Source organism: Flavobacterium azizsancarii (assembly GCF_027980145.1).
Taxonomy (GTDB): domain Bacteria; phylum Bacteroidota; class Bacteroidia; order Flavobacteriales; family Flavobacteriaceae; genus Flavobacterium; species Flavobacterium azizsancarii.
In genome coordinates this window covers 57672-115342 of record NZ_JAMZNK010000011.1, presented here as the reverse complement: position 1 = coordinate 115342, position 57671 = coordinate 57672, and the positions used below count along the sequence as shown (strand labels likewise).

The following is a 57671-nucleotide window of genomic DNA, read 5'->3' as shown; positions in this document are numbered from 1 at the left end:
TTTAAAGCCAGTTTGTAAACTGATTCGGAAGAATCAATCTAAGGTCTTTCTGAGAGTTTTACCTTCGTCTTATAAAACAGTTCAATTTCTGATGCAATTCTCCAATCTTTCTCTTTTGCCAATTTCATAATAATGAAGATTTACAAATTATTTACAATAGCCTCTCAAAGCTATAAATGATTCCTTTTTTCTTTTGTAATTTAAATATTCCTTATAAGAAAAGTGTGGTCATATAATACCACTATTTGATTTCGCCCTTTAGATAAAAAATTCAAATTCAGGATAAATCCATTCTCAATATTGTAATTTTGTTTTTTCAGTAAAAGCAGAAAGTAATTCAATAAAAAAAATATACATTACAGCATAAATATTCCCTTTCTAGCGCAAGCGTTCCAGTCGGGAACTCAAAAAATGGCTAATTCAAATTGAATAATTCATGAATACAGGGCTAATACCAGGAAACAAACATATTTTTTACTAAGTTCTAAAATTATGGAAAGATTCTTTTTCATCATATTAATTATCCAAATGCTGTCTTACGGGCTAATAGATCATTTTAAAATAAAATATGGACGTTTTATTGTGCTTTCAATATTTTTATCACTTTTTCTAATTGCCTTCCCTCTTTATTTTCGTTTACCAGAAGAAACCATTCAAAATTACTGTGGATTTTACTACTACTTTGATTATTTTCACATCTATTGGAATATTGGTATTACGCTAGTTTTAGCTGCTCACTTTACTTATTGTTATTTAATTAATAGAAAATCAAAAATATCTAGTTTAAAAAATTAAATAAGTTTTTGCAACAATTATTTTTTAAGATAAAGCCAATTCTAAATATCATAATTTTGTTCCTCCAGCTAAAGCAGAGAGACAGTTCAATTCTAAAAACTAAAATACTTATGGCGATTTGGCAATATCTTTTAATGGTAGTTCCTGAGAATTCTATTGACAGCAATTATCAATGTATTTTTAAAAATAATAAAACAGGTTTTTTACCTGAAACAAAATCTTTTTGGAAAAATTTTGATGACGACATTCCTTCGATTATTGCTGAACTGGATCAAATTATAAAAAGAGCTAATTGGGGTAATGATACTTTTATAAATTGGAAAGGCGATGGAAATAATGAAGAAGATAATGATGCTTGCATTTGTTTGAGTGATGATAAAACAAGAATAGAGGAATTTCAATTCCGAATTGATTTGAGAAAAGCATCAAATATTACAAATATTCTTCAATCAATATTGAAACTTTGCGAAATAAACCAATTTGTTTTGATTGACTTAAAAGGCGAAATTTATAAACCAAAAATAGAATATATAATTGAAATTATAAAAGCTTCAAATGCAAATACTTTTCTTATAGATCCAATAAAGTTTTTAGAAAATTTGAGTAATGAAAAAAGAACATAAAATTATACTTGATTTATTAGAAATGTATTTGGAAAAAAATCCAAGCCAAAGATTTGGACAAGCACTTTTTAATCTCAATATTAATGAATTTAAAGAAATTACCGATCCGCGAAATCCGAATTATGATTTAAGAGATATTTATGGTGACGCTGATTTAGATATCGCTGAAAGAATTAAAAATCGGTTAAGTTTGATGGAATCTCAAAAGAACAAATAATTAAAACCTTAAAAATTTTGGCTAAAGCCAATTCTAAATATCATAATTTTGTTCCTCCAGCTAAAGCAGGAGGCTATTCAAAAAATTAAAAATTACAGCATAAAAATTAACATGATTACAAAAGCAACATTACAAGACATTCCATCGTTAAACCTATTAATAAACTCAGCCTACAGAGGCGAAACTTCTAAAAAAGGCTGGACTACAGAAGCTCATTTACTAGAAGGAAAAAGAACTACAGAAGAAGAATTAACCGAAATTATTCAAGATCCTAAAAATACATTTCTGAAATTTACAGAGAATGACAAAATTATTGGTTCGGTTTTATTGGTCGAGAAAGAGCATCAATTATATGTGGGAATGTTAACCGTTTCTCCTGAATTACAAAATAGCGGTATCGGAAAAAAGATGTTGGCAGAAGCTGAAGTTCATGCTAAATCTTTAGGATTGTCTACTCTTAGTATGACCGTTGTTTCGGTTCGTGCAGAGCTTATTGCCTGGTACAAACGTCACGGTTATGTCGATACGGATAAAAGAGAAGCTTTTCCTTCAAGTGATATTCATATTAATATTTCTGATAAGCCTTTAGAATTTATATTTTTGGAGAAAAGGCTTTGAGAGTTTAACCGCTAAGACCGCAAGGGTTTACGCTAAGTTCGCTAAACTTTTTATTGCTTGACTTTTATAATCTCGCAAATGCGCAAAGGCGCAAAGTTTTTTCACTATATAACTGATATAAATCCCTTTAGAAACAGGATTAAAGATGTAATTAAAACATTCAATACATGAACATACGCCTTTTGCCTAAAAAAGATAGTTCAGCCTCTATTTGGGGTGGTGGATTGACATATGAATATATTATATATCCAGAAACAGCAAAGTATAGCGACAGAGATTTTATATTCAGAATAAGCAGTGCTACTATAGAGAAAGTTCCCTCAGAGTTTACCAAGTTTAAAGGCTATTACCGATACCTGGTTATGCTTGATAACTATCTGGATATTGAGCTAAACAAAGAAAAAAAAAGATATGAGAAATATGAAATCATAGAATTTAATTCCGCTGATGAAGTGACTTCTTATACAAAAGGTACTGATTTTAATTGGATGGTTTCTGAAAAAGTATCCAATCATAAACTAAAAATAACGAATGGTAATCAGAATTATAATGCTGAAATAATAATCTTATTTTCTTTGCATACAACAATTATAAAAATTAATGAGAAGCTATATGATCTCGAACCTCATGATTTATTAGTCATTGAAAATCAAAAAAAGGAAAATATAGTGCTTGATTTTTCTAATGAATGCCTCTGTGGAATATTGGATTTTTAAAATTTGGTTTATTTGTTTCAGGTTTCAGATTTAACCGCAAAGGCCGCAAGGGTTTACGCTAGGTTCGCTAAGTTTTTATGCAATATTTTTTTAATCGCGCAAAGACGCCAAGCTGCCAAGTTTTATTTTTCTTTGCTCCTCTGCGACTTTGCGCGACTCTTTTTTTTAAACTTAGAACCTTAGCACCTTTTTTTAATCTTTGACAAAAACTCGTGTGAAACTCCAAGGTAAGAGGATAAATTTCTGTTGTTGATTTTATCTGCTTTGTGTGAGTACTTCTCAATAAAATCGAGATACCTTTGTTTGGAGGTTTTGTTTAAGACATCGATCAGTCTTTGCTGAATAGCGATGTTTGCTTTTTCGACCATAATAATGTGAAACTGAATTAGCTTTGGCACTTGCTCAAACAAGAGTGCTTTGTTGGTTTTACTAATGACCAAAATCTCGCTTTCTTCTATCGCCTTTATGTTGTAAGTTGTGGGCTTTTGATGGTAGAAACTTCCCAGATCACACATCCATTCGTTTTCGAACGAGAAAAAAATGACACTTTCAGTGCCATTATCATTCAAAATGTAGGTTTTGAAAGCACCTTTTAAAATAAATCCTTCATAAGAACTGTTTGAATCCTGAATCTGCAGGAATTCATTTTTCTTAAGTTTAATAAACTTGACTTTTTCAACAACTAATTTCCATTCTTCATCTGTTAAAGGTATTTTGTGTTCAATGCTTAATCGTAGGTTTTTATACATGTGGTTTTACTTTTTATTCTTACTCAGGGGCGTAAGTAGGTTAATGAATGAAAAATAATGTAATCGATTACGTAAAAATATACTTTTTTGTAATGTAACAGTTGTTAAATACACAATTAATAGTAAATTATTTTCAAAACATTGAACTTGTTCAACTTTTTTCATACTAATTATAGTCAGATTTGCAGTATTAACTATTTAACCAAACTTAAATATTATGAAATTTAAATCAACATGGACAGTGTTAGCCTTAACACTTGTATTAGGATTTGCAAGCTGCAACTCTGACGAAATTGCTTCTTACCAAAGCAATCAAAATGCTATTATCGAAACTACCACACCAACTGATGGTAATTTTACAGCAAAAGTTGGAAACTGTGCTCAGGTTCCGGGATGGGCATCTCAAAACGGAGGAACAACCGGTGGAGGAACATCTGCAGAAACGGTTGTGACTACTTATGCTCAATTAAAATCAGCTATTGAAAACAGCGCGGTAAAAGTGGTAAAAGTTAGTGGCACAATCACTATTACCACAAGATTGTCGTTGCAGGATCAAAGCGGCAAAACTATTTATGGTGCAAGCGGTGCAAAATTAGTTTCGACTGACCAGACCAAAGACGGTTCAGGTATTATTAACATCAAAAGATGTACGAACTTAATCATCAGAAACTTGATTTTTGAAGGCCCGGGCGCTTATGACACTGATGGTTGGGACAATGCTGTCTTAGACGATTGTCAAAATGTATGGGTGGATCACTGCGAATTTAGAGATGGTGTTGATGGCAACTTCGATATCAAAAATAAGTCTGATTATATTTCAGTTACTTATTCTAAATTCCATTACCTGAAACCACCTAAAGCAGGAGGTTCAGGAGGTTCTGATGATCACAGATATTCGAACTTAATTGGTTCAAGCGACGGAGCAACTGCTGATCGCGGAACATTGAGAATTACTTTTGCCCGTTGCTGGTGGGCTCCTGGCTGCAGAGAGAGAATGCCAAGAGTACGTTTTGGCAAAGTGCATATCATCAATAGTTACTTCAACAGTACGGTAAGCAACAAATGTATTGCTGCTGGTTTTGAAGCTAATATTAGGGTAGAAAATAACGTTTTTGAAGGCGTTAAAACTCCTATTGATTTAATGACGGGTTATACAGCTGTTACAGCAGTTGGAAACGTATTTACGAGTACTACAGGAAACACTGCAGGAAGCAATACCGCTTTTACTCCTCCGTATTCTATTGTAACACTTGCAGCTTCGGCTGTTAAAGCTGATATTACTGGTGGTGCCGGAGCTGGTGCGACTTTAGGAGGTAATGTTTGCGGTTCGTTTTAGTAAAATGCGTTAATTTTTAGTTTTTTTTATAACCATCTAAGTTATATAAGAAAATTTAAGTCAGTAGGCTTATGATTTCTTAAATGATTTATATGGTTATTTTTTTGGTTTTTTCCACGAAGGCGCTAAGACGCTAAGTTTTTTTATAGCAAGTCTTTTATAGTCGCGCAAAGACGCCAAGTCGCCAAGTTTCTAAATTATTGGCGACTTTGCGTCTTTGCACGATTTTTATTTTACAATATGTTAGACGCACTGCTGTGCGTCTCTACACGAAAAACCTCTGTCCCTTTGCAACTTTGCAACTTTGAACCTTCCTCTAAAGAACTAATTCTTCAAACAATCTTTGAACTGTTTTTTCTAAATCCTGGGATAATCCTGTATGTGGTCTTGAAGTTTGTATGGCTGAACTGCGTATGGCGGTTAACCAGCGAAAACGTTCCGGAATATCCATTGCTCCTATCGGGCCGCCATCTTTGGCTCCGTTTACAATTTTTTCTAATGCTGTTATGTTGCAATGCAATTGTTCGATATCAAAATCGTTTGATAAGGCCTCGACTTTCGCATCGTTTATGTGGTGTAATACTTTTATAAACTTGGCTCTTTTGCAAAATAAAATGACTCCGATATTCAGGAATTCTTCGCGTTCTACTCTTGGTACCACACGAATTACGGCATACTCATATAAGTGACTATCTTGCATTATTCGCTTGGTTTACAAAGATTTCTGAATTGTTTAATCTCGTTTGCAAAAACTGTAAGTATACATTTCGCAAAGTTTCAGGAGTTTCGTCTATATCCTCCCATTGAAGCCACTCTTCCGGAATTGTATTTACAATATCTACCAGAATTTCCGGTGTTAAAAGTGTTTTATATTCGGCATCAACTTCTTTTAAAAGAGAGGCTTGTGGCAATAAAACGTGATCTTTTATCAAAGCAAACGGACTTTTGGCATGTTGCTCCCAATTGTTCCAGGAATGGTGAAAATACAAACATGCGCCATGATCGATAAGCCATAATTCTTTGTGCCAGATCAACATATTGGTGTTTCTGAATGTACGATCGACATTGGTAATATAAGCGTCTAACCAAACAATCTGCGAGGCTAATTTAGCATCAACAGTTGTTACGACAGGATCGAAAGTGATAGCTCCGGATAAAAAATGAAGTGCGAGATTTAATCCCTGGCTACCTTGCAGTAAATCCTGAATTTCTTCGTCGCCTTCGTTTCTGCCAAATGCCTCGTCGAGATTAGCAAAAACTAATTCCGGTAATTGCAATTTTAATGCTTTAGCGATTTGTCCGCCTACTAATTCGGCTATCAAAGCTTTTACGCCGTGACCGGCTCCTCTGAATTTTAAGACGTATTTAAAATCGTCATCGGCTTCTGCCAAAGCGGGTAATGAACCGCCTTCGCGCAAAGGCGTAATATATCGTGTAACGTTTACCGTTCTGAGATCGAAATTGTTTTTCATAAGCAGTATTTACTGAAATACAAACTTACTAATTTAGATTGTTAGATTTTTAGACTTCTTAGATTTCTTAGATTTCTTAGATTTTGCTTATTTAACCGTAAAGCAGAAATGTACGCGGATAAAACGGATTCGCTAAAGCGAAGACGCTGAAAAAAGCGGATTTTTTATTCGTGTTTGTGCTGTTTAAATCGTAAAGTTGAGAAAGCTCTTCATTTTTTTGTCATCCTGACGGAGGAAGGATCGCACTAGAGGATCGACAAAGATTGGGTCTTTTCGTAATAGAGTTTCTTGTGTGATTTCACCTTTCGTCGAAATGAACAAAACTATAAAATCTTTGCTTAAAATCTAACAAATCTAGGATTCTAAGAAGTCTAATGATCTAAACTCAAAAAAGCTTTACCCAGATTCTCAATAATATCCGATGCGATAAACGACTGATAACCGGTTTGTGGCAAGGCAATATCAGCAGTTAATCCGTGAAGAAAGACGCCAAGTTTTACGGCATATTTAGGTTCATAACCTTGCGCCAGAAAACTAGTGATGATTCCGGTTAAGGTGTCGCCGCTTCCTGCGGTTGCTAAAGCAGCATTTCCTGTGGTGTTTTCGTAGATTTGATTTTTATTGATAATGTAAGTTGGTGCGCCTTTCATGACGATGATAACTTTATACTTTTCAGAGAATGCGATTGTTTTCTGAAACTTTTCAGATTCTGAATTCCACTTGCCTATTAAACGTTCCAGTTCTTTTGGATGTGGTGTCAGAATCGTGTTGTCAGGAACTAATTCTAACCAGGATTGATTTTCGGCTAAGATATTCAACGCATCAGCATCAAGAACAAGAGGTGTTTTATTGACTCTTAAAAATTCGAATACCGCTTTTTGTGTGCCTAACTCCTTCCCTATTCCGGGACCAATCGCGATGGCTTGTGGCTGAATGGGAAGATGAATATTGGTAATAAAATTGGCATTTTCATCTGTGACTACCATAACCTCAGGAATTGAGATTTGCAGAATTTGATAACCACATTTTGGCGTATAAGTAGTTACGAGTCCGCAACCTGATTTTAAGCAGGATTTTGATGCTAAAACGGCTGCTCCTATTTTGCCATAACTTCCGGCAATAATCACCGCATGACCCTGAAGTCCTTTATGTGTATGAGGATTTACGGGCTTGTAGAATTTTAGAATTTCTTCTTTGGTGATTAAAAGCGGATCTTTCATTTGGCTTATTTATCTAATTGTTTTAATTTTTTAATCACTTTTTGATTCTAGTTGATGCTTATTTATGACGCGGATGAAACGGATTTACTTCGTAAAAACGGAGATAAAAACGAATTTTTTAATTAGCTGACGTTTCATCTTCCAACTTAATTTTATGATAATAAACGTTTTTGTTTATAATTATTTTAACACATAGAAACATAGATTTTAAAGCTTAAAAAAGTCGTTTCACTTGCATTAACACATCCCGATAGCTATCGGGACTATGTGTGAGAAACGAGTTTCTTTTTGATTTACTTTTTCAAAATCATACAAGCTATGTTTCTATGTGTTCAATTAAATTTTTATTTATTTACCCCCAACGGATTAATTAAGGTTATTAAAGTTACGCAAAAAATGAAGAAGAAAGTGTTTCATGTTTCCCAAAATCTCTAGCCCTGATAGGAGCGATATCCTTTTGTTTTTTTCTTTAAAAAATAAAAGATATAGCGGATAGCAGGAAATAGCTCCTAATCATTGCGAATTTTATAATTTATTGTATTCTTTTTAGATATTTTTTGAATAAATTTGCGACACAATTTTATAAAACAACACAATGAAAAATACTGCGCTTACGCACATACATGAGAGTTTGGGAGCGAAAATGCTTCCTTTTGCAGGTTATAATATGCCTATTACTTATGAAGGAATTAACGCTGAACATGAGACGGTTCGTAACAGTGTGGGCGTTTTTGACGTTTCGCATATGGGTGAATTCTTATTGACAGGTCCAAATGCTTTGGCCTTGATTCAGAAAGTAACTTCAAATGATGCGTCGACTTTGACGATTGGCAGAGCGCAATATTCTTGTCTACCAAACAATGATGGCGGAATTGTTGATGATTTGATTGTATATAAAATGAAAGAGGAAGAGTATTTACTGGTTGTAAATGCTTCGAATATTGAGAAAGACTGGAACTGGATTTCATCGCACAATGATTTGGGTGTTGATATGAAAAACCTTTCGGATGATTATTCATTATTGGCCATTCAGGGACCAAAAGCGGTTGAGGCAATGCAGCCTTTATCTTCTATAGATTTATCGGCTATACCATATTATCATTTTGAAGTGGCTGATTTTGCAGGATTTAGTGATGTAATTATCTCTGCAACCGGTTATACGGGTTCTGGCGGATTTGAAATCTATTGTAAAAATGCTGATGCTGAAACAATCTGGAACAAGGTTTTTGAGGCTGGTGCAGCTTTTGGAATCAAACCTATTGGCTTGGCTGCCCGTGATACTTTACGTTTAGAAATGGGATTCTGTTTGTATGGTAATGATATTAATGATACTACTTCGCCTTTTGAGGCTGGTTTGGGATGGATTACAAAATTCACTAAAGAATTTACAAATTCAGAAAACCTGAAAAAACAAAAAGAAGAAGGTGTTACTAAAAAATTAGTGGCTTTTGAAATGCAGGAACGTGCTGTACCAAGACATGATTATGAAATCGTTGATGCTTCTGGTGCTGTTATTGGTGTTGTAACTTCTGGAACGATGTCGCCTTCTATGAACAAAGGAATTGGTTTAGGATATGTTACTGTTAACAATAGTGCTGTAGATACTGACATTTTTATCAGAATTAGAAAAAATGATGTTCCTGCAAAAGTGGTAAAATTACCTTTTTATAAGAAATAGATTTTTATTCAATATCTTAGAAAATGCACTACAATCAACTGTAGTGCATTTTTTTTTAGCGGAGATTCAAAGTTTACTTTTTGCCTATTTCTATATTAAAAAACAAATCGTTTATCTGTAAGATTTTTTATAGAAATTATAACTCTTAATGAAAAAATAAACGTAATTTTAATGTAAACGATGATTTTCGATCTATGAAAAAGCTCTCCCTATTATTTTTACTGACTACCAGTGTTTTATTCAGTCAGAACACCAATAACACTTGTGAAATACTAAATAAAATAAATGCCCTTATTCAAGCAGAACATATCAGGCCAAAACCGGTAGATGATAGTTTATCTGTTTTTGTTTTTGATAATCTGATGAACGAATTAGATCCTTCGAGAAATATATTTTACAAGTCAGAATATGGTGATATGTCAGAGAAATATCGTACGAATTTAGACGATTTTATTCTTAGTGATAACTGCAGTTTTTTAGATGATATAACTCAAAAATATAAAGATGGTCTTTTGAGAACTAAAGCCGTTCTGGAAAAAATACAAAAGGAACCTATCGATTATACTAAAAATGATACGATTCGATTCTATAAAAAATCATTTCCGTTTTATCTTAAAAAAGAAGATTTGGAAAAGGTTTGGTCCAAAAAAATCCGTTATCAAATTTTAGACGAAATAGCGGAAACAAGTGATAATCTGGATTCTATTAAAGCTAATTTTAAATCAATAGAATTAAAAGCTAAAAACTTGATTTTGTCAAATGAAATTTGCCGAATCAACACGCTTTTGGAAACGAACATCAAACAGGAAGAAAAGCTCTATAATTATTTCTGTACTTATTTTGATCCTCATACTGCCTATTTTAGTGATGATTCTAAAACGAGTTTCGTAGCATCATTATCAAAAGAACATTTGTCTTTGGGAATGACTGTAAACCTGAATGAAAAAAATGAAATTATTATAGCTGAACTTGATCCCAATGGCCCCGCCTATCAAACGGGACAGATAAAAAAAGGCGATCAGATTGTTTCGATATCCAATCAAAAAGAAACACTGCAGGTTTCGTGTGCTTCTTTAGAATCGATATCAACCATGATTTTGTCAGAATCTAATAAAAGCATAACACTTACCCTAAAACGAAATTCAGGGAAAAGCTTTGATGTTTTTATCGAAAAGCAAATAATGAAAGATGAGGAAAATTCTGTTTTCAGCTTCATTATTGGTAAGGATAGCAAAATAGGATACATTAAAATTCCGAGTTTCTATGCTGATTTAGATGGAAACAGCCGAAAAGGCTGTGCCGATGATGTGGCACGAGAAGTTATAAAACTGGAAAGGGACAATATAAAAGGTCTTGTTATTGATTTGACTGATAACGGCGGCGGATCGATGGAAGAAGCCATAAAATTGGCGGGAATGTTTATTGATTACGGACCACTTTCGATTGTGGTAGATAATAACCAGGTCAAATCTGTTATTAATGATCCTTACAAAGGTTTAATTTATAAAGGACCAATTGTAATTTTAGTAAACAGCAACACAGCTTCGGCAAGTGAATTTTTTGCTTCTATACTGCAAGATTATAATCGTGCTTTATTATTGGGAAGCACTACGCTTGGCAAGGCGACTATGCAAACTATACTTTCGCTTGACGAAACTAAAAACACTGATTTTCTAAAAATAACTATCAACAAATTTTACAGGGTTACCGGAAAAAGCCATCAATATAAAGGAGTGAAACCTGACGTGATGCTTCCTGAATTCTATGAAGGGGTTTACCAAAAAGAAAGTGATTTCCCGACCGCTATTAAAAATGATAGTATTGAACCGTTTCTAAAATACAAACCTTACGTAAAACGAGCTCTAATCGATAAGCTGGCAAAAAACAGTACTACAAGACTGGCAGATAATTACTTTTTTAATAACATAAATATAATAAACCAAAAAATCGATGAATTGGTAAACAAACCAAAAGCCGAAATTCCGATGACATTGGATGCTATTTTTCAACAGAAAAAAACAGTAAACTCGCTCTGGACAGAAATTAATACGTTTAATGATGAAAACAATCCGTTAGACGTTTATAACTCTACCGTAAATCAATATTTATTAAGCGTTTATCCAAACGACAAAACGATAAATCAGTACCAGATCGATCATCTTAAAACGAATCCGTACCTGAATGAAGCAGTTAATATAATTAATGATTTTAATACCGCGAAGTAGGTTTCAGGTTTCAGGTTTCAGGTTTCAGGTTTCAGGTTTCAGGTTTCAGGTTTCAGGTTTCAGGTTTCAGGTTTCAGGTTTCAGGTTTCAGGTTTCAGGTTTCAGGTTTCAGATTTCAGGTTTCAGGTTTCAGGTTTCAGGTTTCAGGTTTCAGGTTTCAATAAAAAGTTCAATTCATAACGAATTGAACTTTTTATTTATCATTTTCTAATGTCTCCAACAAAAAACTGAAACCTGAAACTTGAAACAAATCAAAAAAACTTAATCATTGATTTTGCTAAAAAAAGGAATAACCGTATTTTTGCATCTCAAAATAAAAAATTAGTAATGGGAAGAGCGTTCGAATTTAGAAAAGGAAGAAAAATGAAACGTTGGTCAGCAATGGCTAAAACATTTACCCGAATTGGTAAAGACATCGTTATGGCTGTTAAAGAAGGTGGCCCTAACCCAGATGCCAATTCTAGATTACGAGCTGTAATACAAAATGCAAAAGCCGCTAACATGCCTAAGGAAAATGTGGAGCGCGCGATAAAAAATGCAAGCAATAAAGATACTGCCAACTATAAAGAGATTTTGTTTGAAGGATATGCTCCTCACGGAATTGCCATTTTGATTGAAACTGCATCTGACAACAATAATAGAACGGTAGCAAACATTCGAAGCTACTTTAATAAATGTAACGGTACAATGGGAACTCAGGGTTCTGTTGAGTTTATGTTTGACCATACTTGTAACTTCAGAATTGCAAAAGGTAATCTTGATCCTGAAGAACTGGAACTAGAACTAATTGATTTTGGTGCTGAAGAGGTTTTCGAAGACGAAGACGGAATCTTAATCTACGCGCCTTTTGGAAGCTTTGGAGCTTTACAGAAAGAATTAGAAAACAGAGGTCTTGAAATTTTATCTTCTGGTTTTGAGCGTATTCCGCAAATTACCAAAGAACTTACTGAAGCTCAAATCGCTGACGTTGAAAAACTAATCGAAAAAATTGAAGAAGATGATGACGTAATGAACGTTTATCATACGATGCAGGAAGCATAATTTTTTCTTTTATAAAATATTTAAAAGCTCTGAATTATTCAGGGCTTTTTTGTTTTTTAAACATTCCTAAAAAGTCTGACAGAAAGTATTAGAATTAAAATAAACTATTATATTTGTCAGTACCACATTATAAACCAATTCAAAAAACAAATTTATGCAAACATCAAAATACACAAAATACGCCGTTATCGTTTTGGTAATTTTATTTGTAGTTCTTAGTGTTATTAACTAAAACAATAAAAACAAAAGCCTCTTAAAGTCTAATTTTTAAGAGGCTTTTTTTTATTAAGAAATATCTATTTACTAAAATTAATTTTTCTTAAACGGCTTATTATCTTATTCTTAATTTTAAATTACTTTTTAGACGGATTAGTGGTTATTTTCAATAAATAAGTCCCTTCCGGTAAATCTGCAATATTAGAAGCATTACTACCCATTATTTTTTTTCCCTGCGAGAAAACCTCAACATTTTTAGAACCTGTATTCGACTCAATTGCAGAAACTGCAGAAGTTGCTGTTTTTGCTGCAATTGTAGTTTTGGCAGGTGCCGTTAATGCAGCATTCTTTTTTACTGTATTTGTAACTGCATTTTCAATTGCAGCAGTTGGTTTCGAACTATTATAAGATTCCATAACTTGTTCGTCTGTCATTGCAACACTGTAGATTCTAAGATCGTCTACATCAGCGTTTATGCCAACTGTTGAGTTTATTGATCCCAACCTTAGAATATAACCTTTTGTTGAACGCGGAATCCCTTCAACGGTTTTTAATAATTCTCCGTTACGATACAGTTTTGAGATATTACCTTCATAAGTGACACTATATTGATACCAGACTTCTTTTTGAAGCGGAACTGAAACTATCATATTATTTGCATCGCCCCAACCTACCAAACTTAAATCTGAATTTCCGGAAGATGCAGATTGCTGTACAAGACCAAAATACTGAGTACTTAAAGCGGTGCCATAACCCAAAATATAGTTTACTGAATTTATAGCATTAAATTTTACCCAAATAGATATTGTTCTCGGTTTATTTCCTTGCGGAAGATCTCCAACTACACCTTGCAAAGCTTTGCTGGTAAGCCTTTGAGCACCTTTGGCAACTCCCATTCTGTCATTTACAAAATTTGGCGCACCTAAAAAGGAAATAGTATTATCAGTATTACTTAAAGTTCCATCAAAATTGAACTCCTGTACTGGATTTTGAGCATTAGTACTTAAAAAACTTACGAACATTAATGTCAGTAATAATTTTTTCATATTTATAGATTTAGGGGGATTCAACGTGCTTAAAAAAAGCACCAAACATAGTAACATTTAACAGAAGCAAAAACAAATTCAAAAGCACATCTAAATTCCTTAAACAGCTACTTTCAACAGCTTTATGCATTTTATTAAAATTAAATTATAATATTATTTTTTGTTAAAAATATAATATTAATTCAAACTAAAAAATGCTTATCATGTATAATTGCGATATTATTACAAAAAACGAAACTAAAAAAACATCTTTTCTAACATTTGTAAAAACATTTTACAAAAAAAAGGAATACAAAAACTCAGCCTGTAAAATTAAAAAGCCATCCAAAGTAAAAATTCAGAAGGCTTTTTCACTATTCAAAAAAATAATTGCTTACCAAACAACATAAAAAAAATAAAAATTAATTAACTAACTATTTTAATAAACCTAAATTTTGTTTTTAATTTGAAGTTACTTTTTTTGAAGGTGTATTTGTTATTTTCAACAAATAAGTTCCTTCCGGCAAATCATGAATATTCATTGTATTAGTATTACTTCCGTAAATTTTTTGTCCTTGCGAGAATACCTCAACGTTCTTAGGCATTTCATTAATATCTCCTGTTGTAATAATATTTGACAGAGCAGCTTTTGCAATTGTTTTTGTCTTAACTTCTACTTTTTTTACTGCTTTTACAGCAGAAGCCGGTTCAATAGCAGCAGCAATAGAAATAACAGCTTTTGAACTATCATATAATGTCATGACTTGTTCATCAGTCAAAGCAATATTATAAATCTTTAAATCGTCTATATCTGCATTAATACCTATAGTGGTATTGATTTCTCCCAGTCTGAAAATGTTTCCTTTAGTAGAACGTGCAATTCCGTTAACAGATTTAAGCAATTGACCATTCCGGTAAATTTTAGAAACCTTCCCATCGTATGTTATTGTATATTGATACCAAACATTTTTTTCAAGAGGAGTTGAAACAATTACATCATTAGAGGCTCCCCAGCCTGCCAAACTTAAATCTGAATTCGAAGAAGCAGTACCTTGTTGCAATAATCCACAATATTGAGCATTATAAGCAGTTCCGTAACCCCATATATAGTTTGCAGAAGTAATGTCGTTTAATTTCACCCAAATACTTACCGATCTCGCATTATCACCTTGAGGAAGATCATCAATAACAGCTTCGAGAGCCTTATTGGCAAGTCGTTGCGCTCCCTTTACTAATCCGGCTCTGTCAGCAACAAAATTATTTGTTCCCATAAAAGAAGTAGTATTAGCAGTATTATTTAAAGTACCATTGAAATTAAACTCCTGAATTGGATTTTGAGCATTAACATTCAAATAACTTACAAACATCAAAGTGAGTAGAAATTTTTTCATAGTAGTAGATTTAGGGGATTAAAACTTTGTGTCATTTTAACACTGCTAAACTAGATTATTATGTTTTTGAGCGGAAATTTTTTCGACAACTAACCTAAATAATCGTTTAAATAACCAAAACCAATGATTTCTTACCTGCAATTGTATTTATTTATACTCTTAGTGAAATTATTAAAATAATAAATTTACGTTAACAGAATTCAATAATTCTTACGTAGAAATACGGTATTCACAATTAAAACCGAAACATTAACATTCAGAAAAAGTACGACCTGATGCTTTATAAAGTAACAATCAGCTGCTTAAAAAAATAACCCCATAAAAAAAGCTCCATTTGTTTTACAAATGGAGCTTATATTTATGTATAAAAGTATTTTACTACTTTACAAATTCAATTTTTTGAACTTCTTCTTCATTAACACTGTCAAAGAAACCTTGTTCATTCATCCAGTCATCACTAAACACTTTACTCATATAGCGAGAACCGTGATCAGGAAAAATAGCAATAATATTACTATCCTTGGTAAATTCGCCTTCTTCTGCATACTGTTTGATTGCCTGCATTACAGCTCCGGAAGTATACCCAACAAATAAACCTTCTTTTCGGGTGATTTCTCTGGCTGAGTGAGCACTTTCTTCATCGGTTACCTTGATAAACTTATCGATAATATCGAAATCTGTAGCAGATGGAATCAGGTTTTTACCTAAACCCTCTATACGATACGGATAAATCTCTTTGTTATCAAATTCCCTTGTTTCGTGGTACTTCTTTAAAACAGACCCAAAAGCATCAACACCTAAAATTCTAATATTTGGATTTTGTTCTTTAAGGAATTTTGCAGTTCCGGAAATTGTTCCTCCAGTTCCGCTACAAGCCACAAGATGTGTGATTTGTCCTTTAGTTTGCTCCCAAATTTCAGGACCTGTAGTGTTATAGTGCGCATCAATATTTAGTTGATTAAAATACTGATTGATGTAAACCGAGCCTTTTGTTTCTTCGTGCAAACGTTTGGCTACATTATAATAAGATCTTTCATCATCTGCTGAAACGTGGGCGGGGCATACATATACCTTTGCTCCCAGACTTCTTAACATGTCAATCTTATCTTTCGATGATTTTGAGCTTACTGCCAATATACAGTTATAACCTTTTATAATGCTTACCATTGCTAAACTAAAACCCGTATTACCTGATGTTGTCTCAATGATAGTATCACCTGGCGTTAGGATTCCTTTTTTCTCGGCTTCTTCAATAATATATAACGCTATTCTATCTTTTGAGGAATGTCCCGGATTAAAAGCTTCTACCTTCGCGTAGAAATTACCTTCTAACTCTTCGGTAATTTTATTTAGCTTAATAAGTGGGGTATTACCTATTAACTCTAAAACATTATTATAAGCGTTTATTTCTTCTTTCATAAAAAAATAGTTAATCGAAGGTATTTTTAAATACCCTTGATAGGTTGCAAATTTAACAAAAAATTTCTAATTAGCTTTCAATTTTTTCTAAATCTAATAAAAAACTAAATTCTTTTGCTAAGTCTCTTAAAGCCTCAAAACGTCCAGAAGCTCCACCATGTCCCGCATCCATATTGGTATCTAAAAATAAAAGATTTTTATTTGTTTTTAGATTTCTAAGCTTAGCCACCCATTTAGCTGGCTCCCAATACTGTACCTGTGAATCATGTAGTCCCGTAGAAACATACATATTAGGATAGTTTTGCGCTTTTATATTATCATACGGTGAGTACGATAACATATAATCGTAATATTTTTTATTATTCGGGTTTCCCCATTCGTCGTATTCTCCAGTTGTTAACGGAATACTGTCGTCTAACATAGTTGTAATAACATCTACAAAAGGTACCTGAGCAATCACTCCGTTGTATAATTCCGGAGCTTCATTGATAATAACACCCATTAAAAGTCCTCCTGCAGATCCTCCTTCAGCATATAAATGTTCAGGAGATGTGTAATTTTCGCTGATTACAAATTTAGAGCAATCAATGAAATCTGTAAAGGTATTTTTCTTTTTTAACAGTTTTCCATCTTCATACCATTGTCTTCCTAAATCCTCTCCTCCTCTAATATGGGCGATTGCGTAAACAAAACCGCGATCTAACAAAGAAAGTCGGGTCGATGAGAAATAGGTGTCCATTGTGATTCCGTATGAACCATAAGCATAAAGCAATAACGGATTTTTACCGTTTTTATTTAATCCTTTGCGGTAAATCATCGAAATAGGCACTTTGACACCATCTCTGGCAGTTGCCCAGACACGTTCTTCGATATAATTCTCTTTATCAAACTTACCTCCCAAAACCTGGTGTTCTTTTAAGATTTCCTTACTTTTAGTCTTCATATCAAAATCAATTACAGACGAAGGCGTTGCAAGCGATTGATAGCTATAACGCAAAATATCTGTATCAAAATCAATATTTGTGGTAGTATAAGCGTTGTAAGTCTCACTGCCAAACGGAAGATAATAATCCGCTTCACCATTCCATGGCATAATACGAATATGATTCAAACCATTTGAGCGCTCTTCAACCACTAAATAGTTTTTGAAAATTTCAATATCTTCCAACAAAACGTCTTCGCGATGCGGAATTAGGTCAACCCAGTTTTTCTTGCCTGTTTTATTTTCAGGCGTTTTCATCAACTTAAAGTTAGTCGCCTTGTCTTTATTGGTTAAAATATAAAAAGAGTCCTCAAAATGAGAAATACTATATTCTAAACCGCGAACACGAGGCTGGAAAACCTCAAATTCACCATCAGGAGTATCAGAATTCAAAATCCTATATTCAGTAGTCAAAGTACTTCCTGAACCAATAACAATATATTTTCTTGATTTCTCTTTGCTTACAGAAACATTAAAAGTATCATCAGTTTCATTAAAGACCAAAACATCAGCCGCAGTATCAGTATTTAGTTTATGTCTAAAAACCTTATCTGCCCTTAAAGTAACCTCATCTTGTCTCGTATAAAAAATAGTATTATTATCATTTGCCCAAACTGATCCTCCGGTAGCATTTTCGATTTTATCTGATAAAATCTCTCCTGTTTCTAAGTTTTTGATCTGAATAGTATAAATTCTTCTTCCTACGATATCAACCCCAAAACTTGCAAACTTGTTATCCGGACTCACACTTAAACCTCCTAATTTAAAATAAGCCTGATCTTTTGCCAATTCATTGCAATTGAATAAAATTTCTTCATCTGCAGAAAGGCTTCCCTTTTTTCTTGAAAATATAGGATAATCCTGGCCAGTCTCGAAACGGGTAATATAATAGTAACCATTGTAGAAATAAGGCACCGATGAATCATCTTCCTTAATTCTGCTTTTCATTTCCTCATACAAATTCTCCTGAAGATCTTTTGTATGTGAAGTCATACTTTGGTAATATGAGTTTTCCTGATTTAGATAATCGATAACTTCAGGATTTTCGCGGTCGTTAAGCCAAAAATAATTATCGACTCTTGTTTCTTTATGTTTTTTTAATGATTTAGGAATTTCTTTGGCTTTTGGAGCCATTATATCGTTTTGCATTGATTAAGCATTAGTTTTTAAATACGAAGGAGCAAAAATACTACAAAGACAACAGAAGAGAATTAATTTTTTCATAAAATATTCTATTGTTATCATAAAGCAATATACTAATTTTGTATGAATTAATTTAAAATCGACAAAAATGGATTTAATGGGAATGATGGGTAAACTTAAAGAAACCCAACAAAAAATTGAAGATACAAAAAAGCGTCTGGATACTGTTTTGATTGATGAACAAAGCGCTGACGGATTACTAAAAGTAACATTAACAGCAAATAGAAAGATAAAATCAATCTCTATTGACGACTCTTTGCTTGAAGATAAAGAACAACTTGAAGACTATCTTATTATAACACTAAACAAAGCAATTGAAAAAGCAACAAGTGTTAATGAACAAGAACTTGATGCTGTTGCAAAAATGGATATGCCAATGATTCCGGGAATGGATAATTTGTTTAAATAGATTTCAAAAGGTACAAAGGTTCAGAGTTGCAAAGGTTCAAAGTTTTTTATCTTGCACACCTGAAGTTTCTGGACAAAAAAAAGAGGCATATTTTGCCTCTTTTTTTATTAAACCTTTGTTCCTTTGCACCTATGCTACTTTGCACCTTTTTTTAGAATTTCTGCAGCGTTTCAATCACATAGGTATGCATTACTTCTTTATAATCTAAATGCGTTACAACCCTAAGTTTATTGTGTCCCATTGAGCTGATCAATATGTTTTTGTTTTTTAATTTTTCAATCAAAAGCTGATCACTGTAACCTTCTGTCAGCGAGAAAATCAAAATATTAGTTTCTACCGGTTCTATATGCGCCACCCAAGGTTTTGTGCTTATTACTGCTGCAATTTCTTTAGCCCTTCTATGATCCTCCGCTAATCGTTCGATATTATTTGCCAAAGCATACAATCCCGCCGCCGCCAAATAACCTACCTGACGCATTCCTCCGCCAAGTATCTTTCTGACTCTCAACGCTCTGTGAATATCAGCTTTAGATCCTAATAATACTGAACCAATTGGCGCACCTAAACCTTTTGACAAACAAACCGAAATAGTATCGAAAATAGCTCCAAATTCTTTCGGATTTTGTCTTTTGGCTATCAGTGCATTCCAAATTCTAGCTCCATCAAGATGGAATTTCAAATTATTAGCATCACAAACCTTTTTTATTTCTCTTAAATCTTCTAATTCATAACAAGCACCACCACCTTTGTTTGTTGTATTTTCTACACAAACCAAACTTGTTAGCGGAGCATGATAAAATTCCGGATCATTGATCGCAGCAGCCACCTGACTTGCAGTAATCATTCCTCGATTTCCATCTAATAGACAGCATGAAACACCGCTGTTAAACGAAACTCCTCCACCTTCATAATTGTAGACATGTGCATATTTATCTGCAATTAACTGCTCTCCGGGTTGTGTATGTAATTTGATAGCGGTTTGATTTGCCATAGTTCCTGACGGAAAAAAAAGCCCGGCTTCCATACCAAAAAATTCAGCTACTCTGGTCTCTAACTCTATAACCGTAGGATCTTGCCTGTATACATCATCGCCAACATGAGCGTTAAACATATACTGCAACATTTCGTGTGTAGGCTTGGTAATGGTATCGCTAATTAAATTTATTTCCATATTCTAAAAAGTATATCTTTTTTTGTAGAGCAAAATTACATATTCCTAAGAGTTATTCTTGGTAAGTTTTATTAAAATTTAACTTGAAACTTACTATAGAACCAAATTAACGTAATATTTGCAAAAAACATATAAAACCACCACATTATTCTACAGATAATTTACAATTTTAGAAACTATTTTGTTGGCTGAAAATACAGCACCCTCGATATACCCCGGAAAGTGAGACGAAGTTTCTGTGCCGGAGATATAAAATTTATTATTAAAATAGTCCTGAGAAAAAACAGCATTCCCGTTGTTTTGATGCGGATAAACAAAAATATTTCCCTGTTCTTTATCCTTGGTAAAAGGTTCTTCAGACCAAATAATTTCTTCATAAGCAATGTATTCTAAAACTTCAGAACCTAATAACCGTTCCAACTGACTGATTATTTTTTCTTTTCTTTCCTCTTTAGAAAATTGAGAATAACCACTATTAATAAATCCACATAAAGCGTATTTTGTGACTTCATAATTAGAATGATCGTAAAACTCCGTTACTGGCCCAACATTACTAAACAAAGTCCCGGATATATTTTTATTCCTCCAGAATGGCTCTTTATAAACCAAAGCCACCTTAATAGCATCCTGCATCCAGGTATGAGTAGATTTAGCAATATCACTAAGTTCTGATGAAATTGACGGCAAAAACTTAATTGAATTAACTAATAAGGCTGGCGGTAAAGTTGAAATCACAATATCTGTTTCAAAACTTCTATGATCCGTAGTTATCATGACAACATCATTATTAAAATCTAACTCTTTTACCTGTTGATTCAAATAAACCTCCTCTTTATCAAAATATTCTGCCAGCACTTTTATCAACGATGATGTACCGCCGGCTATTCTATAACTCGGATTGTCATCAGGAATATCAATACTTTGCGGTGGCGCCATAGAAAAAGCTTCAAAATAAGCAGCACCTTTCATATGTTGTTCAAAATACGAAAGTCCAAGTTCTTTTAACAAAGCCAAAAGATTAATATGTTGTTCTCCAAACCAGGTTGCCCCCATTTCTACAGGAGTTTCATTCGCACTTAAAACCGTCGAAATTCTACCGCCCAAACGATTTCTTGCTTCCAGAATCTGAATTTTAAATCCTAATTTCTTCAATCTGTAACCAATTAATAATCCCGATAATCCACCTCCTAAAATTGTTATTCTTTGTTTCATCTTTATGTAAATTGTACGTACTTAAATTATCCATATCATTATTTGAGTTATAGACTTTTAATTTCTTTTTTCTCCTGTTAAATTTATTCCTATAATATAAAAACTATAGCTATTTTTGCAGGACAAAATTACGTTTTTAGAATGTTTATTTTAATGACGTACTATTTATAAAAACTTATAAAACTACTATTAATTTATGACAACTACCGAACAAATAAAAGGTATTGTGGAGCGCCTTGGTGCGTTGAGGAGGTATCTTTGACGTTGATGCCAAACTAATTGAAATCGCCAACGAAGAAGAAAAAACTTTCGCACCCGACTTTTGGAACAATCCAAAAGAAGCTGAAGTGATTGTAAAAAACCTTCGAAATAAGAAAAAATGGATCGAAGATTATAATAAAGCAATCGAACTTACAGATGAATTGCAACTTGCCTACGATTTTTATAAAGAAGGAGAACTTTCTGCAGAAGAATTAGACGAGCATTATAACACAACCCAGGCTCATATCGAAAACATCGAATTCAAAAACATGCTTTCTGACGAAGGTGACAGCTTAAGTGCCGTAGTACAAATTACTGCCGGTGCGGGCGGAACCGAAAGTTGTGATTGGGCAGGAATGCTGATGCGTATGTATATGATGTGGGGAGAAAGTTATGGCTTCAAGATAAAAGAACTTAACTTTCAGGCTGGTGAGGTTGCGGGAATAAAAACCGTAACGCTGGAGTTTGAAGGCGATTATTCTTTTGGATATTTAAAAGGAGAAAACGGCGTCCATCGCTTAGTGCGAATCTCTCCTTTTGATAGTAATGCCAAACGTCATACTTCATTTGCATCTGTTTATGTCTATCCGCTTGTAGATGATAGTATAGAAATTGACATTAATCCTGCTGATATCGAAATTACAACTTCTCGTTCTAGTGGAGCCGGAGGACAAAATGTAAATAAGGTTGAAACAAAAGTGCAATTGGTTCACAAACCAACCGGAATCCAGATTCAATGTTCTGAAACTCGTTCTCAACAAGACAACAGACAACGCGCCATGCAAATGCTACGTTCTCAATTGTACGAAATCGAATTGAAAAAACAACAGGCGCAACGTGCTGATATCGAAGCCGGAAAAATGAAAATCGAATGGGGTTCGCAAATACGTAATTATGTAATGCAGCCTTATAAATTAGTAAAAGATGTTCGTACCGGTTATGAAACCAGTGATGTTGATGGCGTAATGAACGGAAATATTGATCCTTTCCTGAAAGCATTTTTAATGATGATGGGACAAAAAGAGGAAGAATAATTTTTAGTCTCAGTTTTCAGTCACAGCTTTACAGTCCGCAAATACTGAGACTGAGGTTGAAAACTGAGACTATAAACTGAAAACTGAGACTATAAACTAAATAAAAAAGTTATGATTAAGTGGGCAGATATAATTCATTTTACGAATAAAGGAAATCCTACTCCGGATAAAAGAGTAGAGAAAACACCGGAAGAGTGGAAACAAATTTTAACTCCTGAAGAATTTCAGGTTACACGTTTAAAAGGTACAGAACGATCTTTTAGCTCTGAACTTTGCAGCTTATTCGATCCTGGAATATATGAATGCAAATGTTGTGGCACTTTACTTTTTGATGCAAGCGAAAAATTTGAATCAGGAACAGGCTGGCCTTCTTTTACACAACCTTTAAAAGAAAATGCAATCGCATACAATGCTGATAAATCATACGGAATGATTCGTGTCGAAGTAGTTTGTAATACCTGCGATGCACATTTAGGACACGTTTTTCCTGATGGCCCGGAACCAAGTGGTCTACGTTATTGCATTAATGCTATCTCATTGTCTAAAATAAAAGAATAAATATAAAAGCGATTCCTTGTTATCAAATGGATCGCTTTTTTGTTTTTCTACTGCAATAAAAATACCGAAAGAACTATTTCAAAATACCCTCCAAAAATCTTTCCATTTTAATCATGTAAGTTTTAACTTAACAATATAAACATTTCTGAAAGTTAAACTATAAAAACGGTCTCAAAATAATTGAATTAAAACCGCGTTATATATCATTTACCCGAAATTAAATATAAGAATTTCGGAAAATCCTTAAAAGAAAAAGATAAACGGGAAACTTACAAAATTTCAACATCCTGAGAGAATCAATTACACAGACATTTGAAGCCCCTAAAAAAGCAAAACAATTTGATTTAAAACAAGATACAGTTTTATCAATCTCTCTATCTATACAAATCGAACAGTTTATAAAAAGGCAATTAAAAACCTACAAATAGGTGAATTAAAAAAATTCATATACCACCAATAATTTAAAAACCATCAACAAATTAATAGATTTAATGTTAAATTTGTAATATTTAAACTATTATTTAAAATACTATTTAAAAAAGTTCAAAATAAGATTAGGTAATTTAAATCTAATTGATTTTATTTGGTGCGAATTAACCCCTAAATCAATTAAATTCATTCGATGAAATCCTATTCAATTCAAGAAATTAATGAAGTTATTAATGGCGTAATTTACGGCACAACTTCGCAAAGCGTATCAGCAACAGAACAATTAGAGAAAGCGACCACTTCTGAAATTTCATTTATAGGAAATAAAAAGTATGAAAAATTCTGGGAAGGATCAAAAGCTTCAATTGCAGTTGTAAATGAAGACATTTCGATCGAACCTGGAAATAATCGTGCTTTTATTAAAGTAAAGAATGCTGATTTAGCGATGTCTCAGATCTTAGCCCTTTTTGCTCCTCCTACTCCAATCTTTCGCAATAATATTCATAAGTCAGCAAATGTAGACGAAACAGCAATTATTGGCGAAGGTGCACGAATTGGTGCAGGCTGTTATATTGGTCCAAAAGTTGAAATTGGAGCACATGCAACTATTTATCCAAATGTTACAATTTTAGACGAATGTACTATTGGTAAAAACACCATTATCTGGTCAGGAACTGTAGTACGTGAACGTTGTCATATTGGCAGCGATTGTATTATTCATCCAAATGCAACAATTGGTGCTGATGGTTTTGGGTTCCGTCCTTGTAGTGAAAAAGGTCTTGTAAAAATTCCGCAAATAGGAAATGTAATTATCGGAAACGGTGTTGAAATAGGTGCTAACTCTTGTGTTGATCGTGGAAAATTTAGCTCAACAGTTCTTGGTGACGGATGCAAAATCGACAATTTGGTTCAAATTGGACACAATAGTAAATTAGGTAAATTTTGTATCATGGCCGGAAATAGCGGTTTAGCCGGATCTGTAACTTTAGGAAACGGAGTTATTATTGGCGGAAGCGCTTCTATAAAAGATCATACTACTATTGGCGATGGTGCTATCGTTGGTGCAGGTTCTGGTGTAGTTGGCGATGTTGCTGCAGGTAAAACAATGTTGGGATATCCTGCTGTCGAAGCTCGTGATGCCTTAAAACAATGGGCTATTTTGAAAAGAATGGTTTGCGATTCTAAAAAATAACAAACAATATATATTATATAAAAAAACAGAAGGTGACTTCTGTTTTTTTTTGCTTAATACTTTACAAAGCTTCACACTCAAAACCTGTAATTTTCATTAAGATCATAACTTCTTTTACGATATCAATATCAGATTCAAATCTTAAGATATTATCACAATCTTCAAGATCAAAGTTCCATTTTGATTTTGGAAAAAGCTTATTCAATTTTGCCGAAATTCGTTTCACCTTAGAAACGGTATCGATATTTGTTTTAAAAACTAAAACCATTTTTTTGATTTTTAATTTGATGATTTAAACTTAGGTGAATATAATTGTATTATTTAACGGCAAGGTGCGCAAAAATTTCATCCTAATATTGTTTGTTTTTTACAGAACTATACATTTAAAATCTTGGTTTACTTTGCGGTAAAAACCGCTGTCTTTCCAAAGATTTTTAGAATTGATGCCTATTTAACTTCAATCTTGCTTAAAATTTTAGCATCTATATAAAAAGTCCCAAACGGAATTAAACATGCTAAAAGCACTTTCCAGGTGGTATCACTAAATTTCCAATTTTGCTCTACACCTACGCTTAAAGTATTAAAAATAAATAGTAAAAATAAAGCCCCATGAATAGTTCCAATAGGTCTGGTTAAAAATGGCGTTTCAAAAATGTATTTTAAAGGAACAGCTATAAAAAGCAAAACCAATAGTGAAATTCCTTCTAAGAAACCAATAATTCGTAATCTTCCGGTATTTGTCTGTAGTAAATGTGTCATAAAATTTTATCTTAAATAAGGTCTGCTTGCTAAAGGTGAAAAAGGCCACGGAATGGCAATAAAAATGATGAATAAGGCTATTGAAAACCAAATGAGCATCGTCTTAAATTTATCACGATCAGTTGGCTTTCTTTTTGCCAAAGCAGAACCAATGGTTATTAAAACAATTGCAGTAAGCATTAATAAAATATGAAGAATTCCGAAGAAAGCACTATCCATATTTTGAATAGCTGTCGAAAAATTAGCCCAAAGATATTTTACAATTGGGCTTTGCACGTAGATTAGTATCCCGAAAATTAATTGAATATGAGCAATTGTAGCAGTCCAATGCCGGACTAAATTATCTGTCTTAGTAAACGATAATTGATAAAAATATCCTTTGTAAGCTCTAAAAATAGAATATAATAAGCTTATCAAAACGAACCATCTTAAAAAAGAATGGCAAATTAAAAGAGTTTGATACATTGTTTTTTGATTATTGACAATGCAAATATATTCAAAAACATACTAATTAGTATGTTTTTGAGTTAGATTTTATTTCAAGCCGTTCAAATAATCCCTAAACTCTTTTAAATAAACAATATAGCATGAATTATTATTTTGAAGTTTTCCAAAATTACGTATCCCCCAATAGCCGGACATAATAAAAAAAGCTACTTGTTCTCCATTAATTTCCTTTCGAACAAGGCCGGAATTTTGAGCCTCTAAAATTATTTTTTGAATAGTATGCATCCATTGATTTACCAATTCAAGTAAAGCTTTGCTAAACTGAGTATTCCATGGAGTCATTTCCTGAGTTAAATTTCCAACCGGGCAACCGTATTTTACTTCTAAAAAAGGATCCTCAAGCAGTAAATACGAAATCATATTATACAAATCGTCGATAGGATTTTGCGAATTTTCGATTGGCTGTATAAAACTTTCAAGCATTGTAGGTTTTAAAATTTCTTCGATAATAGCGATTCCCATTTCATCTTTTGTTTTAAAATGATAATAAAAAGCACCTTTCGTAACTTGTGTAGTCGCAATGATATCATCAATACTAGTAGTTTGATAACCTTTTGAATAAATTAATTCAAACGCTTTATGAAGAATTGTAAGTCGTGTATTGGCTGCTTTTGACATAAAAAATACTAATTGGTATGAAACAACAAATTAAAGCAAAAAATATGAGTAAAGATCAATTTGAAAGTCTGGTCTATTTTTTACGAATTTTATAATTTCAAAAACATACATTTATTTTATAAGTCGATACTATTTATTGTGTGGGTTTCAATTGATTTTGTAAATTAGCCAACACTATTTTGTAAAAACAACAATATATCATGGATTTAAACTTCAATAAAAACGAAGATCACAATAAATTACTACTTTCTGACTTAAAACAAAGATTTGCCAAAGTGAAATTGGGCGGAGGCGAAAAACGTATCGAAAAACTGCATGCCGAAGGTAAAATGACAGCTCGCGAACGTATCGCTTATCTATTGGATGAAGGTGCAAAAAATATTGAAATTGGAGGTTTTGTCGGAGACGGAATGTATGCTGAACACGGCGGTTGTCCGTCTGGTGGTGTAGTCATCAAAATAGGATACATAAGAGGTAAACAATGCATTGTTGTTGCTAATGATGCTACTGTAAAAGCCGGCGCCTGGTTTCCTATTACAGGAAAGAAAAACCTTCGTGCGCAGGAAATTGCTATGGAAAACAGATTGCCAATTATTTATTTAGTTGATAGTGCAGGTGTTTATTTGCCACTTCAGGATGAAATTTTTCCTGACAAAGAACATTTTGGCCGAATCTTTAGAAACAATGCTCAAATGAGCAGTATGGGAATCACTCAAATTGCTGCCGTTATGGGTAGTTGTGTTGCGGGTGGTGCTTACTTGCCTATTATGAGTGATGAAGCCTTGATTGTAGATAAAACAGGAAGCATTTTCCTTGCAGGAAGTTATCTCGTAAAAGCAGCCATTGGCGAAACTATTGATAATGAAACTCTGGGCGGTGCGACAACACATTGCGAAATTTCCGGAGTGACAGATTATAAGGCTAAAGATGATAAAGATGCCTTAGATAAAATAAAAAATATAGTTGATAAAATAGGTGATTACGACAAAGCCGGTTATAACAGAATCAAAGCTGAAAAACCTGCTTTAGATCCCAAGGATATCTACGGAATTTTACCAAAAGCCCGAAACGAGCAATATGATATGATGGAAATCATCAATCGTTTGGTTGATAATTCAGAATTTGAAGCTTATAAAGAGGGTTACGGTCAAACCATCATTACAGGTTATGCCAGAATCGACGGTTGGGCTGTAGGTATAGTTGCGAATCAAAGAAAAGTAGTAAAAACCAAAAAAGGCGAAATGCAGTTTGGTGGTGTCATCTATTCTGACAGTGCTGATAAAGCCACTCGTTTTATTGCCAATTGCAACCAAAAGAAAATCCCGCTGGTATTTGTACAAGATGTAACCGGTTTTATGGTAGGATCAAAATCTGAACATGGCGGAATCATAAAAGACGGTGCAAAAATGGTTAACGCTGTAAGTAACTCTGTTGTTCCAAAATTTACTGTTATTGTTGGTAACTCATACGGAGCAGGAAATTATGCCATGTGCGGAAAAGCCTATGATCCGAGGTTAATTTTTGCCTGGCCAAGTGCAGAACTTGCTGTTATGGGCGGAACTCAGGCTGCAAAAGTACTGGCACAAATTGAAGCTTCTTCGCTTAAAGCAAAAGGAGAAATCGTAGACGAAGCCAAAGAAGCGGAATTATTTAATAAAATAAAAGCGCGTTATGACGAACAAACTTCGCCTTATTATGCCGCTTCAAGATTATGGACAGACGCGATCATCGATCCTCTAGATACTCGTACCTGGATTTCTATGGGTATCGAAGCTGCCAACCACGCTCCTATTCAAAAAGCTTTTAATCTGGGTGTAATTCAGGTCTGATTTTCATAAATACATTAAATTCGTTAAAAAATTACCAAATCACTCATCTTTAACCCTTTAAAAACAAATACTTCATTAAAAATTAGTAACTTTATATGTAATTTCTAATCACGTAGTATCATGGAAAATGTAAAAAGTTTAAATAAATGGGCAAATGCGCACACTTATTTACCAGTAGATTTAGTACGTATTGTTTTAGGTGTTTTTTTATTTATGAAGGGAGTTTGGTTCATAACCAACATTCAGTATTTACATGATTTAATTTCGCCAATTGATCAATTTGGCGGCGGTATGTTTCTTGTACATTATATTGCGCCAGCCCACATGATTGGTGGCATTATGATCGTTTTCGGGCTACTTACGCGTTGGGCAATTGCAGCTCAGTTACCAATACTCTTTGGAGCAATCCTTATTAACTTTATGGGACATATGCACTCTGAGAGTTTAATTTTGGCAATAGTAGTTTTACTAGCTTGTATTTTCTTCCTTTTTTATGGAAGTGGAAAACATTCCGCTGATTATTATTTCAAAATGCAAAAATAATTTTATTCTATCCTCAGCAATAATTACAGGAATGTTGGGGATAAAATAATAACCAAACTTTAAAGTTAATTAATTCTTTAAAATTTCTTTAATTGTATTTTATGAGTTAAATTCGCCACCATGAATTGGATTCGTAGAACCGTTATTTTTCTATCACTTTTGATAATTGCTTTTTTTGCTGTTCAGGCAAATGAATCTGCTATTCAAATTACCGAAAGTCAAAAAACGGATACTAATTTTTCTATAGATCACTCTGATTCATTAGCATTTATACAACCACAGGCAAATTATCAATTTACAGCAAATATAAAGACCAATCCTTCTATATTAGGTAAATGGTTTGATTCTTTATTGGTAGTGATTCCTCAGCATAAAGCAGTAAAATCAGCATCCAATTTTGCAAATCAATTTGCAACCCAGAGCAAAAAAGTTCTTTTAATGCTCTATCCTTTCCATTTTTTTTGGTAGACAATTTATGAAGTTCCCGTCAGGAAAACAGTAGTTTTCCAACAAACTGAGCTATTTTCTCTTTTGAAAATAGTATCAAATTTCATAATAATTTACCAAATTTTTAAAACACAATGGAAACAAGTGTAACCATAATTGGTATTGTGATTGCGATCATAGTAGCCATTCCTATTTATTATTCTGCACGATCGACCGCAGCGAACAAATCAAAAATTTTAGGAATAAAAAAGAAATTCAATCCAACACATCCGGAAGATTTCGATTTAACAGAATCTCAAAGCAATAAAACGCTTACGTTAGATCAAAAAAACAAACGATTTATCCTGATGAATTTCAATCCAAATCAACAAGAATCGACTTATCTGGATTTAAAAAGCGCTGCATCGGCTAAATTAGTTTTAACAACCGAAGGACCTTCAGATACAATTGTCAAAATTGACTTTGAATTTCAGGACAAAGATTCTCCTAAAAAAATTACAATACCATTCTATGATTTTGATGACGACCGCATCAAACAAATAAGTGCTTATCAAGATCATCAGTTTGCAAAAAAATGGCTTAAAATCATCCAAGATTCTATTTCACGTTAGTTATTTAATTCAGAAAAGAGGCTCCTAGTGAGCCTCTTTTTATTTGGAATTATATGATATTTGTCATTTTTCATCCAGAGCATAAATTCTAATTTTGATTGAAACAAATTCTGACTTTATGAAAATCTCACTGACTCAAAAGTACAATGTCCCAGGTCCCAGATATACAAGTTATCCAACAGTTCCGTACTGGAACGAAAGCGATTTCACAGATCAAAAATGGATAGCGTCTTTTCAGAAAGCATTTTTAGAAAGTAATTCTCAAAACGGAATCAGTTTATACATACACTTACCATTTTGCGAAAGTATGTGTACCTTTTGCAGTTGCAATAAACGCATTACCAAGAACCATTCAGTCGAAGAAACGTATATAGAAGCCATTTTAAAAGAATGGGATTTGTACTGCCAATTACTGCAGGAAAAACCAGTTATTAAAGAAATTCATTTAGGCGGAGGAACTCCAACCTTTTTCTCTACAAAAAATCTAGAATTACTTATAGGCGGTATTCTTTCTAAGGCAAATAAAGCAAAAGACTATGAATTTAGTTTTGAAGGTCATCCTAACAACACCACTTATGAACACCTTAAAAAATTATACGATTTCGGCTTTCGCCGTGTTAGTTTTGGTGTTCAGGATTATGCCGAAAAGGTTCAGAAAGCGATTCATAGAATTCAACCCTTCCATAATGTAGCAAAAGTTACTTTTTGGGCAAAAGAGATTGGTTATACTTCTATTGGTCATGATATTATATTTGGACTTCCATTTCAAACGATTGAAAACGTAATCGACACTGTCGAAAAAACAAATTCTCTAAAACCGGACCGTCTGGCCTTTTACAGCTACGCTCATGTGCCGTGGATAAAAGGAAACGGACAACGCGGATTCAATGAAGAGAATCTTCCTAAAGATGCTGAAAAAAGAATGCTGTATGAAACAGGAAAACAAATGCTTTCTAAAAACGGATATCATGAAATTGGAATGGATCATTTTGCCTTAAAATCTGATAGTTTATATAAAGCAACCGAGAATAAGGAATTACACAGAAATTTTATGGGTTATAGTGCTTCAAAAACACAACTTATGATTGGTTTAGGCGTTTCATCTATTAGTGACAGCTGGTATAGTTTTGCCCAAAACACAAAAAGTATAGAAGACTATTATGAATTGTTAGAAGAAAACAAACTACCGGTGGTAAAAGGTCATATTTTGAACAATGAAGATTTAATCATTAGAAAACACATATTAAACTTAACATGTAAATTTGAAACTTCATGGGATAATGAATTGTATTTTAAAGAAATCCATGCTGTTTTGGAAAATCTAAGAGAAATCGAAAAAGATCAATTAATTGTAATCGAAGAAAACAAAATTAAAATTACAGAAGCCGGAAGACCTTTTGTACGCAATATTTGTATGGCATTTGATTTACATTTAAAAAGAAAATCACCGGAAACAGACTTGTTTTCGATGACTGTTTAATGACAATTAGGAGTTTCTTGTACATTCATACTTATGTTTGATGGAGAGATATAAGGAATTCCTAAACATAGTCCTCTAAGGATAAATAAAACACCTATTAGTACCGCTACATATGGAATTGCCTTTTGGATCTTATTTCTAAAAGGCAGTTTTATCAATGAATTTATATAAACTACGATCGTCATTAGAGGCACAGTTCCTACTCCGAATAAAATCATATACAAAACTCCAAAGCCGGCACTTTGCATTGCAATTGCACCAAATAAGGCAACGTAAACCATTCCGCAGGGCAGAAAACCGTTTAATAATCCTATTGTGAAGAGAGATTTGTAGGTTTTCTTTTTAAACTGATTCCCCAGGCTTGATTTAATTTTTGAAATAATTCTATAAACCGGTTTTGAAAAATTGTATTTAGAAAAAACTTTTTCAGGTATCAAAACCACAAGAATCATGGCTACTCCTATAAAAACAGACATATTTTTTTGTACTCCTGCGAGATAAAAACCTTTTCCCAGCAATCCAAAAATTAATCCAATTGTTGCGTACGCAGTTAATCTTCCTAAATGATACGTTATAATCTGCGTTACTTTTTTTGCCTCATTTTGGCGATCTACGGGCAGCATCATAGCAATAGGACCGCACATTCCGATACAGTGCAGGCTGCTAATCAAACCTAATATAAAAGCTGAGTACAACATTTGATGTGTTTTTTTCTTTTTGCAAAAGATAAATAAGATCAAAAGGATTTGAAAATCTCTTTAAACAAAAGTTCAAATCTTGATAATCTGTGGTAGAAAATATCTTTTAAAGTATTCTCATCTAGTTTACGTAAATAACTTCTTTAGTTAAATATTTTGTTCCGTTATATTCCCATTCCATATTTACATCCCAACGTCCTTTTATAAGCTTCTTTTGCGGAATAAGCAACGCTGAATTGGTCAAGGCAATTTGTGTGTCAAAATCAAATTTCTTGTTTGATGGTCTGTATAACAAAACATTTCCTTTTACTTTATTGCTTTCAAAAGTAGAAGGAAAAGCTATTTTTACCCCATTTTCACTGTAAGAAATAGAAGGTTTATACTGCAAGTCATGGGCATTTTGAATTCGGGCCATTTCATCCTGAAAATGCGAATCATGTTTGTAGTATTCTTCAACTACTAAATCATTATCATATTTACTATTAGATTGTACTTCAAAAACAAAATATAATATAAAAGTCATAAACAATGCAAATGCAATGACAATTCCGGTTCCCCAATTGATTTTCATATTTGTAAATTTTATTTGTTATTGGTCAAATATGGCATCGCCTTTTTATTTGTTCTTATTTCAAAAAGTTTTATTTGTGGCGATTTCATGGTCTTTTTTTTTACTAATTAAAACTTCGCGGTCCTAAGAAATTTGTTGTTGTTGTTTCCAGCAATTCTTTGCCATTATAAACTCCAATTTTCACTTTGGTTTTATCACTTTCCAAAAGAGCTTCGTCAATTTCTATAAACAATGTTCCTTGAGAAATACCCTCTTTTAAAACTTTGAAATGCTGTTTTCCAACATTTTCAATACTTCCTTTTTGATCAATTAATTCAAAATGAATATCATGATAATCCTTCATTGTTTTATTAACAATTTTATAGGTATAAACATTACTGATCTTATCTCCTTTATGCTGAAATAACTGTCCTGGTAAACGTAAAACAACCGCTTGAACGTCTGTTCTAAGAAACAACATTCCAACAAAAACACTTAACAGAATAAATAAAACAGCTGTATAGCCTTTCATTCTTCCTGTAAATTTAAAAGGTGCTTTCTTAACGATTTCATCTTCAGACGCATATCTAATAAGACCTTTTGGCAAACCAACACTATCCATAATAGTGTCGCATTCATCGATACAAGCAGTACAATTAGTACATTCTAACTGTGTTCCGTTTCTTATATCAATTCCCATTGGGCAAACATGCACGCACTGATGACAATCAATACAATCGCCTTTTCCTGTTGTTGCCCTGTCTTCTTTTTTATTGAATTTTGCACGACCGGCTTCTTTTTCCCCGCGTACAAAATCATAGGCTACATTTATAGATTTATTATCTAAAAGAACTCCCTGCAGTCTTCCGTACGGACAGGCAATAATACAAACCTGTTCGCGAAACCATACAAATACAAAATAGAAAACTCCTGTAAAAATTAATAACGCAATGAAGTTACTGGATTGCTTAATTGGTCCTTCTTCGACCATTAAGAACAATTGATCACTACCTACTAAATAAGCCAGAAAAACATTAGCAATCCCAAATGAAATCAGAAAAAAGACAATCCATTTAGTCAGTCTTTTTCTAATTTTTTCTGTATTCCATTCTTGCCTTGCCAATCGCATCTGAGCACCACGATCGCCATCAATCCAATATTCGATTCGGCGAAAAACCATTTCTAAAAAAATAGTCTGGGGACAAATCCATCCACAAAAAATCCTTCCAAATACAACTGTAAACAAGATAATAAAAACAATACCAACCAGCATTGATATCACAAAGAGATAAAAATCCTGAGGCCAAAATGGAAATCCAAAAATATTAAAACGCCGCTCCATCACGTTAAACATCATGAATTGATTTCCGTTTACTTTTATAAACGGATTGGCAATTAAAATGGCTAATAAAATATAGCTGACTATTTTTCGATACTCATAGAACTTACCAGACGGTTTTTTAGGAAAAATAAATTTTCGATTACCTCCTTCATCAATAGTTCCAATGGTATCTCTAAAAGCTTCGTCTGGTAAATTTGACATAATTTATTGTAATTATTTTTTAACTTGGGTACTATCTGCTGCTGTACTTGCTGTGGTATCTTTCTTTGGAGCACTTTCATCTACCCAAATCTCGCCTTCCGGTTCTTTTGGATCTTTTGGATTACTACCTTGTAAGGATAGAATATAACTTGCTACTTTTTGAATTTCCTTTGGTTTCAAAGTTCCTTTCCAGGCAATCATTCCTTTTCCGTCACGACCTCCATTGGTTATAGTATGAAAGAGATTTTTTATTCCTCCGCCTAAAATCCAATGATCATCAGTTAAGTTAGGTCCAATTTGTCCACCAGCGTCAGCACGGTGACAAGCGGCGCAGTTCGTTGTAAATATTTCTTTACCTGCTGCTAAACTTTCTGGATCTGTAAGTAAAACAACTGTTTTCTCATCCATTAAATCCGGCGCAGTTTTAAGGTATTCGTCTACATCAATTTTTGCCTGAGCCATTTCTTTTTTAAGCTCCATCTCCTGATCATCTCCTCCAAAAACCTCATAACGAGCAAAATAAACAACTCCAAAAATAACACAGATATAGAATAAATATACCCACCATGGCGGTAAATTATTATCTAACTCTTTAATGCCATCATAATCATGATCCATTAATAGGTCACCTTCTTTTTCGATAGGCTGCGTTTTAGTAAGCTTGTGCATTAAATCTTTATACCAAGTACTTTCTGTTAAACTCAAACTATTTTCATATTCCAGTTTTGCCTTTTCTTCCGGTGACATCAATTGGTACATAATTCGATTAACGGCACTTAATGTAATTTCGATTGCAATTAAAATGAACAGAAATACAAACAAAAAGACAGATACCATTGGGTATTTTATAAATGCCGGCCTATCGCCTGAATCTATACAATACTCCATCAGACCAAAAACGATGAAGAAAATCAGCGGTACTCTTATATATGCTGGGAAAAACTTTTTCATTTTAAATTATCTTTTGAAATTATACTGTATCCTTCATCTAAAGGTATTTCACTCATTTCCTGTATTTTTTCTTTCTTATATGAGAATACCCAAAAACCTAATCCTACAAAAAAGAAAAAGAATATCAGGAGAGAAAGTATCGGGTAAATCTCTATACCCGAAATAGTCTCCATATTGTGTTTTATTTGTTCAAACATAGTGCTGTTATTTAGAAGTCTCTTTTACTTTAATATCGGTTCCAAGTCTTTGTATATAAGCAATCAAAGCAACAATTTCTCTCTCGTTCATTGGAACGAATTTTTCGCCTTTTTCAGCTGCCTTTTTCTTACTTTGCTCATAACTTTTGACAAAGTCAGGATCATTTTCTAAGCTTTTTTCAATTGCGATAGCCTGAACTCTTAATGTTTTTTGAGCATTTGCAACTTCAGATTCCGTATAAGGAACACCAAGGGTAACCATTACCTGCATTTTCTTTTGAGTTAATGAAATGTCCATTGGCTCATTATCAAACAACCATTTATAACCTGGCATAATTGAACCCGCAGAAATACTTTGTGGATTCCAGAAGTGGTTAAAATGCCAATTGTCATTGTACTTTCCACCTACTCTTAATAAATCAGGACCTGTACGTTTTGATCCCCAAAGAAATGGATGATCGTAAACAAATTCTCCTGCTTTTGATTGTGGCCCGTAACGTTCTACTTCACTTCTAAACGGACGAACTGATTGTGAGTGACAGCCTACGCAGCCTTCTCTTATATATAAATCACGTCCTTCAAGTTCTAAAGGTGAATAAGGCTTAACACTTGAAATTGTCGGAATATTCGATTTGACCATAATTGTTGGCACAATTTGAATTATACCTCCAATTAAAATAGCAATTGTTGCTAAAATGGTTAACTGAATTGGTTTTCTTTCTAACCAACTATGGAATTTTTCTCCTTTTAATCTGCTATTGCTTATTCTTTGTAATGCCGGAGCCTGAGCTAATTCATCCTCAATAGTATCACCTGCTCTAACGGTCATTATAATGTTGTAAACCAACGTAAACATTCCAATTAAATACAATGTACCTCCAATGGCTCTCATCCAGTACAGTGGCATAATTGCAGTAACTGTTTCAAGGAAATTTCCGTAAGTTAATGTTCCGTCTGGGTTAAATTGTTTCCACATTGATGCTTGCTGAAAACCAGCAACATACATAGGCAAAGTGTATAAAATAATTCCTAAAGTACCTATCCAGAAATGGAAGTTGGCTAATTTTTTAGAGAATAATGTACTCTTCGTCATTCGGGGAATTAACCAATAGATAATACCAAAAGACATAAAACCATTCCATGCTAAAGCTCCTACGTGAACGTGTGCAATAATCCAGTCAGTATAATGTGCAATAGCATTTACATTTTTCAGCGAAAGCATTGGTCCTTCAAAAGTTGCCATTCCGTAACCTGTTATGGCTACCACAAAGAATTTTAGAACTGGTTCTTCACGAACTTTATCCCAGGCACCTCTTAACGTTAAAAGTCCGTTGATCATACCTCCCCAAGATGGAGCGATAAGCATTACTGAAAATGCAACACCTAAATTTTGAGCCCAGTTTGGTAATGCTGAGTATAATAAGTGGTGAGGACCTGCCCAGATGTAAATAAAAATCAAGGACCAAAAGTGAATAATTGATAGTCTATAAGAATAAACAGGACGATTGGCTACTTTTGGTACAAAGTAATACATTAATCCTAAAAATGGAGTTGTAAGGAAAAATGCAACTGCATTATGTCCGTACCACCATTGTACTAAAGCATCCTGAACTCCTGCATAAACCGAATAACTTTTTAAGGCTGATACCGGAATTTCGATATTATTAAAAATATGTAAAACTGCTACTGTAACAAATGTTGCCAGATAAAACCAAATTGCAACATATAAGTGACGCTCTCTACGACGAAGCATTGTACCTATCATATTAATACCCATAACCACCCAGATTACGGCGATAGCGATATCAATAGGCCATTCTAATTCAGCATATTCTTTTGAAGAAGTATATCCTAAAGGAAGTGTAATTGCCGCAGCAACAATAATAAGCTGCCAACCCCAAAAATGTAAATTACTTAAAAAATCACTGAACATTCTGGCTTTCAGCAAACGCTGAAGCGAATAATACATACCCGCAAAAAAGGCATTACCAACAAAAGCAAAAATAACAGCATTGGTATGCAAAGGTCTTAATCGACCGTAGCTAAGCCACGAAATTCCATCTGTGATGTTGGGATAAAGGTACATAACCGCTAAGGTTAGCCCTACTAACATACCTACTACTCCAAAGAGAATAGTGGCGTAAATGAATTTTTTTACAATTTTGTTGTCGTAATAAAACTGTTCCATTTCCATAATTATACTTGTTTTTCTTCTGTTGTTGAATTGTTATTGTGGGGAGTAATTTTTGTCTCATCGTCAAAAAGCATTCTGACTGAGGGGGTATAATCATCGTCATATTGTCCGGATCTGACAGCGACAATAAAAGCAATAAAGAAACCTATTGCTACAAAAATACTTACTGAAATTAATAGATAAATGACACTCATACCTTAAATATATGTTAACAAAATTACTAAGTAATGGGCGGATAAAATATGATAATTATCATAATTGGAGACATATGTTAAATTTATAAAAAAAAGGGACTGTATTATCTATAACCTCTTTAAACTACTCTTGCTGAAATAGTTAGACATCAAAGTCACAAAACTTACGATTGTAATTGTACTTAAAGGCATGATAATAGCTGCTACCAAAGGAAGTAAGTTGCCGGTAACTGCAAAAGAAAGTCCTACAATATTGTAAAGAAGAGACAAAACGAAACTCATTTTAATTATTGTAATCGATTTCTGAGATAATTTTAAGAAATAATCCAATCTGGAAAATTCCGAAGCATCGAGAATTGCATCACAAGCAGGTGAGAAAACATTCACATTCTCAGAGATAGAAATTCCCACATTACTTTGCGCCAAAGCTCCGGCATCATTCAGCCCGTCTCCCACCATCATAACGTTCTTGCCTTTTTCCTGTAGATTTTTGATGAAATCCAGTTTTTGTTCCGGCTTCTGGTTAAAAATTAATTCTATCCCTTTTGGCAGGATACTTTCAAGATTTGCTCTTTCGCCATCATTATCACCGGAAAGTATTTTGATTTCGTAATTTTTACTAAGTGTGGAGAATAACTTTTCAAGACCTTCTCTGTATTGATTCTGAAAAACAAACTTGCCAAGATACTGCTCATCAATTTTAATATGAAGCGCTGTCTTTTCGATATCTGACGAATCAGAAACCAGATTGCCTACAAACTCTGCAGAGCCAATCCTGATGGTATGATTTTCGATGGAAGCCTGAATTCCTTTTCCTGTTATTTCCTGAAAATCATCAATTTTAATTTTATTTGTTTCCTTTAAAAAATCATATAACATTCGGCTTAAAGGATGATTTGAACCACGCAGAACATTTTTGATCAGAACATAATTTTGATCAGAAAGAGGATTTCCTTCATATAGTATATTAGATTTTTTATTGGTGGTAATTGTCCCGGTTTTATCAAAGACTATTGTATCAACTTTAGCCAATTGTTCGATTACTAGTGCATTTTTAAGATACATTTTCTGTTTTCCCATAATTCTCAGAATATTTCCGAAGGTAAATGGTGCTGTAAGCGCTAATGCACAAGGACAAGCAACAATTAGAACTGCCGTAAAAACATTAAAAGCTGTATTGGCATCAAAAAATATCCAATAACCAAAACCTGCAAAAGCAATAAGTAATAATATAGGAGTAAAATAACGACTTATAGTATCTGTAATTGTTTTATGCTTTTGAAGTACTTTTTTCTGGAAGATCTCATTACTCCACAATTGTGTCAGGTAACTTTGCGAAACTGAGTGCAGCACTTCTATTTCGACTACTTTGCCAATTTGCTTACCGCCGGCAAAAACTTTATCTCCGGATACTTTTGTAATAGGAACAGCTTCTCCGGTAACAAAACTATAATCTATTTCAGCTTTTTCACTAATCAAAATACCATCGACCGGAATTAATTCCTGATTTCTGATCAGCAATCGGTCTCCTTTTAAAACATCATAAACAGGAACGCTTTCTTCTGATGTATCTGTATTGATTCTGGTCACCGCAATTGGAAAATACGATTTAAAATCTCTTTCGAAACTTAAAAAACTATAGGTTTTAATCTGGAACATTTTTCCGAGCAGCATGAAGAAAACTAACCCTGTGAGACTATCAAAAAAACCTGACCCGTAGTTCATTACAATATCAAAAGTACTGCGAACAAACATCACGATAATTCCTAAAGCAATGGGAATATCTATATTTAGCATGCCTGACTTTATACTTTTATAGGCAGAAACATAATAACCGCTTGCGGAATATAAAAAACTGGGTAACGCCAGAACAAAAATTAGAATCCTGAAAAATGGTTTATAATTATCTAACCAAAACTCTTTGATCTCGAAATATTCGGGAAAAGATAACAGCATAATATTTCCGAAGCAGAAAAACGCAACGCCTAATTTATAGGTCAAAGTTCGATCTACATTTGTTTTGCCTGTTTCGTAGTTTTCTAAGCTAATATAAGGCTCATAACCAATTGAACTTAGCATATAAACAATAGTCTTTAGCGAAACAAGATCTGAATTGAAAGTAATTCGGACTCTTTTCTCAGGAAAATTAACTTGTGAAATGCTTATTCCGGGTTGTATTCTATTTAGATTTTCAAGAATCCAAATACAAGAACTGCAATGTATATGAGGTATATTTAATGAAACAATTGAGGTGTTTCCTTCTTGAAATTCTAAGACTTTTGACAAAATTGCTTCATTGTCCAAAAAATCATATTTTCCGTGAATATCTTGCGGAGTGGCACCTGGCGATTTTTCAAAATCATAATAACAGGTTAAATCATGAAGACTAAAAATTTCATAAACGGTTTTACATCCATTACAACAAAACTTTTTTTCATCAAAATTGATTTCTTCATTTTTAGCAATCGTTAACCCGCAATGAAAACAATTCTGCTCACTCATAAAATTTGTTTTTTTTGATGCAACAAATGTTAAAAAATCAAGAGATTATAAAAATGATATTTATCATGTTATAATTAAATCGGATTCTAAATTTAGCGAAATAAAACTGGCAAATTGAAATAATAGTTTTTTTCTGTGTATTTTCAGGAAGAATAACACTTTTCAATGCGAATATTAGTTAATTTTGCAACAAATATTATTGCCATGAATAAATGTGATCAATGCATCGTACGACAGCTTTCTTCTCTTAAAGCACTCAATAAAGATGAAGTTGTAAAATTGGCCAACAGCAAAACTACTTATAAGATTAAAAAAGGAGAAGCCATTTTTGAAGAAGGCGAAGTAACCAATGGTGTATTTTGTATAAAAGATGGGGTTGGTAAACTTTCTAAATTAAGCGCAAACGGAAAAGATCAGATCGTAAAACTGGTACAATCAGGTGAACTTTTAGGGCAACGCTCTATGATTAGTAATGAACCGGCAAACCTATCTGCAAAAGCAGTTGCTGATATGGAGGTTTGCTTTATTCCTAAAACTGAAATCTTACACTTTTTTAATAACAACAATCAGTTCTCGATGAATTTGATGCAATCTGTTTGCGAAGATCTAAAAGAATCTGAAAACAATAAAATTGCTTTAGTTCAAAAAACAGTTAAACAACGTTTAGCCGAAACCTTATTGCAGTTACACGATTCTTTTGGAGAAAATGCAGATAAAACCCTAAAAGTTCAACTTACAAGAGAAGAATTAGCAGGTATTATTGGGACTGCTACCGAAAGCTGTATCAGGTTATTATCAGATTTTAATAAACTGGATTTAATTGAATTAGTGGGTAAAAAAATTATGCTTAAAGATATCAGGGCATTAAAAAAAATGGCCGAGTAATCAGAGCTTTTTAGCTTCGTTCCAAAATACATCCATTTCTGCCAAAGTCATATCCATTAAGGGTTTCCCTAATTCGCCAGCTTTGCTTTCAAGATACTGAAAACGCTTAATAAATTTTTTATTGGTACGTTCTAAAGCATCTTCAGGATTTACGTTTAAAAAGCGGGCATAATTTATCATAGAGAATAAAACGTCTCCAAATTCAGCTTCAATTTTATCCTGATCTCCTGATTGAACTTCTATTTGTAACTCTTCTAATTCTTCTTGTACTTTATCCCAAACCTGGTGTGGTTCTTCCCAGTCAAAACCCACGCCTTTTACTTTATCCTGAATTCGGCTTGCCTTTACCAAAGCCGGTAAACTTTTTGGCACGCCTTCTAAAACTGATTTTTTACCTTCTTTAAGCTTTAATTTTTCCCAATTTTGTTTTACTTCTTCTTCATCTTTTACTACAGTATCACTATAAATATGAGGATGACGATGAATTAACTTTTCACAAATTTCATTACAGACATCAGCTATATCAAAATCGTTTGTTTCAGAACCAATTTTCGCATAAAAAACAATATGCAGCAAGAGATCCCCTAACTCTTTTTTTACTTCATTTAGATCATTATCTAAAATAGCATCACCCAATTCATATGTTTCTTCGATAGTAAGGTGTCTTAGGGTTTGCAAAGTTTGCTTTTTATCCCACGGACATTGTTCACGAAGTTCATCCATGATAATTAGTAATCTTTCGAAAGCCTTAAGTTGAAGTTCCTTGCTCATTTTATGAAGTTTTATCGAGTTGTAATCTAATAGTTGTAAAAGTAAAAAATCCTGTCAAGAAAACATCTTAACAGGATTAATATATTTGAATGCAGTAAACTGCTATTCTTCTTTTTTAGCTTTTTCTTTTTTAGCAGCCGGAGCTTTTTTTGGCTTCTCTTCAACAACCGGAGTTTCCTCTGGAGTTTCAGCAGGCGCAGGAGCTAAATCAGTTACTAAACCTTTTGCCTCAAGCGTGTTGTACCAGTTTAATACTTTTTTAATATCTGAAGGATATACTCTTTCTTCATCATACTCAGGTAAAATCTCTTTGAAATAAGCCGCTAATGTAGCATTATCTTCTTTATGAGAAATAGCCTGACCTTTGTTTTCTTTAACAGCAATACGCTGCATTACTTCTGTCAATGGTTTTTCTCCTTCGTAAGTATAAATTGAAATCTCAGATAATAAACTTACGTTACTTTTTAAGTTAACAGTAATTTTTTTTCCGTCTGTCAATGATTCTGCCACAAAACCTGTACGAGTTTGCACTTTCAATACATATAAACCTGGTTTCCCAGAAATGGCTAAAATTTTCTCTAAATTCATGTTTATTAAAATTAGTATTAAGAATTTGATTTATTATATTTTATTGATGCTAATTTCTTAGTTCAATTATCTCCCTTTTTTAGCCGCAGCAAATTTCATTCTGTATTCCTGAAACGTTTTGCCTTCGGTAATATTTTTTAATTTCTTCTGAATCAAACGTTTTTTCAAAGATGATATTTTATCTGTAAATAAAACACCTTCAATATGGTCGTATTCATGTTGAATAACTCTTGCAATTAAACCATCAAAAACTTCTGTTTTCATTACAAAATCTTCTTCGCAATATTCTATTGTAACGGTTGGTTTTCTATATACATCTTCGCGAACGTCAGGAATACTTAGGCAACCTTCGTTAAAACTCCACTCCTCGCCTTCTTCTTTAAGGATCTTTGCGTTGATAAAAGTCTTTTTAAAACCTTTTAAATCTTTTTGCTCTTCTGAAGGTAAATCATCGTCATCACTAAAAGGAGTTGTATCAATAACAAACAAACGAATTGGCATACCAACCTGCGGTGCAGCAAGTCCTACTCCGTAAGCATTGTACATCGTCTCGTACATATTAGCGATTGTTTCTTTTAAGTTTGGATATTCCGGCGTAATTACCTCACCCACTTTTCTTAAAACAGGATCTCCATATCCTACAATTGGTAAAATCATTTGTATTATTTTAATGTATTATCTAATGAAAACTCCTGAATTTAGTTCTCATAATTCAGCTGGCAAAAATAGTAAAAAATAGTCAATGAATAATTCTAATCATATATTATATCACTTTTTTTGCTTGCTTCACAAAAACTCATCCATAATTATGCCAAATTAATTCGTACAATTCGTACTTTTGTTTGTAAACCTCATTCTATGTTTGATCGTATCTCGAAATTTACTAACAGTACTTCTTTTTTAAACGCCTCTAAAGTAACTATCGCTTCTGTTGTTCCTGTATTAGTTTTAAATTATTACGATCTTTTCGATATTGGTTTTGTAATTGCTCTGGGAGCCTTCTACACCTATCCCAGTGACATTCCAAGCTCTTTAAGTCATAAAATAAAAGGTCTTATTGTTGCTTCTTTTATTGTATCCGGTGTAAATTTATTAGTAAATCTTGCTTATCCATACCCTATTTTATTTTATCCTTTTTTAGGGTTTTTGCTTTTTATATGTTCAATGATTTCTGTTTACGGTCAGCGCGCTACTTTGGTATCATTTTCTGCCTTACTGTCCATTTCACTATCATTTGGCCATTTACATGATGGTTGGAAAGCTTTTGAATATTCAGGATTTATTTTTATTGGAGGTATCTTATACTTAATTGTTTCACTTGTCTTTCATTTTGTACAACCTTATAAATACGTCGAGTTACAAATTGCTGAAGGCATAAAATTAACTGCAAAATATTTAAAATTAAGAGGAGATCTATGGAGTCCCGAGGCTGATAGAGAGGCTATAATCGAGAAGCAGCTGAGTGTACAGGTTGATCTGAATTTGATTCACGAGGATTTAAGAAGAATGCTTATTGGCAACCAGAATGCATCTGCAACAACAAGCCAAAACCGAAAAATGCTGCTTGTTTTTATCACTTTGGTTGAGATTCAGGAACTTGCTTTATATACGTCATTTGATCACAGCAAGCTACATGAAAAATTTGCCAAACATCCTGAAGTCCTTAGAACGTATCAAAATGTAGCTTACAAACTGGCATCAACTCTAAAGAAACTTTCTAAAAACGTGCATAATATTAGTGTGTATGTTGATAAAAATGACTTAAAAAATGAACTTGATGCTTTTGAATCTGCCATTTTTGACTATGAAAAAACTTTAGGTAAAGAGGAAGCTGCCGAAGGTGTTTTGATGTTGACCAATATGCTGAAATATGCTAAAAATCAGGTTGGAAAAATCAAAATTATCCAACGTGCTTTTTCACTTGCCATGCAGTCTTTTAAACTGAAAGATAAGGATAAGGAACTTGAAAAATTCCTGACACCACAATATTATCCCTTACGTACTTTGATTGAAAATTTAAGTTTCTCTTCTTCTATTTTCAGACATTCAGTGCGATTAACCATTACAATTTTAATTGGTTTCACTATCGGGCAATTTTTAGCTTTTCAAAATGTCTATTGGATATTATTAACGATTGTTGTCATCATGCGCCCGGGTTACGGCTTAACAAAGGAACGCTCTTATAATAGAATTTTCGGAACCATTTTAGGAGGTTTACTGGCTTTTGGGATTGTATCTGTTATTCAGAATCATGTTGCATTGAGTATATTATCTATTATATGTATGCTTCTTGGAATCTCATTTACTCAAATTAATTATAAAATAAGCGCCACTTTTGTCACTATGTATGTGGTTTTTATTTATGGCATTTTAACTCCTGATGTGGTTGAAGTCATTCAGTTTCGTGTTTTAGATACATTAGCCGGAGCAACTTTAGCCTTTTTGGCAAATCAGTTTTTGTGGCCGGCCTGGGAATTTATCAATACGCCAATTCATATTGAAAATTCGATTCGTGCCAATAGAAATTACCTTAAAGAAATTGCTGATTTCTATAATAAAAAAGGAGAAATCCCGACTTCATACCGATTGGCGAGAAAAAATGCTTTTGTTGAAATTGGCAATCTGATGACTTCGTTTCAGCGAATGATGCAGGAACCAAAATCAAAACAAAAAACGATGCCTTTAGTCAATAAACTTGTGGTTTTAAATCATTCGATATTGTCTGCTTTAGCTTCATTATCTACCTATATTCAATCTCATCAAACGACTTCGGCCTCAGAATCGTTTAATTATATTATAAAAACGATACTTTCAAACTTAGATCATTCGATTTCAATTTTAAGAAATGAAACGATTATAACGGATACTTTTTTTGACAAGGAGGATGTAACTTTGCAATTTGAAGAACTTAAACGCGTTAATTTTACTCGTTTGATTAAAGATGACGAATTAGACAAAGAAACGCGTCAGGCTAAAATGCAGGAAGCTCAAATGGTAATTGAACAATTGATCTGGATGAGTAATCTGGCTGAAAAGATTTTGAAAATTACGGAAGAATTTAAAGCAACAAATCCAGATTAATTCATCTGGATTTGTATTTATTTTATATAAAAACTGAGCTTAATTATTTAGTTTCAAAACTTCAGAAGTATGTTTTCTAAGCTCTGATAAAAGCTCCGGTTTATCATTTAAAGTTTGTCCGTAAGAAGGAATCATAGTTTTCATTTTCGCTTGCCATTCCGGTGTTTTAGCCTGATCAGTAAAACATCTGCCAATTAAATCAACCATAATCGCAACTGCGGTCGATGCTCCGGGAGAAGCTCCTAATAATACCGCTAATGTTCCGTCATGCGTATTGATAACTTCTGTACCAAATTCTAAAACCCCACCTTCTTTCTCATCCTTTTTAATCACCTGAACACGTTGTCCGGCTTTCTCGAGTTTCCAGTCTTTAGATCTTGCTGTTGGCAAATATTCACGTAAAGCCGTCATTCTGTCTTTTGGAGATTGACGAACCTGCTCAATTAAATATCTTGTTAATGGAATATTATGGAATCCCGCTGATAACATCGGAATTAGATTATTTGCTTTTATAGATAATGGTAAATCTAAATAAGAACCATTTTTAAGGAAACGAGTCGAAAATCCTGCGAAAGGCCCAAAAAGCAAAGCTTTTTCGCCATCAATTACACGGGTATCAATATGAGGAACTGACATTGGAGGTGCTCCAACACTTGCTTTTCCGTATACTTTTGCCTGATGTTTGGCAATTACCTCAGGATTTGTACATTTTAACCACTGACCGCTTACCGGGAAACCTCCGTAACCATTTCCTTCAGGAACATTCGCTTTTTCAAGCAATGGCAACGAACCTCCACCAGCTCCAATAAATACAAATTTGGTATATGCTTTTCTTGTTTTATCAGTTGTTAAATCAGTAATCTTTATTCTCCAAGATTTATCCTCACGCTGTTTTAATTTTTTTACCTCATGATTAAAAAATAAAGAAACACCGTCAAGTTTTTCTAAATAATTAAACATACTTCTGGTTAAGGCACCAAAATTAACATCTGTACCAATTTCCATATGGGTTGCTGCTAATTTTTCGTTGGCATCTCTGCCTTCCATTACAAGCGGCATCCATTCTTTAAGTTTTTCAAAATCAGAACTAAATTCCATTTGAGAAAAAATTGGATTGCTTTGCAATGCTTCGAATCTCTTTTTAAGATATTCTACGTTTTTTTCTCCCCAAACAAAACTCATGTGAGGAACACTTTTAATAAAATTATCAGGAGAGGGAACTTTCTTTTCTTGCACTAAGTAGGACCAGAACTGTCGGGACATCTCAAACGATTCTGCAATACTTATTGCTTTTTTAGGATCAATACTACCATCTGCCTTTTCTGGTGTGTAATTTAGCTCACAAAAAGCGGAGTGTCCTGTTCCTGCATTGTTCCAAGCATCAGAGCTTTCGGCAGCAGCAACATCTAATCTTTCGTAAATTTCAATTTTTATATCCGGTTGCAGCTCTTTTAAAATTAATCCAAGAGTTGCGCTCATAATTCCAGCTCCAATAAGCACTACTTCACTATTGGAACGTATTGTATTGTCAGGCATAACAGTAATTTGTTTTTAAAGTGCAAAGGTACTTTTTATAATTGCAAAAAAAAACTAAAAACACATGATAAAAGTTATGTTTTTACTAAAAAGAAAGGATTTTATAAGACGGAAGGAGAAAAAAACTAAAAACGTTTTGAAGAAAGATAATCCTGAAGCATAATTGTTGCCGAAATTTCGTCAATTAATCCTTTATCCTGACGCTTCTTTTTACTCAATCCGCTATCGATCATCGTTTGAAATGCCATTTTTGAAGTAAAACGTTCATCAACACGAACCACTTTCATATCCGGAAAAATATTAGAAAAATGAGTTACGAAACCTTTAATTACAGAGGCACTTTCAGATGGCTCTCCGTTCATTTGTTTCGGTTCCCCAATTAAAACCGTCTCTACTTTTTCTTTCAAAAAATAATCCCTTAAAAAATCAATTAAAGTATTTGTTGGAATCGTTGTTAGACCGGATGCTATGATCTGCATTTCATCAGTAACAGCAATTCCAGTACGTTTTTGTCCGTAATCTATAGAGAGGATTCTTGGCATTTTGTATTTTTTGTCAAAGATAGGGAGGAAAAGCTATAAAACTAAAGAGAATCTTTGTATTTTATGAATGCAAAAACAGAAACTGCCTGAAGATCAATATGGACTTCATAAACTGCCACATATCCTTTAAAGACGTAATCTCTAATGCTATTATGATTAAAATACAGTGATTTTTTAAAATGAAATGGATTTACAAGATCTTTATTTAGTTTTTTTTTAGTAAATCATTTTTGAATTTTCTCGCAGCTTTTGGTTCATCTTTAGCTATATAAGCAACTTGATCATTAAGTGTTATCATAAATTCTGTAGTAAAACTAACTTTCATATCCTGAAATTGTTTTTTCTAAAATTTCATCTAATTCTTCAAAAGTATACAACTTAGTATTGCCACTTTTCAATTTAGCATATGCATCTTCCACTTCTCTTTTATCCTTTTCAAAATCAGAATCTTCCTGAATAATCCTCAATTCATCTGAAGAGAATGTACTTAATAGTTTTAGTACTCTTTCTTTTATCTCCGGCTGAAATTCTAATCTAATCGCTTCCGTAATACTTTCATTTACAATACAAAGATAACCATTTTAATTTTTCAATATTCAAAGAAAAGTATACAGGTTCTTTATTCTTTTTTTGCCTGAAATCAGGATTTAAAAATATGTCTTATCTTATCATAATTATATTTTTTTCCGGTAATCTTTTCAATAAAAATACGAGTTATTTTACAATGAATTTTATTACAGTTTTAAATTAATTATTCAAATCATTTAAAGCCTAAATACAACTTTAAATCTTACATGAATAATTATAAAAAATGTATTACTCTGTTCTTAAAAAGATTTCTTTTAGTTGTTGCTATTTACCAATTATCCAGACTTTTATTCTATTTTTTAAATCTAAATTTATTTGATTCGTTTACGACTCAAACTTTTCTGGGCGGTCTTTTATTTGACTTTACAGCTATTAGTTATTTAAATATTCCGTTTATTATTGCCCATATAGTTCCCGGTAATTTCAAGTATAGTACTCGCTATCAACTGATGTTAAAAATAAGTTTTTATTGCGTTAATCTGATGTTCATTGCAACCAATTTTATTGATATTATCTATTATCGATTTACAGGAAGAAGAAGTACTTATAAAATGATTACTGCAAAAGGAATGGAACATGAAGTTCTTGGACTAATCCCTTCATTTTTAAGAGAGTTCTGGTATATTGGCATTATTTTCTTAATTATCAGTGTATTATTTTGGAAACTACTACCTGATCTAAGCAAAAACCTACTAACTAAACATTTAACCAAAAGTGATTATTTTATAAAATTCACTGCTCTTATCATCTCAATAACTATATTATTGATTATGGGACGCGGAGGTTTTCAAAAGAAATCTATAAAAATTGTCGACGGAATTAAATATGGGGCTTTAAGTAATACTGCTTTGGTCTTAAATACTCCGTTTACTATTTTAAAAACGATCGCAAAAAAAGATGATATCGACAACGTTAATTATTATAATGCAAAAGAATTAAAATCAATTTACAATCCTGTTATTTCATTACAATCAGACAAACCTCCAACTAAAAAAAATGTAGTTATTTTAATTTTAGAAAGTTTTGGTAATGAAAATATCGAGCGGGGACAAACTCCTTTTTTAGATTCCCTGATTACAAAATCCTATTATTTTAAAAATGCATTTGCAAACGGAAAAGTATCCATAGATGCCGTTCCGTCTTTACTTTCAAGTATTCCGAGCTTAATGAATAATTCATTTATTTCATCTAGTTTCTCATTGAACAAAATAAATGGCCTGCCAAAAATTTTTAAGAAGGAAGGATATAATACTTCTTTCTTTCACGGTGCTTTTAATGGCAGTCAAAACTTTGATCAATATGCAAAAATTGCAGGTTTTGAACACTATTTTGGTAAAAATCAATATGATGGTAAGGCCGCTTTCGATGGAACCTGGGGAATTTTTGACGAAGAATTTTTACAATTTTACGCAACAAAGCTCACCTCTTTTAAACAGCCCTTTTTCAGCTCCCTATTCACAATTTCTTCGCACAATCCTTATACGATACCAGAAAAATCTAAGGGAAAACTTCCCAAAGTCACTACAACTATTCAGGAAAGCATCGCTTATACTGATTTTGCATTAAGAGAATTTTTTAAAACCGCAAAAAAACAAAATTGGTACAATAATACTCTTTTTGTGATTTCTGCTGATCATACTTCTTCTGGAGGAGATCTGGATATTGACAAAACAAATATTGGAAAATTCAGAATTCCTATTTTATTCTTTGATCCTTCAAATCCCGAGTTTACAGGTGCAAACGAAAAAAACTTTCAGCAAATTGATGTTATGCCAAGCATTTTGGATTATCTAAATATAAAAACTGAAATGGTTAGTTTTGGAAAAAGCTACAAATCGCCGGAAAACTTTGTTGTATATTATCTTCAGGGAACGTATCATTACATTCAAGATGATTATTATTTGGTGTTTGCAAACAATCAAACTATTGGTTTGTACAATTGGAAAAAAGACCTTTTACTAAAAAACAATCTAATGCAACAAGACAAATCGAGAGTCAGGGAATATGAAAAATTCCTAAAAGCATATATCCAGTCTTTTAATGAACGAACTACCAATAATAAATTAGCTCTTTAATACATAAAAAAATCCGCCTCGAAATCGAAACGGACTCATCCAAATATTCAAAACTTTTAAAAAAAAACTCTATCTATTAAAAAGTCTTCTGAAGAAACTTTTTTCTTCTTCCTCATCTTCTTCTGCATTTACTTTTTCTTCATATTGAGCAAATTTCGCCTGCCCTCTTTCATGCTCAAAAACTAGTTCCTTAATATATTCAACATAAGATCTCTTTCTTTCTTCTAAGAAACCAATAAGGTATTTTTCGCTAAACTCAATTCCGCTTGTTGCCTCAATCTGCAGCAATTTTTTATAAAGTGGTTCGATATGCAATGCTATAACTTCTTGTGGCACAGCTTGTCTTCTTCCAAAATAATTAACAATCACATCGTTCTCATCTACTGAGATTTCAAAATCAGTAATTACCCAATAGTATCTTCCTGACTTCGCTAAATTTTTTACAATGGCATGAAAGTTCTTTCCTTTTTTAAGATTTTCCCAAAGCACTTTAAAAATGACTCTTGGCATATCAGGGTGGCGGATAATATTGTGTGGCTGTCCCATTAATTCATAATCTTCATATCCTGAAACATTAACAAAATTCTCATTGGCATACTCAATTATACCAAATGCATTTGTTTTACTCATAATAACCTGAGTTTTGTCCCATGAGACTTCTTTATCGATAATAGTTCTTGGTCCCTGAGGCTGATTTTCCTGATTCATGTCTTGCTGCTTATATGTTTATTTTTGGAATGGTATGCATACTAATTTCCTCTGTTGTGTGTTAAAAAATTAGTGATGCGAAATTAATTAGAACAAAAAAACCAAAACCTGATTTTTGTCATATTATGGCATTAAAAAAACATTTTGTGGAGTTTTATGTTCATAAAATTGTGTATGATAGCAAAAATTTATTTATCAAATTAAAAACAAAATGTTAGTTCTGTAACATTTTCAAAAGGTTTTACTTTTTTGCATTTGCACAAATAGGTTATCTTTGCCAAAAATTAAAACTTATGAATTCTTTACAGACTATAATTGAACAAGCTTGGGAAAACAGAGCTTTACTACAAGAAACTACTACAACTGATGCCATTAGAGAAGTAATCGAATTGGTTGATGCAGGAAAATTACGTTGTGCTGAACCGGTTGGTGACAAGTGGCAAGTAAACGAATGGGTAAAGAAAGCTGTTGTAATGTATTTCCCAATTCAAAAAATGGAAACATGGGAATCTGGTATTTTCGAATATCACGACAAAATGTTGCTAAAAAGAGGATATGCTGAAAAAGGAATTCGTGTTGTACCTAACGCTGTTGCACGTTACGGAGCTTATATTTCAAGTGGCGTAATTTTGATGCCAAGTTATGTAAACATTGGTGCTTATGTAGACGAAGGAACAATGGTTGACACTTGGGCAACTGTTGGTAGTTGTGCACAAATTGGTAAAAATGTTCACTTAAGCGGTGGTGTTGGTATTGGCGGGGTTTTAGAACCTTTGCAGGCTGCTCCGGTAATTATTGAAGATGGTGCTTTTATTGGTTCTCGTTGTATTGTTGTAGAAGGAGTTCATGTTGGTAAAGAAGCTGTTCTTGGTGCTAACGTTTGTTTGACTGCTTCAACAAAAATTATCGATGTAACTGGTGACGAACCTGTTGAAATGAAAGGTTTTGTTCCTGCACGTTCAGTTGTAATCCCTGGAAGTTATACTAAAAAATTCGCTGCAGGTGAATTTCAGGTTCCATGTGCTTTAATCATTGGTACTCGTAAAGCATCTACAGATCTTAAAACTTCATTAAATAACGCACTTCGCGAATATGATGTAGCAGTGTAATGTGATATAATCTTACATAAAAAAAATTAAAAAATCCATTCTTTCTTATTATTAGAAAGAATGGATTTTTTTTGTTCAAAATCAGGAAAAAAAAGTATACTATTGCATCGTTTTTACAAGCCAAATATTTAATCAAAAGAAGAAAGAGAAAAAAGGAAAAAAAATAGAATTCTAAACTACTGCTCATGTTTAAAGAAGGTAAAAAATTATCTGTAATTATATTAACTTACAATGAAGAATTCTACATCGCCGACGCTATTCGATCTGTTGAATTTGCTGACGAAATAATTGTTTTAGATTCAAATAGTACCGATGCTACTGCCGAAATTGTTTCAAATCTGGGAGCAACACTTATTTTTAGAAAATTTGACAATTATAGCAATCAAAGAAATCATGCTATTGAATCTGCAACCGGAGAATGGGTTTTATTTCTCGATGCTGACGAAAGGGTTTCTGAAAAACTTAAACATGAGATCCTGGACTGTATTAACCTGAACAATTGTGATGCTTTCAGAATTTGGTTTCCTCACTTTTTTATGGATCGTTTCTTATTTCATTATACTGATAAAGTAACACGTTTGATTAAAAACGATAATATTCGTTTTGAAAATGAAGTACATGAAAAATTGGTCCTAAAATCAAAACCTCCTGTATTAAAAAATCATATGATTCATTATACTTATAAAAACCTATTTCATTTTATAAGCAAAAAAGATAAATATGCTTGGTTTCAGGCACAAATGTCATTTGAAAAAGGAAAAAAAGCAACTCTGTTTTTATTGATGTTCAAACCTTTCTATCGTTTTTTTCATACTTATTTTATAAAGAGAGTTTACCTTGACGGAGTTCCCGGATTAGCAGCGGCTGCAATCGATGCTTATGGTGTTTTCTCCAGATATGCCAAGATAATATTACTGGAAAAAAAGTTAGAATAATTTTAATTTACCGAATTTTATTTTCAATCGAAAAACTACTAAATTATCCAAACCTTTAATGTCTATGCGTTTTATCTCATAATTATCCTTAAACGGAAATCTATTTGGGCGATTACCAATCTTTAATCCAAATTTCATCTTGTTTTCACTAAGCAATATCTTGAAGTTTGCTTTGTCAGCACTTTCTTTAGGGTAATTTCCGTAAGGATAAGCGAGCGCAGGATATACAGTAAGATTATGATTTTTAATTTCTTCTTCGCATTTCAAAAAATCATTTTGTATTTGTGCAGGACTTAACATTTGGTATTTATTGTGCTCATAAGAATGATAACCCAATTCGATTATATCTGTTGGCAATTTTTTTAATTGCTCAATCGTCATAATTTTTTGCGGTTCTTCTGTACTTTCATTCCATAAATCAGTTTTCGCTATGCACTTGAAAGGAATAAAAAAACTGGCTTTTAGTTTGAATTTTTCCAATAAAGGCAAAGCATAAATCAACTGATTTTCTGTAACATCATCAAATGTCAGGATAATACTTTTTTCAGGAATGGTTTTCATTTTCTCCAGCTCAGAAAAATGAAACGTTTTATAACTGTTATCTGTCAGATATTGAAATTGTCTTTCTAAATTATGTACCGAAATTGTCAACTTATTACTACCTGATTCAGATTGACATACGTTATGATACATTAAAATTGGTAATTTGGACATTTTAATTAATTTTCAACAAAGTTATTTATTTTAAGATTATTTTTGATGAAAAAATCAGAAATCGTGTCAATCAAAAACATAAGCGTGATCTCACTTTGCTTTAATGATGAGATCTATATAAAAAAGCATATTGATAATTTATCGTTTGCTGATGAGATTATTTTAATCGATAATAACAGCACTGATAAAAGTGTTTTGATTGCAGAGGAATTAGGAGTAACTATACTTCATCAAAAAGATACCAAAAGAGCCGATATTATAAAATCGACAATTGATTCTCTGAAAAACAATTGGGTAATAGTAATTAACACTACTGATTATCTGTCTGAAGAACTTATAAACGAATTAACTACAGAAGCTCATAAGCAAAAAACTGCTTCGTCTTATTTTGCCGGACAAACTTTATTTTTCTTTGGCAAAACCATAAAATATGGTGTGTTTTTAAACAAAAAGAAACTTTTACTTTTTGATAAAACAAGATTCTCTTACTCAGAAGTTTTTAATCGTTACCCGCCTAAAAAACTCACACTTTTCAAGAACAAGATAAATTCTTTTTCATATAAAAATTTTGAAGACTTTAATAGCAGACTAAATTTAATTAGAAAAGAAGAAGCTTTGGTTTTGTTTCAAAAAAATAAAAAACCAAATATTTATCATTTTTTCATGAAGCCCTTTTTTCTTTTTATCAATCAATATTTCCTGAAATTAGGATTTATAAATGGTCGGGAAGGATTCATTCTAGCTTACATAAGTTCTTTTTCTGTTTTAAAACGATACTTTATGCTATGGTTATTATATCGCAATATGGATTAATTTTTTAGATTGTTTCTCTATAAAAATTAAAACTCCAGATTATCACGTCCTATAAACTCTATTTATAAATGAAAATATTAGTTATACAGCAAAAAAGAATTGGCGATGTTCTCGTAAGCAGTATTTTATGTAATTCTCTTAAAAAACAATATCCGGATTCTGTTATAGATTTTATGTGTTATGCTCATTGCAAAGATGTTTTAATTGGCAATCCAAATATAGATTCTGTAATTATACTTCCGGAAAAAACCCGTAAATCGTATTTATCCTTATTTAAGTTTTTCTTTGAAATCAGATCTCAAAAATACGATGTATTAATTGACATTTACGGAAAATTAGAAACCAATCTAATTACCCTGTTTTCTGGTTCGAAAACTAAAATATCTTATTATAAATGGTACTCTGCCCTACTTTATAACCACAATATAAAGCGACTACAAAAAGAGGAACCTGCAAAATACGGACAAGCGATAGACAATCGGCTTTTATTATTAAATCCGCTAAAACTTGATGACAAAACAATAGACCCTCATCCAAAATTATTTGTAAGTCTAAAAGAAAACCAGGACACTACTGCCCTTTTTGCTGAGCATAAAATAAGCAGCGACAAAAAAATTGTAATGATCAGTTTATTAGGAAGCGAAAAATCAAAAACCTATCCTTCTGAATATATGGCAAGGGTTATCGACTTTGTAGCCGATAACAGAGACATTGATATTCTTTTTAATTATTTCCCCAGCCAAATTGAAGAGGCTAAAAAGATACTTGATTTATGCTCAAAAAGTACTCAGGAAAAAGTGTCATTTGACTTACTTGGTAATGATGTAAGATCATTTATTGCTATAATGGATCAGTGTGATTTTATCATAGGAAACGACGGAGGTGCTGTAAATATGGCAAAAGCACTGGGTAAACCTTCATTTACAATTTTCTCTCCACATGTTGATAAAAAAGATTGGGCTACTTTTGAAGATGGCTTACAAAACATCTCTGTACATCTCAGCGATTACAAACCTGAATCAATAAATGGACTTGCAACTAAAGAAATAAAAACAATTATATCTTCTTTGTACAACGAATTCAATCCTGAACTTTTTAAAGATAAACTTAACTTTTTCTTAAATCAGCATCAATAAAATGAAATAACTTAATTATTTTAGATCAAAATAATTACTATTATAAAATTAAGAAAGGCAGAATAGTTTTCTATCCTGCCTTTTCTATTTATTTCTTTTTATTTCTTTTTATTTCTTTTTATTTCTTTTTATTTCTTTTTTTGAAGTTTTAAAAGCTTTGCATATTTCATATAAGAAAAGAATGCCTGAATCATTGCAATTGACAATCCGTCTAAACCATTAAAGATACCTTTCTTGAAAAAATAGCAGCGAACAAAAGAAACTGTTCCGTTTAGAATAGGCTTAAAAGAATTTACTCTTCTATTATTATCAAATAATTGTTGTGCATGCCAACCGGAGTATTGATTTTTTTTAGCAATAATCTGATCTAAAGAATCCCAACCATAATGTAATATATGTACTGGTACTCTTTTCTCATTTTGTGATACTATTTTTTGATGCACTATTGCTTCTGAAGGATGAGCTGTTTGCTTATTAAAAAAACGAACTTTATGATCCGGATACCATCCTGAGAAATCAATTAGTTTATCAGCCAAAAAGTTTTTTACCCTAAAACTAAAAGCATCATGATTTCCTTCAAGGTATTTTTTGTTTACTATAAAATCTTCTGCATCTTTATCCAAAAACTCATCAGCATCAAGATTCAAAATCCAGTCATTTTTACAATACGGGATGCCATGTGTACGTTGTGGACCGTCTCCTAAAAAATCTTGCTGAAGAACTATTGCTCCTTTTGCTTTAGCAATTTCAACTGTACGATCCCGACTAAAAGAATCTACTATAATAACTTCGTTACAAATTTTCAGTAAAGCATCGATGCATTCTCCTATATTTTTTTCTTCGTTGTAAGTAATAACCAGGCCACTTATATCCATTGCAAAATTTTATGTATTGACTACAAAAATAATCCTTTTATTTAGTTTAATGTCATTAAAATCCCTCTTTTCATAAAATAGTTTGTAGTTTTGTGCTTAAAATTGAATTTAAAATAAATGAGAATATTAGTCATTCAGCAAAAAAGAATTGGAGACGTATTAACCAGTACAATAATCTGTAATAACTTAAAAACCAAGTTTCCTGACGCGGTGATAGACTATATGTGCTATCCAAATTCTGTCGATGTGCTGTTAGAAAATCCTAATATTGACAACATAATTCCGCTGTCAAATAAGATCCGAAAATCTTATCCTTCTTTATTCAAATTTATTTTTGAAATACGCAGAAAAAAATACAATGCCGTAATTGATGTATACTCGAAATTAGAAACCAACTTAATCACCGCATTTTCCGGGGCAAAATATAAAGTTTCATATCATAAATGGTATACCAAAATATTTTACAATTACACCTACGAACGTTTTGACGCTATCGCATC

The 57671-nt window shown here is 32.8% G+C and carries 57 protein-coding genes and 1 pseudogene (2 of these 58 cut by a window edge); 26 read left to right on the top strand and 32 right to left on the bottom strand.

Annotated features, from left to right (window positions below; all coding sequences use genetic code 11):
• Positions 1-128 (bottom strand): annotated as a pseudogene (locus NJT12_RS09440) (JAB domain-containing protein) (it extends 340 nt beyond the left edge of the window).
• Between the two features lie 777 nt (positions 129-905).
• Between NJT12_RS09440 and NJT12_RS09435 the strand changes: the two are divergent.
• The 4 genes from NJT12_RS09435 to NJT12_RS09420 all read left to right on the top strand — a co-directional run bounded on the left by NJT12_RS09435 (position 906) and on the right by NJT12_RS09420 (position 2969).
• Complete coding sequence (locus NJT12_RS09435) at positions 906-1418, top strand: hypothetical protein (RefSeq protein ID WP_271335646.1); 513 nt, start codon at positions 906-908, stop codon at positions 1416-1418.
• Positions 1402-1635, top strand: a complete 234-nt coding sequence (locus tag NJT12_RS09430; RefSeq protein ID WP_271335645.1) for a hypothetical protein — start codon at positions 1402-1404, stop codon at positions 1633-1635. The genes NJT12_RS09435 and NJT12_RS09430 overlap by 17 nt, the downstream gene beginning before the upstream one ends.
• Positions 1636-1746: 111 nt before the next feature.
• Complete coding sequence (locus tag NJT12_RS09425) at positions 1747-2253, top strand: GNAT family N-acetyltransferase (RefSeq protein WP_271335644.1); 507 nt, start codon at positions 1747-1749, stop codon at positions 2251-2253.
• 167 nt (positions 2254-2420) lie between these two features.
• Positions 2421-2969 carry a HutD family protein gene (locus NJT12_RS09420; RefSeq protein WP_271335643.1) on the top strand — a complete coding sequence of 183 codons (549 nt, stop codon included), beginning with the start codon at positions 2421-2423 and terminating at the stop codon, positions 2967-2969.
• Between the two features lie 179 nt (positions 2970-3148).
• Here NJT12_RS09420 and NJT12_RS09415 read toward each other — a convergent pair whose 3' ends face one another.
• Positions 3149-3718: a Crp/Fnr family transcriptional regulator gene (locus NJT12_RS09415; protein WP_271335642.1), complete on the bottom strand. Its 570-nt coding sequence runs from the start codon at positions 3716-3718 to the stop codon at positions 3149-3151.
• Positions 3719-3935: 217 nt separating this feature from the next.
• Between NJT12_RS09415 and NJT12_RS09410 the strand changes: the two genes are divergently transcribed.
• Positions 3936-5054, top strand: coding sequence for a pectate lyase family protein (locus NJT12_RS09410; protein WP_271335641.1), 1119 nt, complete (start codon positions 3936-3938; stop codon positions 5052-5054).
• A gap of 316 nt (positions 5055-5370) precedes the next feature.
• Here NJT12_RS09410 and NJT12_RS09405 read toward each other — a convergent pair whose 3' ends face one another.
• The 3 genes from NJT12_RS09405 to NJT12_RS09395 form a co-directional block, all read right to left on the bottom strand.
• A complete protein-coding gene (locus NJT12_RS09405) occupies positions 5371-5754 on the bottom strand; it encodes a DUF3037 domain-containing protein (RefSeq protein ID WP_271335640.1) in 384 nt (127 codons plus the stop codon).
• On the bottom strand, positions 5744-6526 hold the full coding sequence (locus NJT12_RS09400) for a HipA family kinase (RefSeq protein ID WP_271335639.1): 783 nt from the start codon (positions 6524-6526) through the stop codon (positions 5744-5746). Before NJT12_RS09400 ends, NJT12_RS09405 begins: the two co-directional genes overlap by 11 nt.
• A gap of 371 nt (positions 6527-6897) precedes the next feature.
• Complete coding sequence (locus NJT12_RS09395; protein WP_271335638.1) at positions 6898-7746, bottom strand: NAD(P)H-hydrate dehydratase; 849 nt, start codon at positions 7744-7746, stop codon at positions 6898-6900.
• A 595-nt stretch (positions 7747-8341) separates the two neighbouring features.
• On the opposite strand from NJT12_RS09395, the gene gcvT reads away from it, so the two are divergent.
• From gcvT to NJT12_RS09375, 4 genes are all read left to right on the top strand, one after another.
• On the top strand, positions 8342-9424 hold the full coding sequence (gcvT, locus tag NJT12_RS09390; RefSeq protein WP_271335637.1) for a glycine cleavage system aminomethyltransferase GcvT: 1083 nt from the start codon (positions 8342-8344) through the stop codon (positions 9422-9424).
• 194 nt (positions 9425-9618) lie between these two features.
• Entirely contained in the window at positions 9619-11649 is a 2031-nt protein-coding gene (locus tag NJT12_RS09385) for a carboxy terminal-processing peptidase (protein ID WP_271335636.1), read from the top strand.
• Positions 11627-11860, top strand: a complete 234-nt coding sequence (locus NJT12_RS09380; protein WP_271335635.1) for a hypothetical protein — start codon at positions 11627-11629, stop codon at positions 11858-11860. The genes NJT12_RS09385 and NJT12_RS09380 overlap by 23 nt, the downstream gene beginning before the upstream one ends.
• A 116-nt stretch (positions 11861-11976) precedes the next feature.
• Entirely contained in the window at positions 11977-12690 is a 714-nt protein-coding gene (locus tag NJT12_RS09375) for a YebC/PmpR family DNA-binding transcriptional regulator (RefSeq protein WP_271335634.1), read from the top strand.
• 353 nt (positions 12691-13043) lie between these two features.
• Here NJT12_RS09375 and NJT12_RS09370 read toward each other — a convergent pair whose 3' ends face one another.
• From NJT12_RS09370 to NJT12_RS09355, 4 genes are all read right to left on the bottom strand, one after another.
• Complete coding sequence (locus tag NJT12_RS09370) at positions 13044-13952, bottom strand: LamG-like jellyroll fold domain-containing protein (protein ID WP_271335633.1); 909 nt, start codon at positions 13950-13952, stop codon at positions 13044-13046.
• Positions 13953-14392: 440 nt separating this feature from the next.
• Positions 14393-15322, bottom strand: a complete 930-nt coding sequence (locus NJT12_RS09365) for a LamG domain-containing protein (protein ID WP_271335632.1) — start codon at positions 15320-15322, stop codon at positions 14393-14395.
• Between the two features lie 378 nt (positions 15323-15700).
• Positions 15701-16741 carry a cysteate synthase gene (capA, locus tag NJT12_RS09360; RefSeq protein WP_065447924.1) on the bottom strand — a complete coding sequence of 347 codons (1041 nt, stop codon included), beginning with the start codon at positions 16739-16741 and terminating at the stop codon, positions 15701-15703.
• Positions 16742-16811: 70 nt separating this feature from the next.
• Positions 16812-18872 carry a S9 family peptidase gene (locus NJT12_RS09355; RefSeq protein ID WP_271335630.1) on the bottom strand — a complete coding sequence of 687 codons (2061 nt, stop codon included), beginning with the start codon at positions 18870-18872 and terminating at the stop codon, positions 16812-16814.
• Positions 18873-19014: 142 nt separating this feature from the next.
• Between NJT12_RS09355 and NJT12_RS09350 the strand changes: the two genes are divergently transcribed.
• Positions 19015-19335: a YbaB/EbfC family nucleoid-associated protein gene (locus NJT12_RS09350; RefSeq protein ID WP_072955651.1), complete on the top strand. Its 321-nt coding sequence runs from the start codon at positions 19015-19017 to the stop codon at positions 19333-19335.
• A gap of 151 nt (positions 19336-19486) precedes the next feature.
• Here the strand turns inward: NJT12_RS09350 and NJT12_RS09345 are convergent, their stop codons facing one another.
• Both NJT12_RS09345 and NJT12_RS09340 read right to left on the bottom strand, forming a co-directional pair.
• Positions 19487-20506 (bottom strand): threonine aldolase family protein, encoded by a 1020-nt coding sequence (locus tag NJT12_RS09345; protein WP_271335629.1) that lies wholly within the window; start codon positions 20504-20506, stop codon positions 19487-19489.
• Positions 20507-20656: 150 nt separating this feature from the next.
• The gene (locus NJT12_RS09340) at positions 20657-21718 is read right to left on the bottom strand and encodes a flavin monoamine oxidase family protein (RefSeq protein WP_271335628.1); all 1062 of its coding nucleotides are present in this window, start codon (positions 21716-21718) and stop codon (positions 20657-20659) included.
• Positions 21719-21914: 196 nt separating this feature from the next.
• Between NJT12_RS09340 and prfB the strand changes: the two genes are divergently transcribed.
• The 3 genes from prfB to lpxD all read left to right on the top strand — a co-directional run bounded on the left by prfB (position 21915) and on the right by lpxD (position 25192).
• Positions 21915-23013, top strand: a protein-coding gene (gene prfB / locus NJT12_RS09335) for a peptide chain release factor 2 (RefSeq protein ID WP_271335627.1) whose coding sequence is annotated in 2 segments (ribosomal slippage) — positions 21915-21977 and positions 21979-23013 — 1098 coding nt in all. Because the reading frame shifts where the segments join, the coding sequence is not laid out codon by codon here.
• A gap of 111 nt (positions 23014-23124) precedes the next feature.
• Positions 23125-23571, top strand: a complete 447-nt coding sequence (gene msrB, locus NJT12_RS09330) for a peptide-methionine (R)-S-oxide reductase MsrB (protein ID WP_271335626.1) — start codon at positions 23125-23127, stop codon at positions 23569-23571.
• A gap of 622 nt (positions 23572-24193) precedes the next feature.
• On the top strand, positions 24194-25192 hold the full coding sequence (gene lpxD, locus NJT12_RS09325) for a UDP-3-O-(3-hydroxymyristoyl)glucosamine N-acyltransferase (protein WP_271335625.1): 999 nt from the start codon (positions 24194-24196) through the stop codon (positions 25190-25192).
• 61 nt (positions 25193-25253) lie between these two features.
• On the opposite strand, the gene NJT12_RS09320 is transcribed toward lpxD, so the two are convergent.
• From NJT12_RS09320 to NJT12_RS09305, 4 genes are all read right to left on the bottom strand, one after another.
• Positions 25254-25460, bottom strand: a complete 207-nt coding sequence (locus tag NJT12_RS09320) for a hypothetical protein (RefSeq protein WP_271335624.1) — start codon at positions 25458-25460, stop codon at positions 25254-25256.
• A 179-nt stretch (positions 25461-25639) separates the two neighbouring features.
• On the bottom strand, positions 25640-25951 hold the full coding sequence (locus NJT12_RS09315; RefSeq protein ID WP_271335623.1) for a DUF3817 domain-containing protein: 312 nt from the start codon (positions 25949-25951) through the stop codon (positions 25640-25642).
• 6 nt (positions 25952-25957) lie between these two features.
• The gene (locus tag NJT12_RS09310) at positions 25958-26368 is read right to left on the bottom strand and encodes a hypothetical protein (protein WP_271335622.1); all 411 of its coding nucleotides are present in this window, start codon (positions 26366-26368) and stop codon (positions 25958-25960) included.
• Between the two features lie 117 nt (positions 26369-26485).
• Positions 26486-27076, bottom strand: coding sequence for a TetR/AcrR family transcriptional regulator (locus tag NJT12_RS09305; RefSeq protein ID WP_271335621.1), 591 nt, complete (start codon positions 27074-27076; stop codon positions 26486-26488).
• 200 nt (positions 27077-27276) lie between these two features.
• Between NJT12_RS09305 and NJT12_RS09300 the strand changes: the two genes are divergently transcribed.
• The 5 genes from NJT12_RS09300 (at position 27277) to hemN (ending at position 31986) form a co-directional block, all read left to right on the top strand.
• Entirely contained in the window at positions 27277-28905 is a 1629-nt protein-coding gene (locus NJT12_RS09300; RefSeq protein WP_271335620.1) for an acyl-CoA carboxylase subunit beta, read from the top strand.
• A gap of 120 nt (positions 28906-29025) precedes the next feature.
• Positions 29026-29448 (top strand): DoxX family protein, encoded by a 423-nt coding sequence (locus tag NJT12_RS09295; protein WP_271335619.1) that lies wholly within the window; start codon positions 29026-29028, stop codon positions 29446-29448.
• Between the two features lie 120 nt (positions 29449-29568).
• Entirely contained in the window at positions 29569-29916 is a 348-nt protein-coding gene (locus tag NJT12_RS09290; protein WP_271335618.1) for a hypothetical protein, read from the top strand.
• 113 nt (positions 29917-30029) lie between these two features.
• Positions 30030-30506, top strand: coding sequence for a hypothetical protein (locus NJT12_RS09285; RefSeq protein ID WP_271335616.1), 477 nt, complete (start codon positions 30030-30032; stop codon positions 30504-30506).
• A gap of 118 nt (positions 30507-30624) precedes the next feature.
• Positions 30625-31986: an oxygen-independent coproporphyrinogen III oxidase gene (gene hemN / locus NJT12_RS09280; protein WP_271335615.1), complete on the top strand. Its 1362-nt coding sequence runs from the start codon at positions 30625-30627 to the stop codon at positions 31984-31986.
• On the opposite strand, the gene NJT12_RS09275 is transcribed toward hemN, so the two are convergent.
• The 8 genes from NJT12_RS09275 to NJT12_RS09240 form a co-directional block, all read right to left on the bottom strand.
• Entirely contained in the window at positions 31983-32684 is a 702-nt protein-coding gene (locus NJT12_RS09275; RefSeq protein ID WP_271335614.1) for a sulfite exporter TauE/SafE family protein, read from the bottom strand. The two genes, hemN and NJT12_RS09275, sit on opposite strands and share 4 nt — an antisense overlap.
• Before the next feature lie 121 nt (positions 32685-32805).
• Positions 32806-33255 carry a FixH family protein gene (locus NJT12_RS09270; RefSeq protein ID WP_271335613.1) on the bottom strand — a complete coding sequence of 150 codons (450 nt, stop codon included), beginning with the start codon at positions 33253-33255 and terminating at the stop codon, positions 32806-32808.
• Positions 33256-33358: 103 nt separating this feature from the next.
• Positions 33359-34777: a cytochrome c oxidase accessory protein CcoG gene (gene ccoG, locus NJT12_RS09265; protein WP_271335612.1), complete on the bottom strand. Its 1419-nt coding sequence runs from the start codon at positions 34775-34777 to the stop codon at positions 33359-33361.
• Between the two features lie 12 nt (positions 34778-34789).
• A complete protein-coding gene (locus NJT12_RS09260) occupies positions 34790-35728 on the bottom strand; it encodes a cbb3-type cytochrome c oxidase N-terminal domain-containing protein (protein ID WP_271335611.1) in 939 nt (312 codons plus the stop codon).
• Positions 35725-35925 carry a CcoQ/FixQ family Cbb3-type cytochrome c oxidase assembly chaperone gene (locus tag NJT12_RS09255; protein ID WP_271335610.1) on the bottom strand — a complete coding sequence of 67 codons (201 nt, stop codon included), beginning with the start codon at positions 35923-35925 and terminating at the stop codon, positions 35725-35727. Before NJT12_RS09255 ends, NJT12_RS09260 begins: the two co-directional genes overlap by 4 nt.
• Before the next feature lie 7 nt (positions 35926-35932).
• The gene (gene ccoN / locus NJT12_RS09250; RefSeq protein WP_271335609.1) at positions 35933-38119 is read right to left on the bottom strand and encodes a cytochrome-c oxidase, cbb3-type subunit I; all 2187 of its coding nucleotides are present in this window, start codon (positions 38117-38119) and stop codon (positions 35933-35935) included.
• Between the two features lie 2 nt (positions 38120-38121).
• Positions 38122-38313, bottom strand: a complete 192-nt coding sequence (gene ccoS / locus NJT12_RS09245; RefSeq protein ID WP_271335608.1) for a cbb3-type cytochrome oxidase assembly protein CcoS — start codon at positions 38311-38313, stop codon at positions 38122-38124.
• 108 nt (positions 38314-38421) lie between these two features.
• Complete coding sequence (locus NJT12_RS09240) at positions 38422-40815, bottom strand: heavy metal translocating P-type ATPase (RefSeq protein ID WP_271335607.1); 2394 nt, start codon at positions 40813-40815, stop codon at positions 38422-38424.
• 204 nt (positions 40816-41019) lie between these two features.
• Here NJT12_RS09240 and NJT12_RS09235 point away from each other — a divergent pair, with 204 nt between their 5' ends.
• Positions 41020-41700 (top strand): Crp/Fnr family transcriptional regulator, encoded by a 681-nt coding sequence (locus tag NJT12_RS09235; protein WP_271335606.1) that lies wholly within the window; start codon positions 41020-41022, stop codon positions 41698-41700.
• Here NJT12_RS09235 and mazG read toward each other — a convergent pair whose 3' ends face one another.
• The 3 genes from mazG to def form a co-directional block, all read right to left on the bottom strand.
• Complete coding sequence (gene mazG, locus NJT12_RS09230; protein ID WP_271335605.1) at positions 41701-42471, bottom strand: nucleoside triphosphate pyrophosphohydrolase; 771 nt, start codon at positions 42469-42471, stop codon at positions 41701-41703. It abuts the gene before it with no gap.
• A gap of 102 nt (positions 42472-42573) precedes the next feature.
• Positions 42574-43059 carry a DUF5606 family protein gene (locus tag NJT12_RS09225; protein WP_271335604.1) on the bottom strand — a complete coding sequence of 162 codons (486 nt, stop codon included), beginning with the start codon at positions 43057-43059 and terminating at the stop codon, positions 42574-42576.
• Between the two features lie 66 nt (positions 43060-43125).
• Entirely contained in the window at positions 43126-43716 is a 591-nt protein-coding gene (def, locus tag NJT12_RS09220) for a peptide deformylase (protein WP_271335603.1), read from the bottom strand.
• Positions 43717-43917: 201 nt separating this feature from the next.
• Here def and NJT12_RS09215 point away from each other — a divergent pair, with 201 nt between their 5' ends.
• The gene (locus NJT12_RS09215) at positions 43918-46140 is read left to right on the top strand and encodes an FUSC family protein (RefSeq protein WP_271335602.1); all 2223 of its coding nucleotides are present in this window, start codon (positions 43918-43920) and stop codon (positions 46138-46140) included.
• Between the two features lie 39 nt (positions 46141-46179).
• Here NJT12_RS09215 and NJT12_RS09210 read toward each other — a convergent pair whose 3' ends face one another.
• From NJT12_RS09210 to NJT12_RS09200, 3 genes are all read right to left on the bottom strand, one after another.
• Entirely contained in the window at positions 46180-47676 is a 1497-nt protein-coding gene (locus NJT12_RS09210) for a malate:quinone oxidoreductase (protein ID WP_271335600.1), read from the bottom strand.
• A gap of 125 nt (positions 47677-47801) precedes the next feature.
• Complete coding sequence (ruvX, locus tag NJT12_RS09205) at positions 47802-48218, bottom strand: Holliday junction resolvase RuvX (RefSeq protein ID WP_271335598.1); 417 nt, start codon at positions 48216-48218, stop codon at positions 47802-47804.
• 314 nt (positions 48219-48532) lie between these two features.
• Positions 48533-48685, bottom strand: a complete 153-nt coding sequence (locus NJT12_RS09200) for a hypothetical protein (RefSeq protein WP_271335597.1) — start codon at positions 48683-48685, stop codon at positions 48533-48535.
• Between the two features lie 327 nt (positions 48686-49012).
• On the opposite strand from NJT12_RS09200, the gene NJT12_RS09195 reads away from it, so the two are divergent.
• A complete protein-coding gene (locus tag NJT12_RS09195; protein WP_271335596.1) occupies positions 49013-50881 on the top strand; it encodes an LTA synthase family protein in 1869 nt (622 codons plus the stop codon).
• A gap of 69 nt (positions 50882-50950) precedes the next feature.
• Here the strand turns inward: NJT12_RS09195 and NJT12_RS09190 are convergent, their stop codons facing one another.
• A complete protein-coding gene (locus tag NJT12_RS09190) occupies positions 50951-51589 on the bottom strand; it encodes a PAS domain-containing protein (RefSeq protein ID WP_271335595.1) in 639 nt (212 codons plus the stop codon).
• A gap of 293 nt (positions 51590-51882) precedes the next feature.
• On the opposite strand from NJT12_RS09190, the gene NJT12_RS09185 reads away from it, so the two are divergent.
• Together NJT12_RS09185 and NJT12_RS09180 are read left to right on the top strand one after the other, a co-directional pair.
• A complete protein-coding gene (locus NJT12_RS09185; protein WP_271335594.1) occupies positions 51883-52698 on the top strand; it encodes a 2,3,4,5-tetrahydropyridine-2,6-dicarboxylate N-succinyltransferase in 816 nt (271 codons plus the stop codon).
• 185 nt (positions 52699-52883) lie between these two features.
• The gene (locus tag NJT12_RS09180) at positions 52884-53633 is read left to right on the top strand and encodes a glycosyltransferase family 2 protein (RefSeq protein ID WP_271335593.1); all 750 of its coding nucleotides are present in this window, start codon (positions 52884-52886) and stop codon (positions 53631-53633) included.
• On the opposite strand, the gene NJT12_RS09175 is transcribed toward NJT12_RS09180, so the two are convergent.
• Positions 53625-54347 carry a polysaccharide deacetylase family protein gene (locus tag NJT12_RS09175; protein ID WP_271335592.1) on the bottom strand — a complete coding sequence of 241 codons (723 nt, stop codon included), beginning with the start codon at positions 54345-54347 and terminating at the stop codon, positions 53625-53627. The two genes, NJT12_RS09180 and NJT12_RS09175, sit on opposite strands and share 9 nt — an antisense overlap.
• Positions 54348-54392: 45 nt before the next feature.
• On the opposite strand from NJT12_RS09175, the gene NJT12_RS09170 reads away from it, so the two are divergent.
• Both NJT12_RS09170 and NJT12_RS09165 read left to right on the top strand, forming a co-directional pair.
• Entirely contained in the window at positions 54393-55160 is a 768-nt protein-coding gene (locus NJT12_RS09170) for a glycosyltransferase (RefSeq protein ID WP_271335591.1), read from the top strand.
• A gap of 68 nt (positions 55161-55228) precedes the next feature.
• Complete coding sequence (locus NJT12_RS09165) at positions 55229-56296, top strand: glycosyltransferase family 9 protein (RefSeq protein ID WP_271335590.1); 1068 nt, start codon at positions 55229-55231, stop codon at positions 56294-56296.
• A 128-nt stretch (positions 56297-56424) separates the two neighbouring features.
• Here NJT12_RS09165 and NJT12_RS09160 read toward each other — a convergent pair whose 3' ends face one another.
• Positions 56425-57171: a glycosyltransferase family 2 protein gene (locus NJT12_RS09160; protein ID WP_271335589.1), complete on the bottom strand. Its 747-nt coding sequence runs from the start codon at positions 57169-57171 to the stop codon at positions 56425-56427.
• Between the two features lie 117 nt (positions 57172-57288).
• Here NJT12_RS09160 and NJT12_RS09155 point away from each other — a divergent pair, with 117 nt between their 5' ends.
• Positions 57289-57671, top strand: the beginning of a protein-coding gene (locus NJT12_RS09155; protein ID WP_271335588.1) for a glycosyltransferase family 9 protein. It continues 682 nt past the right edge of the window; 383 of the gene's 1065 nt are visible here — the first part of the coding sequence; its start codon is at positions 57289-57291; the stop codon falls past the right edge of the window.

Bases quoted from the DNA above. Each gene is read 5' to 3' on its own strand.
- NJT12_RS09425 (WP_271335644.1), top strand. From the start codon at position 1,747: ATGATTACAAAAGCAACATTACAAGACATTCCATCGTTAAACCTATTA.
- NJT12_RS09365 (WP_271335632.1), bottom strand. From the start codon at position 15,322: ATGAAAAAATTTCTACTCACTTTGATGTTTGTAAGTTATTTGAATGTT.
- NJT12_RS09375 (WP_271335634.1), top strand. From the start codon at position 11,977: ATGGGAAGAGCGTTCGAATTTAGAAAAGGAAGAAAAATGAAACGTTGG.
- NJT12_RS09435 (WP_271335646.1), top strand. From the start codon at position 906: ATGGCGATTTGGCAATATCTTTTAATGGTAGTTCCTGAGAATTCTATT.
- NJT12_RS09385 (WP_271335636.1), top strand. From the start codon at position 9,619: ATGAAAAAGCTCTCCCTATTATTTTTACTGACTACCAGTGTTTTATTC.
- msrB (WP_271335626.1), top strand. From the start codon at position 23,125: ATGATTAAGTGGGCAGATATAATTCATTTTACGAATAAAGGAAATCCT.
- NJT12_RS09410 (WP_271335641.1), top strand. From the start codon at position 3,936: ATGAAATTTAAATCAACATGGACAGTGTTAGCCTTAACACTTGTATTA.
- def (WP_271335603.1), bottom strand. From the start codon at position 43,716: ATGATTTTACCAATTGTAGGATATGGAGATCCTGTTTTAAGAAAAGTG.
- NJT12_RS09160 (WP_271335589.1), bottom strand. From the start codon at position 57,171: ATGGATATAAGTGGCCTGGTTATTACTTACAACGAAGAAAAAAATATA.
- NJT12_RS09255 (WP_271335610.1), bottom strand. From the start codon at position 35,925: ATGTTTGAACAAATAAAACACAATATGGAGACTATTTCGGGTATAGAG.
- gcvT (WP_271335637.1), top strand. From the start codon at position 8,342: ATGAAAAATACTGCGCTTACGCACATACATGAGAGTTTGGGAGCGAAA.
- NJT12_RS09190 (WP_271335595.1), bottom strand. From the start codon at position 51,589: ATGAATCAGGAAAATCAGCCTCAGGGACCAAGAACTATTATCGATAAA.
- lpxD (WP_271335625.1), top strand. From the start codon at position 24,194: ATGAAATCCTATTCAATTCAAGAAATTAATGAAGTTATTAATGGCGTA.
- NJT12_RS09195 (WP_271335596.1), top strand. From the start codon at position 49,013: ATGAATAATTATAAAAAATGTATTACTCTGTTCTTAAAAAGATTTCTT.
- NJT12_RS09270 (WP_271335613.1), bottom strand. From the start codon at position 33,255: ATGAAAATCAATTGGGGAACCGGAATTGTCATTGCATTTGCATTGTTT.
- NJT12_RS09235 (WP_271335606.1), top strand. From the start codon at position 41,020: ATGAATAAATGTGATCAATGCATCGTACGACAGCTTTCTTCTCTTAAA.
- NJT12_RS09395 (WP_271335638.1), bottom strand. From the start codon at position 7,746: ATGAAAGATCCGCTTTTAATCACCAAAGAAGAAATTCTAAAATTCTAC.
- NJT12_RS09165 (WP_271335590.1), top strand. From the start codon at position 55,229: ATGAAAATATTAGTTATACAGCAAAAAAGAATTGGCGATGTTCTCGTA.
- NJT12_RS09405 (WP_271335640.1), bottom strand. From the start codon at position 5,754: ATGCAAGATAGTCACTTATATGAGTATGCCGTAATTCGTGTGGTACCA.
- NJT12_RS09180 (WP_271335593.1), top strand. From the start codon at position 52,884: ATGTTTAAAGAAGGTAAAAAATTATCTGTAATTATATTAACTTACAAT.
- NJT12_RS09345 (WP_271335629.1), bottom strand. From the start codon at position 20,506: ATGGAAATAAATTTAATTAGCGATACCATTACCAAGCCTACACACGAA.
- NJT12_RS09225 (WP_271335604.1), bottom strand. From the start codon at position 43,059: ATGAATTTAGAGAAAATTTTAGCCATTTCTGGGAAACCAGGTTTATAT.
- NJT12_RS09340 (WP_271335628.1), bottom strand. From the start codon at position 21,718: ATGAAACAAAGAATAACAATTTTAGGAGGTGGATTATCGGGATTATTA.
- NJT12_RS09210 (WP_271335600.1), bottom strand. From the start codon at position 47,676: ATGCCTGACAATACAATACGTTCCAATAGTGAAGTAGTGCTTATTGGA.
- capA (WP_065447924.1), bottom strand. From the start codon at position 16,741: ATGAAAGAAGAAATAAACGCTTATAATAATGTTTTAGAGTTAATAGGT.
- ccoG (WP_271335612.1), bottom strand. From the start codon at position 34,777: ATGTCAAATTTACCAGACGAAGCTTTTAGAGATACCATTGGAACTATT.
- NJT12_RS09380 (WP_271335635.1), top strand. From the start codon at position 11,627: ATGATTTTAATACCGCGAAGTAGGTTTCAGGTTTCAGGTTTCAGGTTT.
- NJT12_RS09320 (WP_271335624.1), bottom strand. From the start codon at position 25,460: ATGGTTTTAGTTTTTAAAACAAATATCGATACCGTTTCTAAGGTGAAA.
- ccoS (WP_271335608.1), bottom strand. From the start codon at position 38,313: ATGAGTGTCATTTATCTATTAATTTCAGTAAGTATTTTTGTAGCAATA.
- NJT12_RS09315 (WP_271335623.1), bottom strand. From the start codon at position 25,951: ATGACACATTTACTACAGACAAATACCGGAAGATTACGAATTATTGGT.
- NJT12_RS09420 (WP_271335643.1), top strand. From the start codon at position 2,421: ATGAACATACGCCTTTTGCCTAAAAAAGATAGTTCAGCCTCTATTTGG.
- NJT12_RS09350 (WP_072955651.1), top strand. From the start codon at position 19,015: ATGGATTTAATGGGAATGATGGGTAAACTTAAAGAAACCCAACAAAAA.
- ruvX (WP_271335598.1), bottom strand. From the start codon at position 48,218: ATGCCAAGAATCCTCTCTATAGATTACGGACAAAAACGTACTGGAATT.
- NJT12_RS09305 (WP_271335621.1), bottom strand. From the start codon at position 27,076: ATGTCAAAAGCAGCCAATACACGACTTACAATTCTTCATAAAGCGTTT.
- NJT12_RS09285 (WP_271335616.1), top strand. From the start codon at position 30,030: ATGGAAACAAGTGTAACCATAATTGGTATTGTGATTGCGATCATAGTA.
- ccoN (WP_271335609.1), bottom strand. From the start codon at position 38,119: ATGGAAATGGAACAGTTTTATTACGACAACAAAATTGTAAAAAAATTC.
- hemN (WP_271335615.1), top strand. From the start codon at position 30,625: ATGAAAATCTCACTGACTCAAAAGTACAATGTCCCAGGTCCCAGATAT.
- NJT12_RS09215 (WP_271335602.1), top strand. From the start codon at position 43,918: ATGTTTGATCGTATCTCGAAATTTACTAACAGTACTTCTTTTTTAAAC.
- NJT12_RS09300 (WP_271335620.1), top strand. From the start codon at position 27,277: ATGGATTTAAACTTCAATAAAAACGAAGATCACAATAAATTACTACTT.
- NJT12_RS09275 (WP_271335614.1), bottom strand. From the start codon at position 32,684: ATGTTGTACTCAGCTTTTATATTAGGTTTGATTAGCAGCCTGCACTGT.
- NJT12_RS09260 (WP_271335611.1), bottom strand. From the start codon at position 35,728: ATGAAAAAGTTTTTCCCAGCATATATAAGAGTACCGCTGATTTTCTTC.
- NJT12_RS09175 (WP_271335592.1), bottom strand. From the start codon at position 54,347: ATGTCCAAATTACCAATTTTAATGTATCATAACGTATGTCAATCTGAA.
- NJT12_RS09355 (WP_271335630.1), bottom strand. From the start codon at position 18,872: ATGCAAAACGATATAATGGCTCCAAAAGCCAAAGAAATTCCTAAATCA.
- NJT12_RS09240 (WP_271335607.1), bottom strand. From the start codon at position 40,815: ATGAGTGAGCAGAATTGTTTTCATTGCGGGTTAACGATTGCTAAAAAT.
- NJT12_RS09415 (WP_271335642.1), bottom strand. From the start codon at position 3,718: ATGTATAAAAACCTACGATTAAGCATTGAACACAAAATACCTTTAACA.
- NJT12_RS09295 (WP_271335619.1), top strand. From the start codon at position 29,026: ATGGAAAATGTAAAAAGTTTAAATAAATGGGCAAATGCGCACACTTAT.
- NJT12_RS09430 (WP_271335645.1), top strand. From the start codon at position 1,402: ATGAAAAAAGAACATAAAATTATACTTGATTTATTAGAAATGTATTTG.
- NJT12_RS09170 (WP_271335591.1), top strand. From the start codon at position 54,393: ATGAAAAAATCAGAAATCGTGTCAATCAAAAACATAAGCGTGATCTCA.
- NJT12_RS09290 (WP_271335618.1), top strand. From the start codon at position 29,569: ATGAATTGGATTCGTAGAACCGTTATTTTTCTATCACTTTTGATAATT.
- NJT12_RS09400 (WP_271335639.1), bottom strand. From the start codon at position 6,526: ATGAAAAACAATTTCGATCTCAGAACGGTAAACGTTACACGATATATT.
- NJT12_RS09185 (WP_271335594.1), top strand. From the start codon at position 51,883: ATGAATTCTTTACAGACTATAATTGAACAAGCTTGGGAAAACAGAGCT.
- NJT12_RS09370 (WP_271335633.1), bottom strand. From the start codon at position 13,952: ATGAAAAAATTATTACTGACATTAATGTTCGTAAGTTTTTTAAGTACT.
- mazG (WP_271335605.1), bottom strand. From the start codon at position 42,471: ATGAGCAAGGAACTTCAACTTAAGGCTTTCGAAAGATTACTAATTATC.